Origin of the sequence: Spirabiliibacterium pneumoniae (assembly GCF_014884995.1) — a bacterium.
GTDB classification, from domain to species: domain Bacteria; phylum Pseudomonadota; class Gammaproteobacteria; order Enterobacterales; family Pasteurellaceae; genus Spirabiliibacterium; species Spirabiliibacterium pneumoniae.
Genome location: NZ_JABMII010000004.1, coordinates 281,272 through 338,942 on the forward strand (window position 1 = coordinate 281,272; position 57,671 = coordinate 338,942).

At 47.9% G+C, this 57,671-nt stretch carries 57 protein-coding genes and 2 tRNA genes (2 of these 59 only partly in view); 26 read left to right on the forward strand and 33 right to left on the reverse strand.

What is annotated here, in order from left to right; genetic code table 11:
* The 12 genes from hflD to HPC38_RS03805 form a co-directional block, all read right to left on the reverse strand.
* Positions 1-61 carry the 5' end (the start) of a high frequency lysogenization protein HflD gene (gene hflD, locus HPC38_RS03750; RefSeq protein WP_208119931.1) on the reverse strand. 569 nt of this gene lie to the left of the window's left edge, so the window shows 61 of its 630 coding nt (coding positions 1-61); its start codon is at positions 59-61; its stop codon lies beyond the left edge, outside the window.
* A 72-nt stretch (positions 62-133) separates the two neighbouring features.
* Positions 134-559 (reverse strand): GNAT family N-acetyltransferase, encoded by a 426-nt coding sequence (locus tag HPC38_RS03755; protein WP_208119932.1) that lies wholly within the window; start codon positions 557-559, stop codon positions 134-136.
* Complete coding sequence (mnmA, locus tag HPC38_RS03760) at positions 559-1,710, reverse strand: tRNA 2-thiouridine(34) synthase MnmA (protein ID WP_408021840.1); 1,152 nt, start codon at positions 1,708-1,710, stop codon at positions 559-561. The genes HPC38_RS03755 and mnmA overlap by 1 nt, the downstream gene beginning before the upstream one ends.
* Before the next feature lie 9 nt (positions 1,711-1,719).
* A complete protein-coding gene (gene nqrM / locus HPC38_RS03765; protein ID WP_208119933.1) occupies positions 1,720-1,947 on the reverse strand; it encodes a (Na+)-NQR maturation NqrM in 228 nt (75 codons plus the stop codon).
* A gap of 8 nt (positions 1,948-1,955) precedes the next feature.
* Positions 1,956-2,999, reverse strand: a complete 1,044-nt coding sequence (locus tag HPC38_RS03770; RefSeq protein WP_208119934.1) for an FAD:protein FMN transferase — start codon at positions 2,997-2,999, stop codon at positions 1,956-1,958.
* A gap of 22 nt (positions 3,000-3,021) precedes the next feature.
* The gene (nqrF, locus tag HPC38_RS03775; RefSeq protein WP_208119935.1) at positions 3,022-4,245 is read right to left on the reverse strand and encodes an NADH:ubiquinone reductase (Na(+)-transporting) subunit F; all 1,224 of its coding nucleotides are present in this window, start codon (positions 4,243-4,245) and stop codon (positions 3,022-3,024) included.
* A gap of 12 nt (positions 4,246-4,257) precedes the next feature.
* Positions 4,258-4,854, reverse strand: a complete 597-nt coding sequence (nqrE, locus tag HPC38_RS03780; protein ID WP_208119936.1) for an NADH:ubiquinone reductase (Na(+)-transporting) subunit E — start codon at positions 4,852-4,854, stop codon at positions 4,258-4,260.
* Positions 4,855-4,858: 4 nt separating this feature from the next.
* The gene (locus HPC38_RS03785) at positions 4,859-5,485 is read right to left on the reverse strand and encodes an NADH:ubiquinone reductase (Na(+)-transporting) subunit D (RefSeq protein ID WP_208119937.1); all 627 of its coding nucleotides are present in this window, start codon (positions 5,483-5,485) and stop codon (positions 4,859-4,861) included.
* Positions 5,478-6,248: a Na(+)-translocating NADH-quinone reductase subunit C gene (locus HPC38_RS03790; protein WP_208119938.1), complete on the reverse strand. Its 771-nt coding sequence runs from the start codon at positions 6,246-6,248 to the stop codon at positions 5,478-5,480. The genes HPC38_RS03785 and HPC38_RS03790 overlap by 8 nt, the downstream gene beginning before the upstream one ends.
* Complete coding sequence (locus HPC38_RS03795) at positions 6,241-7,482, reverse strand: NADH:ubiquinone reductase (Na(+)-transporting) subunit B (protein WP_208119939.1); 1,242 nt, start codon at positions 7,480-7,482, stop codon at positions 6,241-6,243. The genes HPC38_RS03790 and HPC38_RS03795 overlap by 8 nt, the downstream gene beginning before the upstream one ends.
* A gap of 2 nt (positions 7,483-7,484) precedes the next feature.
* Entirely contained in the window at positions 7,485-8,828 is a 1,344-nt protein-coding gene (locus tag HPC38_RS03800) for a Na(+)-translocating NADH-quinone reductase subunit A (RefSeq protein ID WP_208119940.1), read from the reverse strand.
* Between the two features lie 375 nt (positions 8,829-9,203).
* On the reverse strand, positions 9,204-9,506 hold the full coding sequence (locus tag HPC38_RS03805) for a BolA family protein (protein WP_208119941.1): 303 nt from the start codon (positions 9,504-9,506) through the stop codon (positions 9,204-9,206).
* 83 nt (positions 9,507-9,589) lie between these two features.
* On the opposite strand from HPC38_RS03805, the gene HPC38_RS03810 reads away from it, so the two are divergent.
* Positions 9,590-10,219 (forward strand): YajG family lipoprotein, encoded by a 630-nt coding sequence (locus HPC38_RS03810; RefSeq protein WP_208119942.1) that lies wholly within the window; start codon positions 9,590-9,592, stop codon positions 10,217-10,219.
* A gap of 90 nt (positions 10,220-10,309) precedes the next feature.
* On the opposite strand, the gene HPC38_RS03815 is transcribed toward HPC38_RS03810, so the two are convergent.
* From HPC38_RS03815 to asd, 3 genes are all read right to left on the reverse strand, one after another.
* A tRNA-Asn gene (locus HPC38_RS03815) sits at positions 10,310-10,385 on the reverse strand.
* 4 nt (positions 10,386-10,389) lie between these two features.
* Positions 10,390-10,465, reverse strand: a tRNA-Phe gene (locus HPC38_RS03820).
* A gap of 177 nt (positions 10,466-10,642) precedes the next feature.
* Positions 10,643-11,755, reverse strand: a complete 1,113-nt coding sequence (gene asd / locus HPC38_RS03825; RefSeq protein WP_208119943.1) for an aspartate-semialdehyde dehydrogenase — start codon at positions 11,753-11,755, stop codon at positions 10,643-10,645.
* Between the two features lie 194 nt (positions 11,756-11,949).
* Here asd and HPC38_RS03830 point away from each other — a divergent pair, with 194 nt between their 5' ends.
* Together HPC38_RS03830 and HPC38_RS03835 are read left to right on the forward strand one after the other, a co-directional pair.
* Complete coding sequence (locus HPC38_RS03830; protein WP_208119944.1) at positions 11,950-12,702, forward strand: SDR family oxidoreductase; 753 nt, start codon at positions 11,950-11,952, stop codon at positions 12,700-12,702.
* A gap of 25 nt (positions 12,703-12,727) precedes the next feature.
* The gene (locus tag HPC38_RS03835) at positions 12,728-14,788 is read left to right on the forward strand and encodes a monovalent cation:proton antiporter-2 (CPA2) family protein (protein ID WP_208119945.1); all 2,061 of its coding nucleotides are present in this window, start codon (positions 12,728-12,730) and stop codon (positions 14,786-14,788) included.
* A 31-nt stretch (positions 14,789-14,819) separates the two neighbouring features.
* On the opposite strand, the gene HPC38_RS03840 is transcribed toward HPC38_RS03835, so the two are convergent.
* Both HPC38_RS03840 and ilvY read right to left on the reverse strand, forming a co-directional pair.
* Positions 14,820-15,644, reverse strand: a complete 825-nt coding sequence (locus tag HPC38_RS03840; protein ID WP_208119946.1) for a DNA ligase — start codon at positions 15,642-15,644, stop codon at positions 14,820-14,822.
* A 93-nt stretch (positions 15,645-15,737) separates the two neighbouring features.
* Positions 15,738-16,622, reverse strand: coding sequence for an HTH-type transcriptional activator IlvY (ilvY, locus tag HPC38_RS03845; RefSeq protein WP_208119947.1), 885 nt, complete (start codon positions 16,620-16,622; stop codon positions 15,738-15,740).
* A gap of 121 nt (positions 16,623-16,743) precedes the next feature.
* Between ilvY and ilvC the strand changes: the two genes are divergently transcribed.
* From ilvC to miaE, 5 genes are all read left to right on the forward strand, one after another.
* Positions 16,744-18,222, forward strand: a complete 1,479-nt coding sequence (gene ilvC / locus HPC38_RS03850) for a ketol-acid reductoisomerase (protein ID WP_208119948.1) — start codon at positions 16,744-16,746, stop codon at positions 18,220-18,222.
* Positions 18,223-18,477: 255 nt separating this feature from the next.
* Positions 18,478-19,935, forward strand: a complete 1,458-nt coding sequence (nagE, locus tag HPC38_RS03855) for an N-acetylglucosamine-specific PTS transporter subunit IIBC (protein WP_208119949.1) — start codon at positions 18,478-18,480, stop codon at positions 19,933-19,935.
* A gap of 125 nt (positions 19,936-20,060) precedes the next feature.
* A complete protein-coding gene (gene pepE, locus HPC38_RS03860; RefSeq protein ID WP_208119950.1) occupies positions 20,061-20,792 on the forward strand; it encodes a dipeptidase PepE in 732 nt (243 codons plus the stop codon).
* A 122-nt stretch (positions 20,793-20,914) separates the two neighbouring features.
* Entirely contained in the window at positions 20,915-21,964 is a 1,050-nt protein-coding gene (locus HPC38_RS03865) for an extracellular solute-binding protein (RefSeq protein ID WP_208119951.1), read from the forward strand.
* Between the two features lie 41 nt (positions 21,965-22,005).
* Positions 22,006-22,764: a tRNA isopentenyl-2-thiomethyl-A-37 hydroxylase MiaE gene (miaE, locus tag HPC38_RS03870; protein WP_208119952.1), complete on the forward strand. Its 759-nt coding sequence runs from the start codon at positions 22,006-22,008 to the stop codon at positions 22,762-22,764.
* Between the two features lie 30 nt (positions 22,765-22,794).
* Here the strand turns inward: miaE and rmuC are convergent, their stop codons facing one another.
* Complete coding sequence (gene rmuC, locus HPC38_RS03875) at positions 22,795-24,402, reverse strand: DNA recombination protein RmuC (protein WP_208119953.1); 1,608 nt, start codon at positions 24,400-24,402, stop codon at positions 22,795-22,797.
* Between the two features lie 74 nt (positions 24,403-24,476).
* On the opposite strand from rmuC, the gene HPC38_RS03880 reads away from it, so the two are divergent.
* From HPC38_RS03880 to HPC38_RS03890, 3 genes are read left to right on the forward strand one after another with little or no spacing between them, the layout of a single operon-like run.
* A complete protein-coding gene (locus HPC38_RS03880; protein WP_208119954.1) occupies positions 24,477-25,073 on the forward strand; it encodes a Maf family protein in 597 nt (198 codons plus the stop codon).
* Positions 25,066-26,055, forward strand: a complete 990-nt coding sequence (locus tag HPC38_RS03885; protein WP_208119955.1) for an aminodeoxychorismate synthase component I — start codon at positions 25,066-25,068, stop codon at positions 26,053-26,055. The genes HPC38_RS03880 and HPC38_RS03885 overlap by 8 nt, the downstream gene beginning before the upstream one ends.
* Positions 26,048-26,608 carry an aminotransferase class IV family protein gene (locus HPC38_RS03890; RefSeq protein ID WP_208119956.1) on the forward strand — a complete coding sequence of 187 codons (561 nt, stop codon included), beginning with the start codon at positions 26,048-26,050 and terminating at the stop codon, positions 26,606-26,608. The genes HPC38_RS03885 and HPC38_RS03890 overlap by 8 nt, the downstream gene beginning before the upstream one ends.
* Here HPC38_RS03890 and HPC38_RS03895 read toward each other — a convergent pair.
* From HPC38_RS03895 to HPC38_RS03915, 5 genes are all read right to left on the reverse strand, one after another.
* Positions 26,595-27,986 (reverse strand): cryptochrome/photolyase family protein, encoded by a 1,392-nt coding sequence (locus HPC38_RS03895; RefSeq protein WP_208119957.1) that lies wholly within the window; start codon positions 27,984-27,986, stop codon positions 26,595-26,597. The two genes, HPC38_RS03890 and HPC38_RS03895, sit on opposite strands and share 14 nt — an antisense overlap.
* 121 nt (positions 27,987-28,107) lie before the next feature.
* Complete coding sequence (gene fruA / locus HPC38_RS03900) at positions 28,108-29,766, reverse strand: PTS fructose transporter subunit IIBC (RefSeq protein WP_208119958.1); 1,659 nt, start codon at positions 29,764-29,766, stop codon at positions 28,108-28,110.
* A gap of 1 nt (position 29,767) precedes the next feature.
* Entirely contained in the window at positions 29,768-30,709 is a 942-nt protein-coding gene (gene pfkB / locus HPC38_RS03905) for a 1-phosphofructokinase (RefSeq protein ID WP_208119959.1), read from the reverse strand.
* A 1-nt stretch (position 30,710) separates the two neighbouring features.
* Positions 30,711-31,859: a fused PTS fructose transporter subunit IIA/HPr protein gene (gene fruB / locus HPC38_RS03910; protein ID WP_208119960.1), complete on the reverse strand. Its 1,149-nt coding sequence runs from the start codon at positions 31,857-31,859 to the stop codon at positions 30,711-30,713.
* 177 nt (positions 31,860-32,036) lie between these two features.
* Positions 32,037-32,579, reverse strand: coding sequence for a hypothetical protein (locus HPC38_RS03915; protein WP_208119961.1), 543 nt, complete (start codon positions 32,577-32,579; stop codon positions 32,037-32,039).
* A gap of 109 nt (positions 32,580-32,688) precedes the next feature.
* Here HPC38_RS03915 and HPC38_RS03920 point away from each other — a divergent pair, with 109 nt between their 5' ends.
* Positions 32,689-33,564 (forward strand): DMT family transporter, encoded by an 876-nt coding sequence (locus HPC38_RS03920; protein ID WP_208119962.1) that lies wholly within the window; start codon positions 32,689-32,691, stop codon positions 33,562-33,564.
* On the forward strand, positions 33,561-33,899 hold the full coding sequence (gene glpE, locus HPC38_RS03925; protein WP_208119963.1) for a thiosulfate sulfurtransferase GlpE: 339 nt from the start codon (positions 33,561-33,563) through the stop codon (positions 33,897-33,899). The genes HPC38_RS03920 and glpE overlap by 4 nt, the downstream gene beginning before the upstream one ends.
* Here glpE and HPC38_RS03930 read toward each other — a convergent pair.
* Entirely contained in the window at positions 33,874-34,152 is a 279-nt protein-coding gene (locus HPC38_RS03930) for a DUF5389 family protein (RefSeq protein ID WP_208119964.1), read from the reverse strand. The two genes, glpE and HPC38_RS03930, sit on opposite strands and share 26 nt — an antisense overlap.
* Before the next feature lie 73 nt (positions 34,153-34,225).
* Between HPC38_RS03930 and HPC38_RS03935 the strand changes: the two genes are divergently transcribed.
* Positions 34,226-35,071 (forward strand): rhomboid family intramembrane serine protease, encoded by an 846-nt coding sequence (locus HPC38_RS03935; RefSeq protein ID WP_208119965.1) that lies wholly within the window; start codon positions 34,226-34,228, stop codon positions 35,069-35,071.
* Positions 35,072-35,127: 56 nt separating this feature from the next.
* Positions 35,128-36,003 carry a 4-hydroxybenzoate octaprenyltransferase gene (gene ubiA / locus HPC38_RS03940; protein ID WP_208120067.1) on the forward strand — a complete coding sequence of 292 codons (876 nt, stop codon included), beginning with the start codon at positions 35,128-35,130 and terminating at the stop codon, positions 36,001-36,003.
* Positions 36,004-36,046: 43 nt separating this feature from the next.
* Here the strand turns inward: ubiA and rpoH are convergent, their stop codons facing one another.
* From rpoH to HPC38_RS03965, 5 genes are all read right to left on the reverse strand, one after another.
* Complete coding sequence (gene rpoH, locus HPC38_RS03945; RefSeq protein ID WP_208119966.1) at positions 36,047-36,892, reverse strand: RNA polymerase sigma factor RpoH; 846 nt, start codon at positions 36,890-36,892, stop codon at positions 36,047-36,049.
* Between the two features lie 161 nt (positions 36,893-37,053).
* Positions 37,054-38,235 (reverse strand): formate-dependent phosphoribosylglycinamide formyltransferase, encoded by a 1,182-nt coding sequence (gene purT, locus HPC38_RS03950; RefSeq protein ID WP_208119967.1) that lies wholly within the window; start codon positions 38,233-38,235, stop codon positions 37,054-37,056.
* A 44-nt stretch (positions 38,236-38,279) separates the two neighbouring features.
* Positions 38,280-38,786: an S-ribosylhomocysteine lyase gene (gene luxS, locus HPC38_RS03955; RefSeq protein ID WP_208119968.1), complete on the reverse strand. Its 507-nt coding sequence runs from the start codon at positions 38,784-38,786 to the stop codon at positions 38,280-38,282.
* 182 nt (positions 38,787-38,968) lie between these two features.
* The gene (locus HPC38_RS03960) at positions 38,969-39,592 is read right to left on the reverse strand and encodes a beta-phosphoglucomutase family hydrolase (protein ID WP_208119969.1); all 624 of its coding nucleotides are present in this window, start codon (positions 39,590-39,592) and stop codon (positions 38,969-38,971) included.
* Positions 39,593-39,600: 8 nt separating this feature from the next.
* Positions 39,601-40,545 carry an NADP-dependent oxidoreductase gene (locus HPC38_RS03965; protein ID WP_208119970.1) on the reverse strand — a complete coding sequence of 315 codons (945 nt, stop codon included), beginning with the start codon at positions 40,543-40,545 and terminating at the stop codon, positions 39,601-39,603.
* A gap of 186 nt (positions 40,546-40,731) precedes the next feature.
* Here HPC38_RS03965 and HPC38_RS03970 point away from each other — a divergent pair, with 186 nt between their 5' ends.
* The 7 genes from HPC38_RS03970 to HPC38_RS04000 are packed head-to-tail and all read left to right on the forward strand — an operon-like array spanning position 40,732 to position 47,205.
* Entirely contained in the window at positions 40,732-41,121 is a 390-nt protein-coding gene (locus tag HPC38_RS03970) for a PRD domain-containing protein (protein ID WP_208119971.1), read from the forward strand.
* Positions 41,111-42,262, forward strand: coding sequence for an alanine racemase (locus HPC38_RS03975; RefSeq protein ID WP_208119972.1), 1,152 nt, complete (start codon positions 41,111-41,113; stop codon positions 42,260-42,262). Before HPC38_RS03970 ends, HPC38_RS03975 begins: the two co-directional genes overlap by 11 nt.
* Complete coding sequence (locus tag HPC38_RS03980; RefSeq protein WP_208119973.1) at positions 42,259-43,479, forward strand: phosphopentomutase; 1,221 nt, start codon at positions 42,259-42,261, stop codon at positions 43,477-43,479. The genes HPC38_RS03975 and HPC38_RS03980 overlap by 4 nt, the downstream gene beginning before the upstream one ends.
* 3 nt (positions 43,480-43,482) lie before the next feature.
* On the forward strand, positions 43,483-43,851 hold the full coding sequence (locus tag HPC38_RS03985; protein ID WP_208119974.1) for a DUF2620 domain-containing protein: 369 nt from the start codon (positions 43,483-43,485) through the stop codon (positions 43,849-43,851).
* Between the two features lie 24 nt (positions 43,852-43,875).
* The gene (locus tag HPC38_RS03990; RefSeq protein ID WP_208119975.1) at positions 43,876-45,219 is read left to right on the forward strand and encodes a YhfT family protein; all 1,344 of its coding nucleotides are present in this window, start codon (positions 43,876-43,878) and stop codon (positions 45,217-45,219) included.
* 1 nt (position 45,220) lies between these two features.
* The gene (locus HPC38_RS03995; RefSeq protein ID WP_208119976.1) at positions 45,221-46,105 is read left to right on the forward strand and encodes a phosphotriesterase family protein; all 885 of its coding nucleotides are present in this window, start codon (positions 45,221-45,223) and stop codon (positions 46,103-46,105) included.
* Positions 46,105-47,205 carry an aminotransferase class V-fold PLP-dependent enzyme gene (locus HPC38_RS04000; RefSeq protein ID WP_208119977.1) on the forward strand — a complete coding sequence of 367 codons (1,101 nt, stop codon included), beginning with the start codon at positions 46,105-46,107 and terminating at the stop codon, positions 47,203-47,205. Before HPC38_RS03995 ends, HPC38_RS04000 begins: the two co-directional genes overlap by 1 nt.
* A gap of 16 nt (positions 47,206-47,221) precedes the next feature.
* On the opposite strand, the gene HPC38_RS04005 is transcribed toward HPC38_RS04000, so the two are convergent.
* On the reverse strand, positions 47,222-47,851 hold the full coding sequence (locus HPC38_RS04005; protein WP_208119978.1) for a response regulator: 630 nt from the start codon (positions 47,849-47,851) through the stop codon (positions 47,222-47,224).
* 44 nt (positions 47,852-47,895) lie between these two features.
* Positions 47,896-50,412: a class I adenylate cyclase gene (locus tag HPC38_RS04010; protein ID WP_208119979.1), complete on the reverse strand. Its 2,517-nt coding sequence runs from the start codon at positions 50,410-50,412 to the stop codon at positions 47,896-47,898.
* A 251-nt stretch (positions 50,413-50,663) separates the two neighbouring features.
* Between HPC38_RS04010 and argF the strand changes: the two genes are divergently transcribed.
* From argF to HPC38_RS04030, 4 genes are all read left to right on the forward strand, one after another.
* On the forward strand, positions 50,664-51,668 hold the full coding sequence (gene argF, locus HPC38_RS04015) for an ornithine carbamoyltransferase (protein WP_268932820.1): 1,005 nt from the start codon (positions 50,664-50,666) through the stop codon (positions 51,666-51,668).
* A 37-nt stretch (positions 51,669-51,705) separates the two neighbouring features.
* Positions 51,706-52,095, forward strand: a complete 390-nt coding sequence (locus tag HPC38_RS04020; protein WP_208119981.1) for a RidA family protein — start codon at positions 51,706-51,708, stop codon at positions 52,093-52,095.
* A 327-nt stretch (positions 52,096-52,422) separates the two neighbouring features.
* Positions 52,423-54,099: a HupA family protein gene (locus HPC38_RS04025; protein ID WP_208119982.1), complete on the forward strand. Its 1,677-nt coding sequence runs from the start codon at positions 52,423-52,425 to the stop codon at positions 54,097-54,099.
* Positions 54,100-54,164: 65 nt separating this feature from the next.
* A complete protein-coding gene (locus HPC38_RS04030) occupies positions 54,165-55,646 on the forward strand; it encodes a surface lipoprotein assembly modifier (RefSeq protein WP_208119983.1) in 1,482 nt (493 codons plus the stop codon).
* Positions 55,647-55,688: 42 nt separating this feature from the next.
* Here HPC38_RS04030 and HPC38_RS04035 read toward each other — a convergent pair whose 3' ends face one another.
* Together HPC38_RS04035 and malQ are read right to left on the reverse strand one after the other, a co-directional pair.
* Complete coding sequence (locus HPC38_RS04035) at positions 55,689-56,645, reverse strand: lactate/malate family dehydrogenase (protein WP_208119984.1); 957 nt, start codon at positions 56,643-56,645, stop codon at positions 55,689-55,691.
* A gap of 74 nt (positions 56,646-56,719) precedes the next feature.
* On the reverse strand, positions 56,720-57,671 hold the end of the coding sequence (gene malQ, locus HPC38_RS04040; RefSeq protein ID WP_328805226.1) for a 4-alpha-glucanotransferase. It continues 1,112 nt past the right edge of the window; only the last 952 of its 2,064 coding nucleotides appear in the window; the start codon falls outside the window, past its right edge; the stop codon is at positions 56,720-56,722.

Genomic DNA, 57,671 nt, shown 5'->3' on the forward strand with positions numbered 1-57,671 from the left:
ACTTGGCGCTTTGACACACGCCCGCCAATGCCATTGTTAAATCAGTGTATGGGTTCGCCATCGCGAAAAGTGATCCTATTGAGTGTTTTGTGCAATATACCACCAAATCGACTTTTGATAAAGCCACAGGGCATCAGCACAGTGTTTTGACGTAATAATTCAGCTCGCGCCAGTGGTACCAACCGCACTTTTGCCAAAAACGATTGCCACTTTCATTGTCAGCGAACACTAACAACCGCGCCATAGTAACGTTTTTCGCCCGCAGTTCGCGCTCCAAGCGCGCCAGCAGTGTCTGCCCCACACCTTGGCGTTGATAGGCCTGCGCCACCGCCATGTGATAGAGCGTGGCACGGCGACCATCAAAGCCACACAGCAGCACGCCGATAATCGCATCACCATCAACAGCAACGAAACTCAAATCAGGATTATGCGCCAAAAAGCGCGCAATGCCCTCAGGGCTGTCGTCTTGCTCGCTCATGCCCATGCCAGGCGTAGCAGCCCAAAGTGCGGTCACTGCGTCATAATCCGACAGCGTCATCAAGCGCAAGCGATATTCCATCAGGCGATCCGCTGCTCGATAATGCCACCACCTAAGCAGACTTCGCCTTGATAAAACACGGCGGATTGCCCTGGCGTGACCGCACTTTGCGGTTTTTCAAAGCGCACTTCAATGCAGTCCTCGCCGCGCGGGATAACACGACACGGAATGTCTTGCTGGCGGTAACGGGTTTTCACCGTACAGGTAATTTCCCCATCGAGTGCTTGGCGGTCAACCCAGTCGAGTTGTTGCGCGATCAGGCCTTTCGAGAACAGTCGCGGGTGATCGTGCCCTTGGGCGACAATCAGCTCGTTGTTGGCGACATCTTTATCCACCACATACCACGCCTCTTCGCTGGCATTTTTCAAGCCGCCAATGCCAAGGCCTTTGCGCTGGCCGAGGGTGTGATACATCAAGCCGTCGTGCTGGCCGATAATCTCATTATCCACCGTGCGGATATTGCCAGGTTGCGCAGGCAAAAAGCGCGCAAGGAAGTCTTTAAATTTACGCTCACCGATAAAACAAATGCCCGTGGAGTCTTTCTTTTTGGCGGTCGCCAGCCCCAACTCTTCGGCAATTTGTCGCACCACGGGCTTTTCCAACTCGCCAACAGGGAAGAGGCTTTGCGCCACTTGGCGATGACTTAAGGTGTAGAGAAAATAGCTCTGATCCTTATTGACATCTAGCCCGCGCAAAAGTGCGGTTTTACCATTGCGCTCACCACGGCGCACATAATGCCCTGTGGCAATGAAATCCGCGCCTAAGTCTTCGGCGGCATAGTCTAAAAAGGCTTTGAATTTGATCTCTTTGTTGCACAAAATGTCGGGGTTGGGTGTGCGCCCAGCTTTATATTCTGCCAAAAAGTGCTCAAACACATTGTCCCAATACTCGGCGGCAAAGTTGATTTTATGTAGTTTGATCCCGAGCTTGTCGCATACTGCCTGCGCATCGGCCAAATCGGCGGCAGCGGAGCAATACTCACTGCCATCGTCCTCTTCCCAATTTTTCATAAACAAGCCTTCCACATGGTAGCCTTGAGCTTGCAAAATATAGGCGGAAACCGACGAATCCACGCCACCCGACATCCCCACAATCACTTTTTTGTCGCCATTGGCGGCACGCTCTGCATCGGTTAAATGGCTAATGGCAGCAAAGGTTGCTGAGTGTATCACATCTTCTCCTTATAAAATGCGCTCTTGCTGCGCGAGTTTGTCAAGGCGTGCTTGCTCTTGCGCCATTTTGGCTTTACGCTTGTCGCACGGCTCAGGGCAATCGCACACTTTTTCAAGCCCAAGGCTTGAAATACCGCCACAGCTGCCCGAAATCGTGCGCCGTTTTATGATATAACCGATCGACATGGCTAAAATCACCAGCAAAAACACCCCAAATGTGATCAAAAAAACCTTCATACCCTGTCCTATTCTTTGATTAATTGTTTGAACGCATCCGACATTCTAATCTCAAAACCTTGCTTTGTCTTAACAATCATGTAAATCGCTAAGCCATCTTTTTGCGCCAGTGCCATGGCTTTGTCTTCGCCAAGCACAAAAAGGCCAGTGGACAAGCCGTCTGCCGTCATACATTGCGGCGTGATCACGGTGATCGATGCCAATTGATGTTGGATCGGCTTGCCTGTGTTGGGATCAATTTCGTGAGAAAAACGCACGCCGTTTTCTTCAAAATAGTTGCGATAATCGCCTGAGGTTGCCATACCCATATCTTTTAGCCCCACAATTTGCTGCACTGCGCGGGTGCCGTCAAATTCAGGTTTTTCAATCGCGATTTGCCACAGCTGCCCTGCGTTGTTTTCCCCTTTTGCACTGATCTCTCCGCCGACTTCGACAAGGTAGTTTTTAATGCCTTGCGAGCGCAAGTAATCCGCCACTTGATCCACCCCAAAACCTTTAGCAATGGATGACAAGTCAAGGTAAAGCTCAGGCACAGTTTTACGCAAGCGATACTGCCCGTTACTTTCTTCTAAAATTAATTTATCAATGCCCACCCACGCACGGCGTGCGTCAATTTCTGCCTGTGTTGGGGCTTTATCAGGGCGATGCTCTGGCCCAAAGCCCCACAAGTTCACCAGTGGGCCGACGGTAACATCCAGCGCGCCGTCAGTCACTTTATTAAGGCGGAGAGCTTCTTTCACCACACGGCCAAACTCAGGCGAAATCGAAAGTGCGGTCTGGGTATCGCGCAGTTGGTTGAACTGCGAGATCTCCGAGTCTTTCATGTAGGTGGACATTTGGCGGTTAACTTCAGCGAGTACCGTATCAATACCTTGGTGAATTTGCTCTTCATCAGCAACTTTGTCATCACTGCCAACAATGTACTTCACATGATAAGTTGTACCCATGGTTTTGCCTGCTATCACCACTTCTTTTTTGGGCTGAGAGCAGGCGCTAATAAAAAAGGCTAGCCCGACGAGGGCCAGCCAGTTAATCATTTTGTTTTTACGCATTTTTAATCCTAATGCAAGTCTATTAACCGCCGAAGTCATCCAACAGGATATTTTCGTCTTCAACGCCTAAGTTTTTCAGCATGCCGATAACAGCCGCATTCATCACTGGCGGCCCACACATATAGTATTCACAATCTTCTGGCGCTTCATGGTTTTTCAGGTAGTTTTCATAAAGCACGTTGTGGATAAAGCCAGTGTAGCCGTCCCAGTTGTCTTCTGGCAATGGGTCAGAAAGTGCCACATGCCACACAAAATTATCATTTTCAGCTTGCAAGGTGTCAAAATCTTCCACATAGAACATTTCACGTTTAGAACGTGCACCATACCAGAACGACATTTTGCGTTTCGAGTGCAAGCGTTTGAGCTGGTCAAAAATGTGTGAACGCATTGGCGCCATGCCTGCGCCACCACCGATAAAGACCATTTCTGCATCAGTATCTTTGGCAAAGAATTCACCAAATGGACCAGAGATGGTGACTTTATCACCTGGTTTGAGCGACCAAATATAAGACGACATTTGTCCTGGTGGCACATCTGGGTTGTTCGGTGGCGGGGTTGCAATCCGCACGTTGAGCATTATGATGCCTTTTTCTTCAGGATATGATGCCATAGAATAAGCGCGCACAATATGCTCATCAACTTTCGACACATAACGGAACAAATTGTATTTATTCCAGTCTTCGCGATACTCTTCTGGTACGTCAAAGTCAGCGTATTTCACTGTGTGTGGGTCAGCCTCAATTTGAATGTAGCCACCCGCCCTAAACGGCACTTCTTCCCCTTCTGGGATGGCCAATTTAAGCTCTTTGATGAATGTAGCCACATTGTCGTTGGAAATAACGGTACATTCCCATTTTTTCACTCCAAAGATCTCTGGCTCCACTTCCACTTCCATGTCGGTTTTTACGTTTACCTGACAAGACAAGCGCCAGCCCTCTTTGGCTTCTTTTTTGCTGATATGTGACATTTCAGTTGGTAAAATATCACCACCACCTTTGAGCACCTTCACTCTACATTGCCCACAGGAGCCACCACCCCCACACGCAGATGAGACAAAGATCCCTTTACTGGCCAAAGCACCAAGCAATTTACCGCCCGCAGGAATGTGAATCGCTTTTTCTGGATCTTCATTAATCTCAATTGTTATATCGCCAGAATTCACCAATTTAGATTTAGCCAATAAAATTAATACGGCTAAAGTCAATACTATCAGGGTGAACATTGCGATACCTAAGATAATCTCCATTTCATTCCCCTCTTATAACTGGATACCAGAAAACGACATAAAACCAAGCGCCATTAGACCTACGGTAATAAAAGTTATACCGAGTCCTTTTAGACCTTTTGGCACATCGGAATATTTCATTTTTTCTGTGATACCAGCCAGTGCAACAATGGCTAACATCCAGCCAGTACCCGCACCAACACCGTAAACCACAGACTCTGCGAAGTTATAATCACGTTGCACCATAAATGATACGCCACCAAAGATCGCACAGTTAACTGTAATCAATGGCAAGAAAATACCTAACGCGTTATAAAGCGCGGGGAAGAATTTATCTAATACCATTTCAAGAATTTGCACTAAGGCTGCGATAACACCGATAAAAGTAATAAAATTTAAAAAGCTTAAATCAATACCTTCTATTAATGCACCATCACGCAAAATCAGATTATAAACAACATTGTTTACTGGAACAGCAATACCTAGCACAAAAATAACTGCTATGCCCAACCCAAATGCTGTTGAAACTTTTTTTGATACCGCAAGGAAAGTACACATTCCTAAGAAGAAGGCCAGCGCCATATTCTCAATGAATACGGATTTTACAAATAAACTAATATAATGTTCCATTGTACTAATCCTTCTCAACTTGTTCAGGTTTCATAGTGCGCAACCCCCAAATGATGAATCCGATGATGAAAAACGCACTCGGTGCCAGCAAAAATAGGCCATTTGGTTGATACCAGCCACCATCTTGCACGGTTGGCAAAATAGTCATGCCGAAGAGCTTCCCTGAACCAATCAACTCACGCAAGAAAGCCACCGTAATTAAGATCGCACCATAGCCTAAGCCATTACCGATCCCATCAAGGAAACTATCAAGCGGTTTTTCTTTCATCGCAAAGGCTTCTGCACGGCCCATTACGATACAGTTGGTGATAATCAAGCCCACAAATACCGACAATTGTTTTGAGATATCATAGGCAAACGCACGCAGCACTTGGTCAACCAAAATAACGAGTGAGGCGATAATCGCCATCTGCACAATAATCCGAATGCTGTTTGGGATATAATTGCGAATAAGCGAAATAAACAAGCTCGAAAACGCTGTAACCAAACTGACTGAGATCCCCATCACAATGGCAGTTTCCATTTTGGTGGTCACCGCCAGTGCAGAACAGATACCGAGAATCTGTAATGCAATTGGGTTATTGTCTAAGATTGGTGAGAGCAATAATGTTTTTGCATTTGTTTTACTCATGACTTAATGCTCCTTCTCTTAGTTTTTGTAAGAAAGGACCAAATCCTTTCGGACCAAACCAGAATTTAAACGTATTTTGCACCCCATTACTAGTCAAAGTTGCACCTGAAAGCGCATCAATGCCATGTGCTTTGTCGGCTGAGCCACCTTTGCTCACATGTAAGACTACCTTGCCTTGATCGTCAAAAATCGTTTTGCCAGGAAATTGCGCCTGCCATTTTGGATTTTCAATCTCACCACCAAGCCCTGGGGTTTCACCTTGATCGTAGTAAGTGATACCATCGAGTGTGTTACCATCAGGTTTGACAGACACAAAGCCATACATGACCGACCAAAGCCCTGTGCCATAAATTGGCAATACAACTTGATCAACTTTACCTTGTGCATTTTTCACTAAGTAAACTTGAGCTAAATTGGCGCGGCGACGAATCTTCGCTACGTCATCATCAGCTGAGATAGCTTGGCTGGTTTGTGGATCTTTTGCCGCTTTTTTGGCATCAAAATCATCTTGATTTGCCACAAAATCACCTGTGTTTAAATCTACCAAACGAGGCTCAATACGCTCAGCATAAATTGACTTAATATTGGCACCTTTCTCAAGCAGGCCTGCCACGCTTAAAATATTTTTTTGTTTATCGAGCAGTTTTTGCTCTTCTTGCAACGGCTTCAAGCTCACCGCAGAGCCCGCTACGATAACAGAACAGGCAAGGCTGACGAGGATAACCACCACCAGCGTGCCGAAAACACTATCTTTCTTAAACATTACGCGCTCTCCTACGTTTGATGTTCGCTTGAACGACAAGGTAGTCAAACAATGGCGCGAACAAGTTAGCAAACAAAATCGCCAACATCATTCCTTCTGGGTAGGCTGGGTTAACCACGCGGATCAACACGCACATCACCCCAATCAACGCGCCATACCACCATTTACCTTTATTAGTAAACGAGGCTGAAACTGGATCGGTTGCCATAAAGAACATCCCAAAAGCAAAGCCACCGAGCACCAAATGCCAATACCACGGCATTGAGAACATTGGGTTGGTGTCTGAGCCAATAAAGTTGAACAGGCTAGAAGTTAAGATCATGCCGATCATCACCCCTGCAACAATCCGCCAAGAAGCGACACGACCAAAAATGATGATCGCACCACCGATAATCAGCATTAAAGTTGACACTTCACCAATAGAGCCTGGAATATTACCAATGAAAGCATCTTGCCAAGTGATTGGCTGTTGAGTAACAGTGTGCATCAAACCCGCTTCGCCACCACTGCTCCATTGTGAAAGTGCGGTCGCGCCTGTAAAGCCGTCAGCCGCTGTCCACACAGCGTCACCTGAAATATTCGCTGGATACGCAAAGAACAAGAATGCACGACCAGCCAACGCAGGGTTTAGGAAGTTTTTACCAGTTCCCCCAAAGACCTCTTTGGCAACTACCACACCAAAGGTGATGCCCAGTACCGCTTGCCATAATGGCAATGTTGGTGGCACGATAAGCGCAAATAGAATTGAAGTAACGAAGAATCCTTCATTCACTTCATGCCCACGCACCATAGCAAAGAGCACCTCCCAAAAACCACCAACGATAAATACGGTGATGTAAATTGGCAGGAAGTAAGTTGCCCCGAGGAGCATTTTGCTACCCCAGCTGGCGTTTGGCGCTAATGTACCGCCTAAGCTTTCAGTTAGCCAGTAGTGCCAGTCGTTGTTAATGACAGCTTGCAGTGCCTCACCTTGGTAAAGGTGATTGAGTGCCACAATCGCTTGCCCACCTACGTTGTAGATGCCATAAAATAGTGCTGGGAAGATGGCCAGCCAAACCAAAATCATCATTCGTTTTAAGTCAACGGCATCGCGCACATGCGCATTGGTGCGAGTCACTGTACCTGGAGTATAAAAAATAGTTGCTGCTGCTTCATACAGTGCAAAGAATTTTTCGTATTTTCCACCAGGTAAGAACGCAGGCTCCATTTTTTCTAACAGATGTTTCAAACCCATTTTTAACCATCCTTCTCAATCTTAGTCAAGACATCGCGTAAGATTGGGCCATATTCGTATTTGCCTGGACACACATAGGTGCACAGTGCCAAATCTTCTTCATCAAGCTCCAAACAACCAAGCGCTTGCGCCTCATCTGTGTCACCTGCGATCAAATCACGCAATAACATTGTTGGTAAAATATCAAGTGGCATCACACGTTCGTAACTACCAATTGGCACCATAGCGCGTTCACTGCCATTTACCGCCGTTGTCATTGGGAATAATTTACTGCGTAAAAAATGCCCCAATGTGGTGCGAGTGATTGAGAATTTATCTGATGCAGGCGTAATCCAACCAAATAATTCTTTTTCGCGTCCTTCAAGTAACACCGATACTTGCAAATGATATGCCCCAAGATAAGCATGTGGTGCATCAGCGATCGTACCATTAAGCACAGAGCCTGAAATCACACGGTTTTCACCGTCTTTTAGTTGCCCTGCCGTCAGCTCATTGAGCGAGGCACCTACGCAAGTGCGCAGTAATCTCGGCTCTTTAACCTGAGGTCCAGCAAGTGAAATCACGCGTTCAGTGCTGATTTCACCGGTGGTGAATAATCTACCAATAGCCATCACGTCTTGATAGTTGATAGTCCATACCGTTTTGGTCGCACTCACGGGCTCTAAAAAGTGAATGTGAGTACCCACTAATCCTGCTGGATGCGGGCCACTGAAGGTTTCAACATGTAATTTGGCGATACTTGGTGCGGTGATAGGTGCACCGTCGGCTTTACACAAATAAAGTTTATCGCAGTTCAAGCGACTTAAGATCACAAGCCCATCGTGAAAGGCATCAATGTCAGCATTAATCACAACAGACGGATCTGCCGCTAACGGGTTGGTATCCATCGCGTTGACAAAAATAGCCGCAGGCTTGCTGTCAACGACAGGCACTTTGCTAAATGGACGAGTGCGAAGCACACGCCAAAGACCCGCATCAAGCAATTGCTTACGCACTTGCTCATCGCTGAGCGAGGCTAGCTGTTGGCGGTCAAATTTTTCAAAAGTAATTTGCTCGTTACCTTCAACCTTAATCACTACAGATTGCAATACGCGCTTAGCGCCGCGGTTGATTGCCGTGACAGTGCCGCTGGCAGGGGCAGTAAAATGTACGCCAGGGTTTTTCTTATCAGAAAACAACACCTGGCCTTTTTTCACTACATCGCCTTCTCGCACACTCATCGACGGACGCATTCCCACAAAATCTTCGCCAAGCACCGCAACTTCAGTAATGGCGGGGCCATTCTGGATTACCTGCGCTGGTTTCCCACATAGAGGAAGGTCCAAGCCTTTTTTAATCGTAATCATATGTTAGCACTACTTATCAGTTAGGTTTACATCACACCACACCACAAAGTGCGGTGCGGCCTCGTTTTGAGCCCTAGAAGCAATAGCAACTCTTGGTACGCCAAAAGTTGCCATGCAAAGCAACGTTAAAAACTCAAATTCTTTCCATAGAAACAAGCACATACCCTCTCAATGCTACATTGAGTGTGCTTGTTCGTTAAATTTTTGCTAATAAAAGTACGCTATTGTAACCAATTAAAGGGCTAAAATTCCACTTTAACCGCACTTTTTTTTGATCTAATTGCGCTATTTTTGCGATTTTTAAGAACAAAACAAGGGTTTGATTTTTTAGCAATAAATAATTCACCTATTACTGATTTTTCACCCGTTTTTAAGCTATTTTCCATGGCCTGCGCAACGCGGTGAGGAAATCACAGCTTCACACTCGGCCCACTCTTGCACAGTGAATGTGTGTAACGACAGCGCATGCACGCCATTATTGCCTTGATTCAACGCTTGATAAACCGATTGATGACGCGCTACAGCACGTTTGCCCACAAACTTATCGCTCACCAGCACAATACGAAAATGCGAATCAGCCCCTTTGCCTGAGCTGTGTAGGTGACTTTCGTTTTCCACCAACAAAAAGTGCGGTGCAAATTGGGCGTGTAAAATGGTTTCGATCTGCTGTTGATTCATATTACCCTCGCTGGAAACACTATACATTATCTCGAGAGTTTGCCACAATAACACTATCGGATGAATTAGCCAAAGGAGTTTATATGAAAAATTGGAAAAAAACTATCGCCACTACCGCACTTTTAAGTACCTGTGTAGTACTGAGTGCCTGCCAAGCACCTGTGAGCAACACTCTTAACTTTGTGCCACCAGCACCGAGTGCGAATTTCAGCACACAAAATCAGCAAGTAAGTGTGAATGTGCTAGCTCAAGATCAGCGCGCAAGTTCTGAGGTGGCCAGCTTTGCGGAAAACGGCAAAATGCGCCATTTGCAAGCAAGCCCTGAGGTAGCTCAACTATTCCAACAAGTGGTGCAGCAAGATCTCAACAGTAAGGGCTTTCGCGTCGCTTCTGGCATGGCAACGAATGCCAATGTGGTGGTGGTAATCAAAGAGTTCTACGCCAAAGTCTCTGAAGGCAACCTGTCGCATAAAATTGATAGCAAAGTCGCAGTAAGCGTGAATGTGCAAGGTGCTGCGGGCAACTTTAGTAAAAGTTTCTCCGCCACTAACACCAAAGAAGGTGCATTTGGCGTGAACAACGAGAAAATTCAAGCGGTGCTCAACAGTGCCTTCCAAGATGTGGTGACCAAAATCTACAACGACAATGAAATTGGTCAATCACTGCTGCGCCTAAGCCGCCGTCCTGCGGTGCAATACGCCCCTGCACAATAACACACCACACTTTTGATAACCGCACTTTTAACAGTGCGGTTTTTTATTTGCAACAAAAAACCCGCTGAGATTACTCAACGGGTTAGAATTTGGCTCCTCCTGCTGGACTTGAACCAGCGACATACGGATTAACAGTCCGCCGTTCTACCGACTGAACTAAGGAGGAAAAGTGGTGCCCGGAGGCGGAATCGAACCACCGACACGGGGATTTTCAATCCCCTGCTCTACCGACTGAGCTATCCGGGCAACGTCTTAGTGGTGCGTATTAAACGTTTTTTTCGTCTTTAAGTCAACACTTAATCCAAAATTTTTTTCGCTTTTGTGCTTAAGTGCGTGCAAATTGTGCAAATTGACGCAAATCAAAACACATTCTGCACTTTTATTACGCGCCACATCAAAGTGCGGTAACCGCACTTTCTGTTTTTATGCCGCCACTAATTGGCGTAAAATGCGACGAATTGGTTCAGCCGCCCCCCAAAGTAATTGGTCGCCGACTGTAAAAGCCGCTAAATATTCGCCGCCCATATTGAGCTTCCGTAACCGCCCAACGGGTACACTTAATGTGCCAGTGACTTTGGTTGGAGTCAGCTCACGCAACGTGGTCTCTTTGTCGTTCGGAATAACTTTCACCCACTCGTTATGAGATGCCAAAATTTGCTCAATTTCCGCCAATGGCAGGTCTTTTTTCATTTTGATGGTGAACGCTTGACTGTGGCAACGCAATGCCCCAATGCGCACACACAAGCCATCAATTGGAATTGGATTTTCGCTCAAGCCTAAAATCTTGTTGGTTTCAGCGTAACCTTTCCACTCTTCTTTGGTTTGTCCGCTGTCTAGTAATTTGTCGATCCATGGAATCAGGCTGCCCGCCAACGGCGCACCAAAGTTTTCACATGGCAAATCGGTACGCATTTTTTCTGTCACTTTGCGCTCAATGTCTAAAATCGATGACGCTGGATTATCTAAATCGGTTTTCACCACAGTATTTAACTCGCCCATTTGCGCGAGCAACTCACGCATATTTTTCGCCCCTGCACCACTGGCTGCCTGATAGGTTGCCACAGAAATCCATTCCACCAAATCACGCTCAAATAAGCCACCCAATGCCATTAACATCAGGCTTACAGTACAATTACCGCCCACATAGGTTTTAATGCCTTTTTTGAGGCCGTCTTCAATCACATGTTGGTTGACAGGATCAAGCACAATGATGGCGTCTTTTTCCATCCGCAAGGCGCTGGCTGCGTCCACCCAGTAGCCATTCCAGCCTGCTGCACGCAATTTTGGATAAACTTCATTGGTGTAATCACCGCCTTGACAAGTCACGATGATGTCGAGCTTGGCCAGTGCGTCAATGTCATACGCATCTTGCAATGTGCCGGCTTGCTTGCCGCCAAATTCCGGCGCGGCTTGCCCTGCTTGCGAGGTTGTGAAATACACAGGATTGAGTTTTGCAAAGTCCTGTTCTTGTTGCATACGATCCATTAAAACGGAACCCACCATTCCGCGCCAGCCGATAAAACCTACGTTTTGCATTTTTTGTCCTTAGTTTGATGTTGTAATAAAACCTGAGTTCAGATACTAATTACTAAATTTAGCTAATAAATGCAATTATTTTTTGTATGACCCTTCGATTTTCTCTATCAGATGTTACAATAATTCAAAAATAATGATGTTTATTTGCACTCTTTTTAATAACTATCCTATCGCTCAGTTTTTAAGGAGGACTTATGTTAGCGTTAATTACTGGTGCCAGTGCAGGTTTTGGCGCCGCCACCGCACGCTTATTTGTTCAGCACGGCCACAAAGTCATCATCACCGCGCGCCGCCAAGAACGCCTTGCCCAATTGCAACAAGAGCTGGGCGAACGCTGTTACACGCTGGCTTTTGATGTGCGTGATGAAAGTGCGGTTCGCCAAGCGTTAGCCAGCCTGCCACCGCAGTGGCGCGAGATTGACGTGCTCATCAATAACGCAGGGCTTGCACTCGGCGTGGACAATGCGCCGAACTGCTCTCTCAAAGATTGGCAGCAGATGATAGACACCAACATCACAGGCCTTGTCACGCTCACCCATGCTCTATTGCCAGAAATGGTCTCACGCAATCGCGGGCACATTATCAATTTAGGCTCCATTGCGGGCAGCTATCCATACCCTGGCGGCAATGTGTACGGTGCGACCAAAGCCTTCGTGAAACAATTTAGTATCAACTTGCGCGCCGATTTAGTCGGCACGGCCATTCGCGTAACCAATGTTGAACCTGGGCTTTGCGGCGGTACCGAATTTTCCAACGTGCGCTTTCACGGCGATGATGCAAAAGCCACCGCACTTTATGCTAATGTTGATTACATCACCCCTGAAGACATTGCCGAAACACTCTTGTGGATAGCGCAACGCCCTGCGCATGTGAACATCAACCGCATTGAAATTATGCCTGTGGCGCAAGCGCCAGCGGGACTGGTTGTGAAGAAAAAAGCCAACTAAAAGTGCGGTCACGGAATATAGCATCATGGAAACCATTTTACTCAACGCATTTATTTATCTTGCAGCCGCCGCCGTCGCAGTGCCTATCCTAAAGCGTCTAGGGCTTGGATCGGTACTCGGCTATTTACTCGCAGGCATTATGATAGGTCCTGTATTAGGCTTGGTTGGCAACGAGATTAAAGATATTCAGCATGTCGCTGAGTTTGGCGTGGTGATGATGCTATTTTTGGTGGGCTTAGAGCTAGAACCGCATAAACTCTGGCAGCTGAAAACCAAATTGCTTGGGCTAGGCGGGCTGCAAGTGGGCTTAACGATCGCAGCTTTTGCAGGCATTGCCATCGCGCTTGGGCAATCGTGGAAAGTGGCTATTGCGCTGGGGTGTATTTTATCCCTGTCATCAACCGCCATTGTGTTACAAACCCTAGGGGAAAAGGGGTTAATTACCAGCCCTGGCGGGCAATCTAGCTTTTCGGTGTTGCTGTTTCAAGATATTGTGGTGATCCCCATGCTCGCCTTGCTGCCGCTATTGACCATGTCAAGCTACGGTGTGCCCGTAGTCGAAGGCCAACACAATATGATGGAAGGCATGAGTGGCTATATCAAATCGTTAGTCACCATTGGTGTGATGACCGTCATTGTTGGTGGTGGGCATTTTTTAGGGCAACCGATATTTCGTTTTATCGCCAAAGCCAACCTGCGCGAAGCCTTTAGCATTTTTGCCCTTGCCCTTGTGATTGGCATTGCGCTTTTGATGTCGTCGGTTGGGCTTTCTCCTGCCCTTGGCGCGTTTCTCGCAGGTGTGGTGCTTGCCAGCAGTGAATATCGCCACGAGCTTGAAAGCAATCTTGCTCCGTTTAAAGGCTTGCTGCTTGGACTCTTTTTTATGACCGTTGGCGCAGGCATCGATTTTCGTCTACTCTTTTCCCAGTTCGGAACCATTCTTGGGCTGACCATTACCGTCATTTTCGTCAAAATATTGATTTTATGGCTGCTTTCAGTCGCATTTAGATTAAAAAAAGCACAACAATGGCTTTTTGCACTTGCTCTTGCGCAAGCTGGGGAATTTGGCTTTGTGTTGATTGCCTTTACCAAACAAATGTGGGTCATTCCTTGGCAGTTAGGTGACATGCTCTTGCTGGTGGTGACACTCTCTATGCTCATTTCCCCGCTCTTATTCGTGTTTTATGACAAAGTGCTACAACCGCGTTTAATTGAAAGCAATGAGCGCGAAATGGATACAATCGATCAACAAAGCCCTGTTTTGGTGGCAGGTTATGGGCGCTACGGGCAAATTGTGTGTAGCTTACTGCGCTGCTGTGGCTTTAAACCCACGGTGATTGATTTCGACGTCACGTTGGTTGAAGGCATGACCAAATTCGGCTATAAAACCTACTTTGGTGACGCCACCCATCCAGAGCTGCTCGAATCGGCTGGTATTGCACAGGCAAAATTGCTCATCATCGCCATCGATAATAAAGACGACACCTTGCGCATCGTGAGCTATGTGCATCAAACCTATCCGAATTTGCCGATCATCACGCGCGCTTACGATCGTCTGCACACCTATGATCTTTACCAAGCTGGCGCTACCGTAATTGTGCGTGAAGTATTTGATTCTTCCGTACGCAGCGGTAAATTCGCCCTTGAATTATTGGGAATTAAAAAAGAAAAAGCGCGCAAATTAAGTGCCTTTTTCTATCACCGCAACCGCTATGAACAGCACCTAATGGCCGATGTTTATGAACCTGGCCATTCTATGTTTACAAATGAGAAAATGATCGACATCGCCAAGCAGGTGGACGATGAAACAGCGAAAATGATGCAAGCGATTTTGCGTGGCGAAAGTGTCGATTGGCGACCACCAGGTGCGGAAAATGATTTCAAAGAAGACGGACATCTTGCTCCTGAAATGACAAGTGACGCGCCCTTGTTTAATCCATCGGACAAAACACAAAGTGCGGTCACAGTAAAAAGCAAACAAAGAAGCGAACCTTCTGGCGGTGAAGCAACATCAAAGAAAGTAGACAACGCAGATAAAAATGAGCTACCTGAGCCTGTTGACAGTCTTGAAAGCAACACCCAATAATACCCGACTGCACTTTGCACAAAAAGTGCGGTTATTTCACTTCATCATTGCGCTCACGCAAAAAAATGGCAAAGCGCGGTTTTCCCTGAGCGGTGAATCCTTGATATTGATAAGTAATTTTACTACCAACAGCGGGCGGATTTTGGCGTTGTTCCACACTAAAGCCTGAGCCAATTTTGAACACACCATAGCGATTAACACAGCTTATCGCCCCAAGCATCCCCGCAAACTGCCCTTTGCCCTCAATGTGACGAACCACCGTACATTCATCATCAAAGCGGCTTTTAACTTTCAAAATCTGGCTGCTACGCCCATGTTGATAAGGCATATTCGGATTGCGCACCACCACGCCTTCGCCGCCCTTTTGCTCAACCTCGTGGAGAAAGCGCTGCATATGCGCTTTGTTTTGAATTGGAATCTGCTCAATAATCTCAATGTGTGGTGCAGGATTGTTTGTCAGATAATCCCGCAACACTTGCAACCGCTGCCATAAATTACCTTTTGCATTCGGCACATCAAAAACATATAACTTCAACCGATGCCAACCAACATCTTGCTGGCTACGCACGATAGACGAAATTTGGCTAAATTCCCCGCGCGCCGAAAACAGCTCACCATCAATCGAAAAAGGCGGAAAATTTTCAAGAAAATCGCTCGGCGGTAAAAACGCATTCCCCTGACGGCTTAACAGTGTCTGCCCCGTCCAAAAACCACGCACACCATCGAGTTTCTCACTCATCACCCAGCCCGCTAGTGATTGCCCCTCATAACGCTTTAACAACATCACATCAGGCACCCTCGCCCAACTCATCAACGCCGTCACAAAAAGCATTAAAAATACAACCCCTTTCCTCATGCTCACCTCCCACAAAAAGTGCGGTTTAGTATAAAAACAGCACATACAAAATACGAGAGAGGTAATCCAAAGTCAGGATCTAGATCGCAAAAATCATCTCTTCTCACCCAAAAACTGCCAAAAGGCGGCCACTAGGGGTTGTTTTAGTTGTTTTTTCTGGACACATACGCCCAGTTCAAAGGGGGCGATTTTGGTTGGTAAGGTTAAAAATGAGACTTGATCGCGCATTGGGCTGTTATTAATCACCACATCAGGCAGTAGCGCGACACCGCACCCTAGGGCAACCATCGGGACGATGCCCTCATGCCCTGCCACGCAGGCATAAATTTGGGGTTGCAAAATCTGCATCTGGCGAAACCAAATATCAATCCGTTCTCGCACAGGTCCTGCCACGGGCAAAATAAAGGGAATATGTTGCCAGTCGATTGGTTGCGATTGCAATAAGCGCGTGGAAAGGCACGCCACTCGTGGGGCGATTAAGGAGAGATGAATGTCGCCGATGTAGTGAAAGTCGATATTCTCTGGCAAGTGTAAAGGTCGTCCGACGATCGCTAGATCTGCTTGATTTGACCGCACTTGTTCGATCGCATTAGCAGGATCACCTGTCGTTAATGTGATGTCGATATTGGGGTGGCGCTTGCGAAAAGCGGTTAAAATCGGTGGCAGGTGGCTGTAAGAGGCTGTCACTGAACAAAACAAACGCAGCTCGCCTGATAGCCCATCGGCTTGACTAAACCGCACTTTTAATGCTTGCCAGCGCTGCCACTGTTCGCGCGCGAATGTGGCGAATTCCTCGCCGTATGGGGTGAGCGAAAAACTGCGATTATCACGCAGCAAGAGCGTTTGCCCCAATTCTTGCTCAAGGCGTTGGATTTGGCGTGACAGCGTGGAAGGGCTCATATAGTGCGCCCGCGCTGTTTGGCTAAATGTTTGATTTTGAACTAAATCTAAAAACAGTTTTAATTGCTGAAATTCCATAACTCGACCGCACTTTGTTGCAAAAAATGCAATAATTATTTTCAATAATATCAATTTTCGCAACACGGATTGTACGTTATACTCGCTTTACTGTCTATGCAAACACAATTAAGGATCATTTATGGCAAACTATTTCAACACATTAAACCTACGCCAACAGCTTGACCAACTTGGGCGCTGCCGTTTTATGGCGCGTGAGGAGTTCGCTGATGAAGCCAATTTCTTAAAAGGCAAAAAAATCGTCATCATTGGCTGTGGCGCACAAGGCTTGAATCAGGGTTTAAATATGCGCGATTCGGGCTTAGATATCAGCTATGCTCTGCGTCAGGCCGCCATTGATGAAAAACGCGCGTCGTTCACGCGTGCGCACGAAAATGGCTTTAAAGTCGGCACCTATGAAGAACTTATTCCGCAAGCGGATTTGGTGATTAATCTCACCCCTGATAAACAGCACTCAGACGTTGTGAAAGCGGTGATGCCCCTGATGAAAGAAGGCGCCGCATTGGGCTATTCCCACGGGTTAAACATTGTCGAAGTGGGTGAACAAATCCGCTCTGACATCACGGTTGTAATGGTGGCGCCAAAATGCCCAGGCACAGAAGTGCGCGAAGAATATAAACGTGGCTTTGGTGTGCCAACCCTGCTCGCCGTTCACCCTGAAAATGACCCTAAAGGCGAAGGCTGGGCAATTGCGAAAGCATGGGCGGCGGCAACCGGCGGGCACCGCGCGGGCTGTTTGGCTTCATCGTTCGTCGCTGAGGTGAAATCCGATTTAATGGGTGAGCAAACTATTTTGTGCGGCATGTTACAAGCGGGCTCACTGTTGTGTTACGACAAACTAGTCGCTGACGGAAAAGATCCTGCCTATGCGGCGAAGTTGGTGCAATATGGCTGGGAAACGATCACCGAATCCCTCAAGCAAGGTGGCATCACATTGATGATGGACAGGCTGTCCAACAGTGCCAAAATTCGCGCTTTTGAATTATCAGAACAGATTAAAAGCCTGCTCAAACCGTTGTTTGAAAAGCACATGGACGACATCATTAGTGGCGAGTTTTCACGCATTATGATGGAAGACTGGGCCAATAATGACAAAAAATTGCTGACTTGGCGCGAACAAACGGGGCAAACTGCCTTTGAAAAAGCGCCACTTTATGAAGGTAAAATCAGTGAGCAAGAATATTACGACAATGGCGTGTTAATGGTTGCCATGGCAAAAGCGGGCGTCGAGTTGGCATTTGAAACCATGGTGAAAAGTGGCATTTTACCTGAGTCTGCATACTATGAATCGTTGCACGAATTGCCGTTGATCGCTAACACCATCGCGCGTAAACGGTTGTATGAAATGAATGTGGTAATTTCAGACACCGCAGAATACGGTAATTACTTATTCGCTTTTGTAGCAGGCCCGCTCATGGCAGAAAAATTTATGCCAACTCTAGAACGTGGCGATTTGGGTGAAAAAGTAGTTAATGATGAAATTGATAATATTCAATTACGCGATGTTAATGACGCTATTCGTGAACACCCAATTGAGCAAGTGGGTAAAGTTTTGCGTGGCTATATGAAAGACATGAAACGTATTGCTGTAGCCGCCTAACCGCACTTTCTCTTTTCAAGCCCGCAAAATGCGGGCTTTTTTACTTACCTAGTGCGTAAACTTCCTCCATTTCACATAAAACAGTGATAATCTTCACAAATTAACAAACTAACAGCCGCTTTATTTATAAATATTGCTATACTGCCCATAGGTGAAGGTTCTTCACCACGAATTGCTGTTTTTAACCCAAAAATGAAAACGTTTACATTCGCCGTAGTATGACTTTTGCGGCGAAGGGCAAGAGGAGCACAAGAGATGCTAGCATATCTACAACGTATTGGGCGCGCGTTAATGGTGCCTGTTGCGACCCTGCCAGCGGCCGCAATTTTGATGGGGATTGGTTACTGGATTGATCCTAACGGCTGGGGTGGCGACAGCGCCTTAGCCGCACTTTTGATCAAATCAGGCGGCGCAATCATTGATAATATGTCATGGCTTTTCGCTGTGGGTGTTGCCTATGGCATGTCAAAAGATAAAGACGGTGCAGCAGCACTGGCAGGTTTGGTTGGGTTCTTTGTTATCACAACCTTGCTCTCACCCGGTGCGGTGGCGCAACTTAAAGGCATTCCAGTTGATCAAGTGCCTGCCGCGTTCGGCAAAATTGCCAACCAATTCGTCGGTATTTTAGTTGGGGTGCTCTCAGCCGAGCTATACAATCGCTTCTATCAAGTGCAGTTGCCACAATGGCTCGCATTTTTTAGTGGCCGCCGCTTAGTGCCTATTGTGGTTTCCTTTGTGATGATTGTAGTATCGCTGATCATGATGTATGTTTGGCCTGTTATTTTCAATGCGTTGGTCGGCTTTGGTAAACAAATCAGTAGTGCAGGCCCAACGGGGGCAGGTATTTATGCCTTCTTTAACCGCTTGCTCATTCCTGTTGGGTTGCACCACGCGCTCAATAGCGTATTCTGGTTTGACGTAGCGGGCATTAATGACATTCCTAATTTCTTAGGCGGCCAAGCCTCCATTGACGCAGGCAAAGCTATTCCAGGCGTCACTGGTATGTATCAAGCGGGTTTCTTCCCAATCATGATGTTTGGTTTGCCAGCCGCGGCTTTGGCGATGTATCACAGCGCTAAACCAAGCAAAAAAGCAGCGGTGGCAGCGATTCTCTTTGCTGCGGCACTGGCCTCATTCTTCACTGGTGTCACCGAACCGCTTGAATTCGCCTTTATGTTTGTTGCGCCTGTATTGTATGTGGTGCACGCATTGCTCACTGGGGTGTCTGTCTTCATTGCAGCCACTTTCCACTGGATGGCTGGTTTTGGTTTCTCCGCAGGTCTTGTGGACATGGTACTTTCAGCCAAAAACCCATTGGCGACCAATTGGTACTTCTTGATCGCACAAGGATTGGTATTTGCGGCAATTTACTACTTTGTCTTCCGTTTCATCATTACCAAATTCAACTTAAAAACCCCTGGTCGTGAAGAAGACGACGCTGCAAGCACAGCGAATGACAAAACACACGCGAACAGCCAAGATCTGAACGCGCGTGCGCAAGCCTTTGTAGATGCACTCGGTGGCAAAGACAATTTAAGCAACATTGACGCGTGTATCACACGTTTGCGCCTAGAGCTTGTCGATCGCAGCAAAATTGATGAAGCCAAGTTGAAAAGTATGTCACGTGGTGTCATTAAAGTTGGTGATAGCGCACTGCAGGTTATCTTAGGCCCTGAAGCTGAACGCGTTTCAGATGCGATGAAGCAACTGTAATCACACAATCACATCATAACAAGCCGCCTTTTATGGGCGGCTTTTATTTAAAATTTGACTTAGATTAACCGCACTTTTGTTAAAAACGCGTACAATAGGAAAAATCACCTTTAAAAGGAGCTGTTATGAATATTTTTATGTTAAGCAATGCAAAAATCCCCAACAATACTCGCATTTTGGAATATGCTCTGCCCGATATCATCGACAGTTTTGTGCGTGAAAAAGTCAAAAACGTGCTGGTTATCACTTATGCGGTTGTGCGCATGAGTGCGCAATCTCGCGTGGACGACGTTAAGAACAGTTTTGCTGATTTGGATCTCAATATCAAAGGCATTGAAGAGTTTGATGACCCTGTTGAAGCGATTTATCAAGCCGATGTGATTATGGTCAGCGGCGGCAACACTTGGCAGCTTAATAAAATGCTGCACGACAATGGCTTGATTGAACCGATTCGCGATGTGGTGCTCAACCATAACGTGACCTATGTGGGCTGGAGCGCAGGGTCGCTGATTTGCTGCCCAACTATTTGCACCACCAATGATATGTGCCCTGTAAGCACAGCCATCACCAGTGCACTGGGTTTTGTGCCGTTTCAAATTAATGCGCATTATATCGACAGCCACCTACACGGACACATGGGCGAAACGCGCGATGAGCGCATTGCTGAATATTGTATTTTAAATCCACATAAAACGGTGCTCGGCATTGCAGAAGGCACTTGGTTACACCTTAACGACAATGGGCTACACTACCACGCACCGCAGCAAAATGCAGTGGCCTGCTTTAAATTCGGCGAGGAAAAACAGTGGGTTGTCTATGACGAAGACATGAACCGCTTTATGCAATTCCGCCAGTGAGAAAAGAGTGCAAAAAAAATCGCTTATTGTTATACTGCAAACGCTGACTTTTCAGCGTTTGTTTTATTTGATCAACCGCACTTTGGTGCTGCCTGAATTTCAGGTTTTGGAGGACTTGAAAATTGAAAAGACTATTTTCCGCCCGTCGTTTAAAATCACTTCTTGTTGCAGCCCTCACTTTATTTAGTTCTACTCTGTTCGCAGCCGAAAAACTTTATGTATATAACTGGACTGAATATATCCCAAATCAACTGCTGACCCAATTCACCAAAGAAACAGGGATTGAGGTGATCTACACCACCTTTGAAAGCAACGAAGAGATGTATTCCAAAATGAAACTGATGAAAAACAGCGACTATGATCTGGTTTTTCCATCAAGTTACTACATTGCGCGCATGGCGAAAGAAGGTATGTTGCAAAAAATCGACAAAAGCAAGCTCAGCAATCTTGGCAACATTAACCAAGATTTACTCGGCAAGCCGTTCGATCCAAACAATGACTATTCATTGCCCTACATTTTTGGACTAACTGGCATCGGGCTTAACGCTGCTTTCGTCGATCCTGCCAGTGTCACAAGTTGGAAAGATCTTTGGAATGCGCAATACAAAGGAAAAGTGTTATTAACCAATGACTCACGGGAAGTGTTTCACATTGCATTGCTGATTGATGGCCACTCGCCCAACACCACCAACGCTAATGAAATCAAACAAGCCTATGAAACACTCAAAGATTTAATTCCAAACGTGGCGACCTTCAACTCCGACACCCCTGAAGTGCCTTATCTGCAAGGGGAAGTTGACATCGGCATGATTTGGAACGGCTCTGCTTTCCGTGCCCATAAAGAAAACCCAGACATTCAATTTGTTTACCCACAAGAAGGGGCGATTTTCTGGATGGATAACTACGCCATTCCAACTGGCGCCAAACACGTTGATGCCGCCTATCAATTCATCGACTTTATGCTGCGTCCAGAAAGTGCTAAAGCCGTGATTGAAACTATGGGCTTTTCAATGCCAAACAACAAAGTAAAACCGTTGCTAAGCGAAGAAGATGCCCAAAGCCCGATTTTGTTCCCAACCAGTGAACAAATTCAAAAAGGCGTATTGCAAGCAGATGTTGGTGATGCCATCGACATCTATGAAAAATATTGGAATTTACTCAAAGCCCATTAACCTAAAAGAGCGGTTCGCCGCTCTTTCTTAACCGCACTTTTATGATGTATCAAGAACTATTAGCCCCCATTTATCAGTTTTTAGGCTGCCCAACGCCTGATGCGTGGATCGACTTTGCCAAACGCCCTGAAAACTTAACCACCATTTTGCAAGATCACATGATGTGTGAGCTGAAAGCGGCGCAATCGGCAATGCTGCTGTTGCGCAAATATGCTGCCAACACGCAAGCCAACGAAAATTTGCTGGCGTGGATGAAACCTTATGAAGATTTTGCCTACCGAAAAATCGGCGACTTAAGCGCGCTGAAAGGCAAAAGCCAAATCACGAAAAAAATCGAACCGCGCGACGATAACCCTTTTGCTGCGGAATTAATCGATAAAATGGTGTTATTGATCAAAGAAGAATTGCACCATTTCTACCAAGTGTTAGAGATTATTGAAGCACGTGGCATTCAACTGGAGAACATCACCGCAGGGCGCTATGCCAAAGGATTAATGCGTGAAGTTCGCCACTTTGAACCCGCCACCTTAATCGACAAGCTGATTGTCGGTGCGTTCATTGAGGCGCGCTCATGCGAGCGTTTTGCCAAACTCGCACCGCACTTAGATGAGGAACTCAAGCAGTTTTATATCTCACTGCTGCGCTCTGAGGCACGCCACTATCAAGACTACCTCACCCTCGCACAAAAAATCTCACCTGACGACATCAGCGCGCGCGTGGCGCACTTTGCCCACGTTGAAGCAGAATTAATCAGCTCCCCCGACAGCGAATTTAAATTTCACTCAGGCATTCCACAGTAAAAAGTGCGGTCAACGCTGACCGCACTTTAGTTATGCTTGCTCGTCGGCTTTCACCACATTGAGCCGCTCGTGCTCTGCCACATTTTGCAGCGGTTCAAGCTCTGGCAGAGTTTTGGTCACTTTCGATGACAACGTTTTAAACTGCTCCACTTTGCTATAAAGCCCGCGCGTACCAACCAGCGCTGTGACCGTGCTGTTGTAATGATTGCTGACCGCCGAAAGTGAATTGCCCAACTTTTGCAACCGCTCAGCCAGCACGCTGACTTGATTATAAAGCTCACCGGCGCGCGCGCTGATCTCTTGCGCTTCACTATTGCCTCGCTCAATGCGCCACAGATTGGCCACCGTACGCAAAATCGGCATCAAGGTGGTGTGCGAAACAATAATCACATTTTTGTTATACGCCTCATTAAACAGTGCGTGATCTGCTTTCAGTGCCTCAATGTAGGCAGGTTCTAACCCAATAAACATCAACACAAAATTCGGGCTGCGCATGCCAATCAGGTTGCTGTAATCTTTTTGTGCTAACTCGTTCACATGCTGGCGCACCGCTTTAACGTGTTCACGCAAAAAGTGCTGCTGCTCTGCCTCGCTGTCGCAGCTGACCGCACTTTCATACGCCACCAGCGACATTTTGCTATCAATGATCAGATGTTTATCATCTGGCAATTTCACCACAAAATCAGGCAATCGGCGGTTGCCTTGTACATCCTTAAAGCTCGCCTGAGTGTCATAGTGCTCACCTGCCACCAACCCTGCCAGCTGCAAGCTGCGCTCTAACTGCATTTCGCCCCAGTTCCCCGTGGTTTTCTTCTCGCCTTTCAGTGCAGTGGTGAGATTATTCGCCTCTTGCGACATCGCAAGCCCAATATCGAGCACTTTTTTAATCTCACTTTCCAGCGCCACCTGTCCTTTAATGGACTCCGAATGCACCTCATTAACACGTTTTTGAAAACTGTCAATCTGTTCACGAAATGGCTTCAGCAAGCCTTCAAGCGCACTTTGATTGTGCTGTTGAAAACGTTGGCTCTTCTCTTCCAAAATGCGGTTAGCAAGATTTTGGAACTCTTGCGTTAACTGCATTTTCGTTTGCTCAAAATTTTGCTGCTGCTTGGTGAAATGCAGCTCACGCTCTTCCAGCGAGGTTTGTAATTTCATCAGCGCGCGCTGGGTTTGACCCAGCTCTTGCTCTAGGTTTTGCAGCTGCTGATCTTTGCCCGCCATCTGCGTGTGGCTGCGCTCAAGCTGGCTTTGTAAGCTCTGCGCCAGCGCATTAGCCGCACCAAAGCGTTCTTTGAGTGCGGTGATCTGCTCGCCGATCGCCTCGTTACGCGCTTGTTCTTCATCGAGTTCTTTTTGCAAATACTGAATTTTTTCATCGCGCTCACCAAGGCTGGTTTGCAAGCCCTCCACACGCGTTTGCGCTTGTACGAAGCTGCTTTGCAGCTGCTGGCTATGGCTTTGCAATTGCTCATATTTTTGCGCCAATTGGTTGAAATCCGCAATCGTTTTGTTCAAATCAGCGCGCAACTCTTGGCTGTCGCGCTTGCGCTTTGCATTCCAAAAAAATAAAATCAGCACCACAAGCACTAATACGGCGCAAGCAAGCTGAGTGAGTTGTAATGAATCCAGTGGCATAATGTGTCCTTTTTGGGCGTTATTATACTGCAAAACCGCACTTTTTGCTTATGCCAATTCAAACAGAGGAGTTTATGCCCACAACACTGTATCTCGCCTCACAAAGCCCACGCCGCTGGGCGCTACTCACCCAGCTGGGTTTTACGCTCAAATCACTGGACAGTGACATTGACGAAACGGCGCAAGCAGGCGAAAACGCACACGATTATGTGCTTCGAATGGCACGAGAAAAAAATCGTGCAGCGCGAGCTAATCTTAACGGTGAACCGCACTTTGCCATTGTCACCGCCGACACCTGCGTGGCGTTGGATGAGCAGATTTTAGGCAAGCCTGAAAACACACAGCACGCCTTTGAAATGTTGCGTGCGCTGTCTAATCGCGCCCATCATGTGCTCACGGCAGTGTGTGTCTATTTCAACGGCGAAGAGCGCACCATCGTGCAGCAAAGTGCGGTGCGCTTCGCCGCGCTGACAGAAACACAAATTCGTGCCTATATTGCCAGTGGTGAGCCGATGGATAAAGCGGGCGCGTGTTGCATTCAAGGATTAGGGGGCAGTTTTGTCAGCCATATCGACGGCAGCTACACGGGCATTATGGGCTTGCCGTTATTTGAAACGCGCATGCTACTCGCCGAGTTTGGCATTCTCCCACCGGCGCTGCAACATGAATAAAAGCGACTTTATTCAGCACGCCAATGCCTTTGGCTGCACTCGCCAGCCGTGCTTTTTTGCCATCGACTTTGAGCAACAACGCCCCTTCGTTTGTGCCTTGCCTGACGCCGAAAAGTGCGGTTTTTATTATGCTTTTGGCGAGCAAACCAACTTCAAGCGCACGTTATCCCCGCAGCCATTACAACTGCGTGCCACACCCGTGCCACTTGAAGATTACGCCCGCGCCTTCAACCAAGTGGCACACGCACTGCAAGCGGGCAACACCTATTTGCTCAATCTCACCATGCCCACGCCGATTGCGTGCAATCTTTCACTCGAGGCTATTTTTGCCTTAAGCCGCGCGCCGTATAAATTACTCAGCCAAGGTAAAAACCGCACTTTTGTCTGTTTTTCGCCCGAACCGTTTGTGCAAAGCCGTGATAATCAAATTTTTTCCTACCCGATGAAAGGTACCATTGACGCCACTCTGCCTGATGCCGAACAACGCTTGCTCAACAATCAAAAAGAGCTGTGGGAGCACAACACCATTGTGGATCTCATTCGCAATGATTTGGCGATGGTGGCAGAGCATATTCAGGTCACACGCTTTCGCTATGTGGAGCGACTGGAAACCGAGCGCGGCGCCATTTTGCAAACCAGCTCAGAAATTCGTGGCAATTTGCCGCCCAACTGGCAATCCTATTTAGGCGAGATGCTTTGGACACTTCTGCCTGCAGGCTCAATCAGTGGCGCACCAAAAGAGAAAACGGTGGAGATTATCCAGCAGGCGGAAGGCGCACCACGCGGCTTTTATACTGGTATTTTTGGCATTTTTGACGGTGAAAATGTGCAAAGTGCGGTAGCGATCCGTTTTATCGAACAAGGGGAAAATGGGCTGATTTTTCGCAGCGGCGGCGGCATCACCGCGCAAAGCCAACTGCGTGATGAATACCTCGAAGTGGCGCAAAAAGTGTATATTCCCATAAGGGGTGACGATGTTTGAACTGTTTGAAACGCTTGCCGTTATTGACGGCGTGGTGCAAAATCCGCACTATCACCAAGCGCGCTGCCAGCAGGCATTGACCGCACTTTATGGCAGCACCTGCACGCCTTGTGATTTCACCCATCTCATCATTCCAAATGCGTTTCAATCAGGGCTAGTACGCGCACGCGTGGACTACAACACGACCGATTTTGCCGTGCAGTTTTTCCCTTATCAACGCCGCAACTTCTTGCGATTCAAGCCCGTGGTGTGCGATGAAATCAACTATGCCTTTAAATTCGTTGACCGCACTTTGCTCAACGCGCTCTATGCCCAACGTGGCGAATGTGATGAGGTTATCATCATCAAACAGGGCTTGGTCACCGACTGCTCAATTGGCAATTTGTGCTTTCTCAAGCAAGGCGTATGGTACACGCCAAAAACGCCTCTGCTCGCCGGCACGCAACGCGCAAAATTACTCGATGAAGGGCGCATTGTCACGACAGATATTCGCGCTGATCAATGGGCAAATTTTGAGCAGATCCGCGTCATTAACGCCCTTAATCCGCTTTAAACATCGCCAGCGCTAACTTGCGTTGCTCTGTGTGATCAACCATCGGCGCAGGGTAATCCACCAACACAGGCGTTTTTGCCACCCATGGCGCATGAATGTCTTTATTATTCAATGCGCTAAGCTCAGGCACATAACGGCGGATAAACTCGCCATCAGGATCAAATTTTTGCGATTGCGTCACTGGGTTAAAAATGCGGAAATACGGCTGCGCATCACAGCCAGTGGACGCTGCCCACTGCCAGCCACCATTGTTGGCAGCAAGATCAAAATCCAGCAATTTTTCGGCAAAATACGCCTCACCCCAGCGCCAATCAATCAACAAATCTTTGGTCAAGAAACTCGCCACAATCATGCGCAAGCGGTTGTGCATAAAGCCCGTTTGATTAAGCTGACGCATCGCCGCATCCACAATCGGAAAGCCCGTTTGACCGCACTTCCACGCGGCAAACCAGTCAGGATTATTACCCCATTTGATGGCGCGATAGTGTTCTTTAAAACTCTCATGCACCACATTGGGGTAGTGATAAAGCAATTGTTGATAAAACTCACGCCAAATCAACTCCGACAGCCAAGTGTCCGCCCCTTCGCTTGGCCGCTCCAAACACAAACGCACCAAATGCCGAATAGACAGCAGCCCAAAGCGCAAATAGGTGGAAAGGTATGACACGCCTTTTTTAGCGGGAAAATCACGCAATTGATGATAACGCGCCAAGCGTGGCAAAAAATCTTGCAAGCGTTCGCGTGCGGCTTCCTCACCGCCTTGTAGCACATTGTCTTGCCGTTCAAAACCCAAATCGCGCAACTCAGGCAGCGGAAAGCGATTTTTATGCGCATTAAAAAAGGCTGCATCATTAACACAACTTCCCCAATCATCCACAAGGGCAAGCTGTTCAAACACGCTGAGGAGCTTCGCAAGCCACGCTTTTTTGTACGGCGTAAAGACACTATACGGCTTGCCTTGCTGGGTTAAAATGGCACCTTTCGGGAAAATCACCTGATCGCACACTTGCTCAAACGCCACATTATCGCAAGCCAACGCAGCACGCACCGCCGAATCTCGCGCAATCGCCGCAGGCTCATAATCTTCCGCACACACCACACGGGTTGCGCCAGCGGCTTTCGCCAACGACGGCACCGCACTTTTAGGGTCATCATGCACCACCCAAAGAGGAATATGATGCGCCGCCAAGGCCTCACGCAACGCCACCAACGACTGATGAATAAAAGTCAACCGCCGATCATCTCGCTTCAAAGTCGCCAAAATAGTGGTGTCAAACACAAAAACGGCCACCACGGGCTTGTTATGCAAAAGTGCGGTTTGCAGCGTGCGGTTATCAAACAAACGCAAATCCCGCCGCAGCCAGACAATCGTTGTCATATCTCCCCCTTGTTTTGGGGTATTGTACCGAAGTGGAGTGGCTTGTTAAAGTCCTGTTTAGGTTGGTAAAAAAACCGCACTTTAAATAATGTCAAAAGTGCGGTTGGGTGATTGGATCACATTAAACCATGTTTTGTTCGCGTGGTTTAATTGCGGCATAAATTGCGCCTGTGAGTAGGCTGCCAGCGGCGATGGCGATGAGGTAGAGCAGCACGGGTTGGATGGCGCCAGGGATGGCGAGCACGAAGATGCCACCGTGTGGTGCCATGAGTTTTGCGCCAAAGAGCATGGATAACGCGCCCGTTAGTGCGCCACCGACCATGCAGCTTGGAATCACGCGCATTGGATCACGCGCAGCAAAGGGGATTGCGCCTTCTGAGATAAAACATAAGCCCAACACAAACGAAGCTTTGCCCCCTTCGCGCTCGTTGTTGGCGAATTTTTTGCGTGCAAGGAATGTGGCGATCCCCATGCCAAGCGCTGGCACCATGCCGCTTGCCATCACTGCTGCCATTGGCAAGTAAGACGATGAGGCCAGTAAGCCGACAGCAAAGGCGTATGCTGCTTTGTTAACTGGCCCGCCCATATCAAAGCACATCATGGCACCTAAAATGATACCTAACACCACTGCGCTGCCTGATTGCATTCCGCTTAAGAAGTCAGTCATGCTTTTCATAATCCACGCAACGGGGTCACCCACCACGTAGATCATAATTAAGCCTACCAATAGCGTGGAGAAAAATGGAATGATTAAAATTGGTTTTAGCGCGCTCATGGTGGCGGGTAGTTTGATGTAATCTGCGATCCATTTTGCGAGATAACCACCCAAAAAGCCTGAAATGATCCCACCTAAGAATCCTGCCCCGAGCGAGCTGGCAAGCATGCCGCCCACCAAGCCTGGGGTAAGCCCTGGTCGGTCGGCGATGGAGTAGGCGATATAACCGGACAGCACGGGAATCATCAAGCCAAAGGCGCTGCCGCCTCCAATTTGCATCAAGGCCGCCGCCAGCGTGCCTTCTTGTTTAAACGCTTCAATCCCGAACACGAACGACAGCGCAATGATCAAGCCGCCGGCTACCACCATCGGCAACATATGAGACACCCCTGTCATCAAGTGGCTATAGATGCCCTTTTTCTCGCTTTTTTCCGTTGATCTGACCGCACTTTTCTCTTGGCTGGCGTGATAAACGCTCGCCTCACGCCAGGCTTTGTCGAACTCTGATGCGGTTTTTTTCAACGCAAGCCCTGTTGAGGTGCGATACATCAACTTGCCGTCGAATTTGCTCAAATCAACTTCAATGTCGGCTGCCACAAACACCAAATCTGCCGCACGAATATCTTGCTCGCTAAGCACGTTGCCTGCGCCCACTTGCCCGCGGGTTTCCACTTTCACCTGCCAGCCTTGCGCTTGACAGTAGGTTTCAATGGCTTCAGCCGACATAAAGGTGTGCGCCACGCCCGTTGGGCAGGCAGTGACAGCCACAATGTTTTTTTGTTGAGCGACCGCACTTTGCTTTTCTGCGTGAAATAATGTTGCCTGTTGTAATGCAGCAGCTAATTGCTGTTCTGGGTTGAGCAGGCTATCGGCGTGCAAAAATGCCACTTGTTTACCCGCCAGTGCCGTGTGTTCAACCGCACTTTTCCCAAGCACCACACAAACGTCACCGTCGTCGGTGACAACACTATGCCCTGCGCGTTGAGCGGCGGCGTGAAACACTTCGTGCAGTAAAAAGCGTCGCGCTTCTCCTTGATTTTGAGCATCAATTAATTGAATTTTCATCTTATTCTCCCTTGCGCTGAATCGTTACTTTTTTCATCATATCGTTAAGCTGTTGGCGATCGGTTAGCCCGACATTTTCTTGCATCACGGCTAATGTCCCTAATGCGCTGGCGCACGCGAACACCTCCTGCGGCGACCATTGCTGGCTTAAGCCATAAATAAAGCCCGCCACCATCGAATCGCCTGCCCCCACTGTGCTCACAATGCGCTCACAGCGTGGTGGCTGGGCATGGAACACGCCATATTCACTCACCCACAGCGCCCCTTTTTCGCCCATGGAAACCACCACATTTTCAATCCCTTGTGTGTGCAACGCCTGCGCAGCATCGATGATCTCATCAAGTGTTTTTAGCGGCACGTTCATGTACTCCGCCAGCTCATGCTCATTGGGTTTCACCAGCCACGGTGTTGTTTGCATGCCTGCGTTCAGCGCCGCTTTGCTACTATCCAACACCACTTTCACCCCCAGCGCGCGCACCGCACTTAGCCACTGCGCGAACATGGCGGCACTAACGCCACGCGGCAAGCTGCCACACACGGCGACTAATTGCACATCGCGCAGATAATTCACGCTGTCGTCACAAAATTGCTGCCATTGGGGCGCGCTGACGGTAAAGCCAGAGAAATTGAGATCCGTCACCTCGCCATCGCTTGCGGTGAGTTTGACATTGGTGCGCGTGCTGCCAGCGATGCGTTGCATGCGGTCAATCACGTTGAGCGTGGCAAAATGCTGTTCAAAGGCGGCGCTATTTTCTTGACCTAACAGCCCGCCGAGCATAATGCCCGTCACGCCAAGATCACTTAATACTTTCGCCACATTAATGCCTTTGCCCGCGGGGTAAACACCCAACGTTTGCACCGCATTCACGCCGCCCAAGGTGATATGTTCCATGCGCCCAACTAGATCAAAAGCAGGGTTGAGGGTTATCGTTGCAATGTTCATATTACTCTCCTAGCCCTTCGGCGATAGCCTGCCCAATGGCATCAATTGCTGCGTTGGCATCATCACCTTGCGCCACAAAGTGCAATTGATGCCCTTTGGTTGCCCCAAGGGAGACCACTTTCATCATGCTTTTTGCGCTCACAGCGGCAGTTTGGCGGCTGAGGTTGTCCACCTGAATTTGGCTGGTGAATTTTTTCGCGACCTGCACCAACAGCGCACTTGGGCGGGCGTGCAGGCCATTTTCATTTTTCACCATAAAGGTGCCTTCCACCGCGCCCTCTGGCAGCCTTGTTGCCACCGCACTTTCATTTTGTGTGCTCGCTTGCGCTTGTCCGTGTAAAATTGCCAGCACCGCACTTTTGCTTTCGGCTTGCAGCAGTTGTGAGCGCACCTCGGTTTGCAACAAGCGCGTGAAAACGCCCTGTAAATCCGCATTCACACACGCTGCACTCACAAGCACTTGTGCCCGCTGCCCGTGATGTTCAAATGCCGTTTTGGTGCGTGCGAGCGCAATCCCATTGGCACGGTTGCCTTGCGGGCTGTCAGCAAGCCATACACCATCACCTAAATGTAGCGGTGTTTGATTAAGCGTTTCGCGAATAAAAGTGCGGTCAACGCAACCCGCTTGCTCAAGATTGGCACTGTTTAACGCGTTGAGTGCCAGCAGGCTGGTGCTGTCAACATCGAGCGTAATCAGGCTTTCGTTGTCAACCGCACTTTGGCTTTCGCCCATCAGCAAAGCTCGGAATGTGTCCACATCGTTGGTGTGAGCAAGCTGTTCGGCGGTTTGTTCATCACTAAGAACGTGGGTTAACTGGCGTAGCAGGCTTAAATGCTCGTCACTGCGCGCCGCGATGGCGATCACCACATAAGCGATATTGCCATCGCCCCAATCCACGCCCTGCGGAATTTGTAAAATCTGCACGCCTGTTTTTAACACCAAATCTCGCGTGTCGAGTGTGCCATGGGGAATCGCAATGCCATTGCCCAAAAAGGTTGACGTCTGCTGCTCTCGCACGAGCATACCTTGTTCATAGCCTGCTTTGACATACCCTGTAGAAATTAGCGCGTTGGCGAGCGTTGCAATCGCGTGCGCTTTATTTTCCACCTGTTGGGCAAGACGAATATTTTCTTGTGGCAATTCAAACATCCTGTGCTCCTTGTTTGTGATTTGCTTGCTGAAAATGTTGAAACGTTTCAGCTTTCAAGGTAAAAATTTTGCTTTCAGTCTCCCAAAAGCAAATTGTTGTTTTATTATTCGCCAAAATAAAACGGGGTTCAAGAGAACCCCGTGAGAAAATGTGCAAAACTTGAGCTTGATCACACTTTATTTTTTGCCTTTGTGTTTGGTTTTACCCTTGACCGCACTTTGTGCTTTTGGTGGGCACAGGCGCACGAAGGCTTCATAACCTTGATTGAGTTGCGCTTCGCTGTAGGTTACGCGTTGTTTTTGCAAGTCACGCATAGCGTCATAAATGCCTTGGGTGATGCTTGGTTTGTTGAGCTTCGCCCAGCAGCCAGGGCTGAATTGGCTCAAGTTGTTTTGCACGTCGCCTGCAAACACCGCACCTTTGCGAAATTCATAGACGTTGCTGTCTTGCAATTTGTTGTAAAGTTTTTGGCGCAGGCTTTCCAGTGGCTCTTTCACATCACCACGATACCATGCCTGTACGCCACGGGTGAACTCGTCCACGTCGTATTGGCGGTCGATGGTACCGTGATAGGTTTGGGTGGCGGTTTGATAGCCAATCATATATGACGGCGTATCGCGTTCACCTGCGGGCAGGTCAATTACCGCTGAGTTGTTGAACAGGCTACAGCCACTTAAGGTCAACACTGCGGCAAGGGCAGCTACATTTTTTTTCATCATTCCTTTCTCCTTTGATGCTTTGTTCACTATACCACAGGCTTGGCGCAACTCAAGTGGCTTGCTATTTTGGCTAAAAATCGGTAACGTGCTTTTATTTTTAAGTGCGATTATGTCAAATTTAAGCAAGGGCATTTTGGCGATGCTTATCTCCGCACTCGCCTTTACCGTGATGGGCGTGTGTTTGAAACTCTCAGGCGATCTGCCCGTGGTGCAAAAATCCATTTTCCGCAACGCTATTGCCGCCGCACTGAGTGGTTTTTTAGTCTGGCGTCATCAAGTGCGGTTTTTCGCCGCCAGTGCCAACCGCAAGACACTGATCTGGCGTAGCATTTTTGGGCTGAGCGGCATTTTAATGAGTTTTTATTCTATTGATCACCTCGTGCTTAGCGACGCAGATATGATCATGAAACTCTCGCCATTCATTTTGATTGTGCTCTCCGCGATTTTTTTGCAAGAGCGCGTCACGCCCAAGCAAATCGCCTTTTGCACCTTGGCGTTTGTGGGGCTGATTCTTATCATCAAACCAAGTTTTGAAACCGCACTTTTCCCGTATTTAGTCGCGCTCGGCGGTGCGATTGCAGCTGCGGGTGCCTATTTAATGCTGCGCGTGCTGGCGTTGAGCAAAGTGACAGAGTCGTCTTACACCATTGTGTTTTTCTTCTCGTTTTTTTCCACCATCGTGCTGCTGCCACCGCTGCTGTTTGTCTACGAGCCGATGAACAGCGCACAATTGCTGTTTTTAATCGGCTCGGGCGTGGCGGCTACCTTTGGGCAATTTGGCATCACGTTGGCATACCGTTTTGCCAGTGCCAAAGAGGTGTCGATTTATTCCTATACTTCGGTGATTTTCGCCGCCCTCTTTAGTGTCTTTTTATTCAACGAAATGCCCGATTGGGTCAGCTGGGTGGGCTATCTTTTGATTTTTATCTCTGGCTACGGTATGTTTTTACTCAACCACCATGCTGCGCGTAAGGAGGCGGCATGAGCGACACCGTCACCCCTATTTCCGCACGCGATGCCTTTGCTTTACTGCAAGCGCGCGATGACGCGGTGTTATTCGACATTCGCGATAACGCCCATTTTCGCCAACAACACGCCGATGGGGCGCGTCATTTAAGCAACGACAACTTACAACAGGAACTCGACGCACTGGATTTTGAGCAGCCGATTTTGGTGATGTGTTATCACGGCATCTCAAGCCTCAATGCAGGGCATTATCTCGCCAATCTGGGCTTTGAGCAGGTGTTTAGCATTGAGGGTGGTTTTGAAGGCTGGCAGGCCGCAGGGTTGCCCGTTAAAACAAGTACGCAATCGCGATAACTTGCCAATAAACCACCGCTATCGCCAGCACAGCCAGCCCCCACGCCATGCGCGCTGCACGGGGGTAAACCCGACGCAGCAGTGCGATCATCAACGCAATGGCGAGCGGGTAGGCCCACATCAGGGTAGCCACCCCATTGGCTTGAGAGAATGTGAGCGCAGGCGAGTCGCCAACATAAGGCGACAGTAACAGCGCGAATGGCCATAAAATAATCGGGGCTGCCAAGACCCAAAGTGCGGTTTTAAACGCCACAGGCACTCCTTTTGCTTTTGATTCAACATTAGACCTTGTAGTATAACGCTATGATCGCATTAGAGGAGAGATTATGCAAACCTTGCTGACAACCGACAGCCACGCATTGGCGCTGCGCTTTCGAGATTATGCCAAAGCACAATTTGGGCTAACCTTAGAGGTGGTGAATATTGAACCGCACTTTGAAGTGCGTTGCCCCGCGCCACTCAATGAAGCATTACACGCGCAACTTGACGTCGCTGTGCAAGCCTTTGTGCAAAACCCAGACGATGCGCAATTTGTGCAAGCCAGCTGGGCACAAGGGCAAGCCGAAGAAGTGGAAAAATTACCGTTATTCTCATTGCAAAGCCTGCTAACCTGGCTCAAACGAGCACCTGTAACCGCACTTGTCACCGCACTTTGTATTGTGGTCTATGCGTTGTCGTTTTTAATCGGTGAGCGGGAGTTGTTCTTGGCGCTGCACTTTCCTGAAACTGGGCAATACGGTGAGGTGTGGCGCTTTTTCAGTCACGCGCTGGTGCATTTGTCGTTTAGCCATATTGCCTTTAATTTGACGTGGTGGCTGATTTTTGCCAGCCGCATTGAGCAAAAGTGCGGTAGTGGCAAGCTGGTGCAGCTTTTTTTAAGCTGCGCGTTGATTTCAGGTATTGTGCAAAATGCCTTCTCAGGTGCAGCGTTTTTTGGGCTGTCGGGCGTGGTGTATGGCGTGTTAGGCTATATTTACGTTTGCCATCGCGCTGACCCACAGCAACGTTTTGCGCTGCCCACAGGCTTTGTGTATATGATCATCATCGGCATTGTTTTGGGGTTTGCAGGCCCCTTGTATGGCGCGCAGGTGGGCAACGCAGCCCATATCGCTGGGCTTGTGGTGGGCGCTTTAAGTGGCGGGATTGATTGCAAACGCACAGAAAAAATGTAACGGATTGTGCTTTTAACCGCACTTTTAGTGTAAAATAACGCCATGATTTATCAGTGCTGAATGTTATGGCCCGTTATTTTGAGAAACTGTCTGCTTATGCACGCTTAATGCGCATTGACCGCCCGATTGGCACGCTGCTGCTGTTGTGGCCAACGCTGTGGGCGCTGGTGCTGGCTAGCAGCGGTCTGCCTGAGGCCAAACTCTTGGTGGTGTTCGCCTTGGGCGTGTTTTTGATGCGTGCGGCGGGGTGCGTGATCAACGACTATGCCGATCGCCACTTTGATGGCAGCGTCAAGCGCACTGCACTTCGCCCTTTAGCCACAGGCGAGGTGAGTGCACGCGAGGCAAAATGGCTGTTTATCGCGCTCTCACTGCTGGCATTTTTGCTGGTGCTCACTCTCAACCGCTACGCCATTGGGCTATCCTTTATCGCCATTGCGCTGGCGTTTATTTATCCCTTTATGAAACGCTACACCCACCTGCCGCAATTTGTGCTCGGTGCAGCTTTTGGTTGGTCGATCCCTATGGCGTATGCAGCAGTAACTAATCAACTGCCCTTGGTGTGTTGGTTGTTGTTTATCGCTAATATGTTATGGACAGTTGCTTATGATACCCAATATGCGATGGTTGATCGCGATGATGACCTGCGCATCGGCGTGAAATCCACCGCTATTTTGTTTGCACAATACGACAACAAAATCATCGCCGCCTTGCAAGCTGGTACCTTGGCGCTCTTTGTCGCCATTGGTGCACTGACTCATTTGCACTGGGTGTTTTATGTGTTATTAATCCTACCAACCGCACTTTTTATCTATCAAGCACAACTCACGCGCAACCGTGAACGCATGGCGTGTTTTAAGGCCTTTTTGAATAACAATTATGTTGGTTTTTCATTCTTCCTTGCCATTTGTGCTGGCGTTCTGGTGGCATAAAAAAAGCTGAACATTATGTTCAGCTTTTCATCGTTAGGTGGCCTTAAAAACTCACTGCGCCTTTGAGTTTTTTCAAGGCGTTGGTTTCCAACTGGCGCACACGTTCGGCGGAGATGTTGTATTTGGCCGCCAAATCTTGCAGTGTGGCTTTGTTTTCGTCTAGCCAACGTGAGCGGATAATGTCTAAACTGCGTTCGTCTAAGCCTTCAAGTGCAATGCTCAGCTGCTCGGAGGCTTGTTCTTCGTAGTTTTCGCTTTCCAGTTCAGCGGCGAAATCAGACGATTTATCTTCTAAATACAAGGCTGGGCTGTAGCTTTCTTCCGCGTCGTCTGTTGGCAAATCAAATGCCATATCTTGCCCGCTCATGCGTGATTCCATTTCTTTCACATCATCGACTGACACACCCAGCTCATCGGCCACCATGGCCACTTCGCTTTCATTAAACCAGCCAAAGCGTTGCTTAGTTTTGCGCAAGTTGAAGAACAATTTGCGTTGCGCTTTGGTGGTGGCGACTTTCACGATACGCCAGTTGCGCAGCACATATTCGTGAATTTCCGCTTTCACCCAATGCACGGCGAATGACACCAAGCGCACGCCCACTTCTGGATTAAAACGACGCACGGCTTTCATCAAGCCAATGTTGCCTTCTTGAATCAAATCCGCTTGTGGCAGACCGTAGCCTGCATAACCACGCGCAATGTGAATCACGAAACGCAGGTGCGATAAAATCAATTGCTTGGCCGCATCTAAATCTTCGTGGTAATACAAACGTTCTGCCAACGCTTTTTCTTCTTCTGCGCTGAGCATCGGATACTCGTTGGCAGCGCGAATATAGCCCTCAAGGCTACCTTGCGGGACAAGCATCATGGTTTGCATTTCTTTATTCATTGCATTCTTCCTTAAGTTATGAACCTGCATTTATATCACAATTGGCGCTGTTGTAAAACAACCCAATGTGATGATGGCTCGAATTCGTATTAATTTAGACGCAAAAAATAATAAAAAGTTCGTCCATTTGGTTAAAGTTTGCGCAGTTAGTAAATGTTCACTTAGAGCGTAATCTCAAGCTTATCAAGTGCCCGTTGTGTTTTCTCGCGCGCGAACTCAATGCTGTCATCACGGGCTAAAATCACGCCCAAACGGCGGTGGCCGTTAACCTCGCCCTTGCCGAACAAGCGAATGTCCACTTTCGGCTCGTCAAGTACATCGTTGAGATTGCCAAAACGCACGTTGTTTGATTTTCCTTCCACCACAATAGCACGCGATGCAGCGGGTGAAAATTGCTCAATTTCAGGAATCGGTAAGCCGAGAATCGCACGTACATGTAGCGCAAACTCGGAAAGCGGTTGTGAGATTAATGTCACCATGCCTGTGTCGTGCGGGCGTGGAGAAACTTCGTTGAAAATCACCTCATCGCCACGCACAAATAACTCAACGCCAAAGATGCCACGCCCACCGAGTGCGCTGGTAATTTTCTCGGCGATGTTTTGCGCTTGTAAAAGTGCGGTTTCACTCATCGCTTGTGGCTGCCACGATTCGCGATAATCGCCCTGTTCTTGCCGATGACCAATCGGCGCAAGGAATGACGTGCCGCCAATGTGGCGCACCGTCAGCAGCGTGATTTCATAATCAAACGCCACAAATCCTTCAACAATAACGCGTCCGCCACCTGCGCGCCCACCTGATTGGGCGTATTCCCATGCCTGCATGATGTCTTGTTCTGATTTCAACACACTTTGCCCATGCCCTGATGAACTCATAATGGGCTTGACCACGCACGGCAGCCCAATCTCACTGACCGCACTTTTGAAATCATCCATATTGTCCACAAAGCGATAAGGCGAGGTTGGCAGCCCCAATTCTTCGGCCGCCAAGCGGCGGATACCTTCACGATTCATGGTCAATTTGGTGGCATTCGCAGTTGGAATCACGTTAAAGCCTGCACGTTCAAGCTCAAGCAGCGTGTCGGTGGCAATGGCTTCGACTTCAGGCACGATATAATCTGGTTGCTCTTGCTCCACCAATGCTTTAAGCGCCTCGCTGTCGAGCATCGAGAGGGTATAAGCGCGGTGTGCCACTTGTTGCGCGGGTGCGTTGTCATAGCGGTCAACAGCAATCACCTCCACGCCGAGACGTTGGAGTTCAATCACCACTTCCTTGCCCAGCTCGCCTGAGCCGAGAAGCATTACTTTGGTGGCGTTTAAAGTTAACGGGGTGCCGAGGGTGGTCATAGCATCTCCTTGCAATAAAAAACCGAGCGCACGCTCGGTTTGGGTTAATTATTCAAAAAACTGGGATCAAGAATAAGTTCGTCGTTTTTATTCACGCCCACGCCGCGCTCAAGAATATGGCGCGCGATGTCCTGCGCTTCTTCTAGAGAATGGTCGGTGTAGGTGCCGCATTGGTATTTGTTTAGCTCTGGAATGTCGTTTTGTGATGCCACCTTGAGCACATCGTCCATCGCCGCCAACCACGCTTGCACGACCGCACTTTCATCTGGGCGACCAATCACACTCATATAAAAGCCTGTGCGGCAGCCCATTGGGGAAATGTCGATGATCTCTACGCTGCTTGAATTAAGGTGATCACGCATAAAGCCTGCGAATAAGTGTTCGAGCGTGTGCACGCCTTTCATCGGCATAATTTCAATGTTTGGGCGGCAAAAGCGCAGGTCAAACACAGTGATGTCGTCCCCTTTGGGCGTTTGCATGGTCTTGGCCACGCGCACGGCAGGGGCATTCATCTTGGTGTGATCAACGGTAAAACTGTCTAATAATGGCATGGTTTTTCCTTGATAAATTTTTTTTACTTTTTTCGGAACTTTCTTCGCAAAGCTGTGTCTGAGTATACAAGCAACTTGCAGTTTTTTTCTATAATAAAGTTGGTTCCTTAGGTTATTTCGCCCCCACAACTTGGGGGCATTTTTTTGTCTATTGCAAGGCAAAAGCAGTATAGCACTAAATCTTAAGCACCTAAAGCGCCACGCTTAAGCTGCCCTGTGCGCACATCAAACACCGCCATGTTGCCTGCTAATGCTGCTTGCACCCCAAAATCACCATCTTCAAACACGACACACTGCTCGGGTGGCAACCCTAATCCTTTGGCACATTGTAAAAAAGTGTCTGGGTGTGGCTTATGGTTGAGCACATCATCGCTGGTGATCACCACATCGAATAAACGGGCAAGATCAAATTGTGCAAATAACATCTCTACAATTTGGCGGTGCGCGCCAGTGCCGAGTGCGAGTGGCTTTTTGCCATGGTAAAACTGAGCCACTTCAAAGGCGGGTAGCAAAACCGCACTTTCCGCCATATAACGTGCACCAAGATCGCGTTTTCTCTGAACCACTTCATCCAATTTATCCAATGGCATGCCCGCTTTTTCCATCATCGCTTGTGCTATGTTATGCGTGGTGGATCCCGTTAATGCCACCATCAACTGCGGATCAAACGCATAGCCATATTCTTGTCCCATTTCCAGCCAAGCACGTTTATGTGCCGCCATGGTATCGATCAACGTTCCATCCATGTCAAAAATGAGCCCTGAAAAGTCTTCAAATTGTACAGGATCAATATGTTTAATACTCATGTTATTCCTTAAAATGAAATAATTAATTTCCCTTGCGTACGACCAGTTTCTAATTGCTGATGAGCGATGGCAAGATCGTGCCAAGTAAAAATAGCTGCAATATCCACATGCAGCGTTTTGTTACTGATCATGGCTAAAAGTGCGGTCAGATCCGCTGCATTGGGTGTGGCTAGAATTTTTTCTACCTGTAAGCCTCTCGCGCTGCCGGCTTGTTGCAATAGTGGTACATGAATGCTCGGTACGCAAATTACTCGCCCACCTGCTTTAACGCCCGTAAGCGCTTGCACGCCACTGTCGCCACCGACAAGATCGATAAACAGATCCGCTTGTACATCAGGGAAGGTGGTGATTGCGGTGTAGTCCACCACCTCACTTATGCCTTGATCTTCAACCCACGCTTTTTTTGCGCTGGAACAAATTACGACAATCTCCACATCGTGTTGCTTGAGCAGCTGCAATAGAATATGCCCCACGCCACCTGCTGGCGCAGATAACATTACTTTTTGCCCTGATGTGAGATTGGCCTGTTTGATAATTTGATAGGCTGTCACACCCACCGTAGGCAAGGCGGCGGCTTGCTGCATACTGACATTTTCAGGAATGCGCGCCACCAAAGCGCTGTTTACTTTGGCATAACGGCTATAACCGCCGCCATCAAAACTCAAGGCGGCCACCCGTTCACCTTCATGAAAGCCGCTATTGCAGCCTGCTTTCGCCACCACGCCAGCCATATCAAAGCCCAGCACCGCAGGGAATTGGGGTTTAAACTTCTCCGCTCCCCAGCCTAAGCCTTGGCGCGTTTTATAATCTACAGGGTTGACGCCAGCAAAGGCGACTTCCAGCAAAATGTCGTTGTCACCAATCTCTGGCACAGGTAGGCTTTGCGCCACATCAAGCACATTTACATCGCCAAACGCAGAAATGGTGATGCCGTAGTTTTCACATTCGCCCATGGGCACTCCTTATGTTGATTAACATTTTATTCGTTGCATTTGCTTAGGATAACAAATTCACCCCCACAAAAAACCATTTTTTGTGATGAGCCTTGCAAATTTGGGCGAAAAAATTGCCACAAACCGCACTTTGCACTATGTTCATAGCAACATTTATAAAAAGTAGTTTTAATTTAGGAGTTTGTTGTGAATTTAGACCAACGCATTCAATTATTAGCACAATCAGGCACCATCAGCGAGGTTACTGTGCATGATATCCATAACGTGATTGCAACCTTACAAAAGTGGCAGGTTGATACTGAGCAAGATCAAGTGGTAATGCTGGTAACACATATCGCAATGGCGCTGGAGCGCGCTCAACAAGGCAATGCTCTTGAAGCACCGCTAGATGAAGAGCTACTTGCCGAGCTACAGCAAGAACCGCACTTTATGCAGGTGGAACGGCTTAGCCAGTCGCTGCTTAATCAGTGCCAAACCCAGCTCAGCCAAGCTGAGCGAAGCTATTTGTGGGCAGGCTTAGGGGCGTTGTGCGACGCGCAGCCACACCTGATTGACGAGGTTAACCGTGTTCATTAATGCGTTGCGTGCACAAAATCCATCGCTCATTGCCACCGCACTTTCACTGTGGCAGCGCGGTGACATTTTGCCCGACACCTATGTGATTGATTTGCCAACAGTGTTGAACAACGCACGCAAAATGCAGCACCTTGCCACACAGTTGGGGCTAAAGCTTTATGTGATGGGCAAGCAATTTGGGCGCAACCCGTTGTTATGCCGCGAAATGCTAAAGTGCGGTTTGGCGGGCATTGTGGCGGTGGATTTCAAAGAGGCGGCGCACTATTTGCAACATAATTTGCCCGTGGCGCATCTCGGGCATTTGGTGCAACCCCCACAAGCGTTGTTGACCGCACTTTTGCGTGCGCGCCCTGAGGTGATCACGGTTTATTCATTTGAGAAAGCGCAGCAAATCAGCTACTGCGCGCAGCAATTAGGCATAGTACAGCCGATTTTGCTGAAAGTATATGCACAGGGCGACAACATTTATTCAGGGCAAGAAGGGGGTTTTGCCTTTGACAGCCTTGAGCAGGTGGTGCCTCAACTGCAAGCGTTGGCGGGGGTTGATATTGTCGGCGCGACCCATTTTCCGTGTTGTTTGTTTGACGGTGAAATCGCGCTGACAGCAAATGCACACACACTGATGAGAACGGTTGCGAAATTGCGCGAGCTGGGGGTGAATGTGCGCCACATTAATGCGCCATCGCTCACCTGCTGCGAGAGTTTGCCGCTGCTCGCACGCCTTGGCGCCACCCACGGTGAGCCAGGGCACGCGCTCACGGGCACCACGCCAGCCAACACCGACGGCCACAGCCCTGAGCGCATTGCAATGCTCTATTTAAGTGAAATTTCCCACAACGTGGGCGAGCATAGTTACTGCTTTGGTGGTGGCTATTACCGCCGTGGACATTTGCATAATGCGCTGATCGGCGAAAATTTACAGCCCGCCAAAGTGCTGCCCGTCGATGACAGCAGCATTGACTACACCTTCACGTTAGACCGCACTTTTGCTGTGGGCGAGCCGGTGGTGATGTGTTTTCGTACCCAAATTTTCACCACGCGCAGCGATGTGGCGATTGTGGATACTTCAAAGCCTGCTGACAACGCCTTAATTGGGCTGTTTGACAGCCTAGGCAATCCGAAACCAAGGATAATCGAATGAAAAAATATATCGTCATTGTGATCGACAGTTTTGGCGTGGGCGAAATGCCCGACGTGGCGAAAGTGCGCCCGCAAGATATTGGTGCGAATACCTGCGTGCATATTTTGCAAGCGCAACCGCACTTAAGGCTGCCCAATTTGGCAGACCTTGGTCTAATGAATATTTTAGGGCAGCCTTTCAATGGCATGGCGCTGTCAAGCAATGCCATTTACGGCACCGCGCTATTGGCTCACGAAGGGGGCGACACCTTTATGGGGCACCAAGAAATTATGGGTACACGCCCGAAATCGCCGCTGGTGATGCCATTTTCTGCCATTTTGCCACAGGTGGAAACCGCACTTTTGCAGGCAGGCTTTTCCGTTGAGCGAAAAAGCACAAAGTGCGGTCTGCACTGGCTGTGGGTGAACGACAACATCGCGATTGGCGATAATCTCGAGGCAGATTTGGGGCAGGTGTACAACATCACGGGTAACCTAAGTGCGGTCAGTTTTAACACCGTTTGCCAAGTGGGGCAAATTGTGCGCGATATTGCCAACGTTGGGCGTGTCATTGCCTTTGGTGGCTTAACCACGCGTGAGAAAATCCTCGCCGCCCTTGAAGTCAAGCAAGAGAAATTTGTCGGCATCAACGCACCAAAATCAGGTGCCTATGACGCAGGCTTTCAAGTAGTGCACATGGGCTATGGCGTAGATGCCAATACTCAAGCGCCAGCGTGTTTGCATGACGCTGGGATTGAAACGGTGCTGGTGGGCAAGGTGGCAGACATTGTTGCCAACCCCCACGGCACCAATTACCAAAAATTGGTGGACAGTGAAACGATCTTAAACTTGACGCTAAAACACGTCAACATGCCGCAATCGGCGTTCATTTGCACCAATATTCAAGAAACTGATTTAGCAGGGCATGCCCAAGATGTGGCACGTTATGCCAATCGGCTTGCCTTAGTTGATGAGTATTTAGGGCGGATTATGGCGGCCATGGGTGAGCAAGATGTGCTGGTGGTGATGGCGGATCACGGCAACGATCCTACCATTGGGCATAGCAAGCACACCCGCGAAAAAGTGCCGCTGCTCATTTATCAGCAAAACCGCACTTTAACCCCGCTTGGTCAACGCGCAACACTGGCCGATGTGGGCGCCAGTGCGTGTGCGTTTTTCAATGCCCGTGCGCCGCAAAGTGGGACATCATTTTTATCATTGATCGGAGAAAAGGAGTGAGTTATGCGAGTGGTTGTTGGCGGACAAATTGAAAAAGAACATCTTGCCAAGCAGTTAGAAGTGGCGTTTGCAAAGCATAGTGTGGTGGCGCAGATCACGCAAAAAAGCGACATTGAAGCTGCCATGGCAATAAAGTCAGGCGAGGCGGATTACTATTTCGGCGCGTGCAACACGGGCGGCGGTGGGGCGTTAGCGATGGCTATTGCACTACTCGGAGCAGACAAATGTGCCACTATTGGTATGCCAGGCAAGGTGCTAAGTGAGGCTGAAATTGCTGAGCAAGTGCGCGCCGATAAAGTCGCCTTTGGTTTTACAGGGCAAGATATTGACACGGTTGTGCCAATATTGGTGAAACACATTATCAACGGCTGATCATTTCAATACGACGGGGGCATTATGGACGGTTCATTTGTACACAATCTGCTGGCAATACCTGTGGATAAACTGATTTTAATGGCACTTATTGGCGCGATTTCAGCCATGATGGCAAACAAAGGCATCGCCGTATTTCACGATGGGCTGCGCCCGCTTGTGCCTGAATATTTAGAAGGGCGAATGAGCCGTAAGGGCTTGGCGGCTAGTAGCTTTGCTTTGAGCTTTGGGCTGGTGATTGGCTTTGGCATCCCATTTTCACTTACCGCACCGATTATTTTGGTTCATAGCCTGCTGCTTGGCACCGATGTGATCGGCACCTGGACGCCAGATAACCGCAAGGGCTTTATCGCCTCAGGCATCATCGGTGCATTGTACGGCATGGCACTATTAGCTGGGCTAAAAGGCATTGTGGAATTGTTTGCGATGATGCCTGTGGATTTTATGAATGAATTAAGCAAAGTCGGCGCACCAATTATTGCCTGTTTTGCCATATTCCCAGCAGTGGTGATTGGTTATCAATACGGTTATAAAAAAGGCATTTGGGTACTGATTGCCACCCTGTTGGGATATTTGTTGACCAAATCGCTGGGCAGCGTGCAATTTGATGTTGACAGCAAGCCTGTGAATATTGACCCTAACGGTATGGCACTGCTGTTTGGGATGATTGCGATGTTCTATTTTGCCATGCGTGAGCGCTCTGCGCCGAAAGCTGAGGGCGAAAAAGGCGCCAATGAAATGCTCGTGGGCTTGTTTTCACAGCGGATTCAACGCATTCAAAAACACAAATGGCTCTTGGCGCTAAGCGGTGGTTTGACAGCCATTGCCGCCTCTATGCCTTATAGCCTGCTGGCAGAAGGCCCTGTGTCACTGCAATTAATGGCACAAGATCAACAAACCTCCGCACTGCTTGTTGCCCTTGCCCGTGCGGTAAGTTTTATCCCACTAGTAGGCACCACCGCGATTGCAACTGGTGTTTACTCCCCTGACGGCATGAAATTTATTTTCGTGGCAGGGCTTGCCATCGACAACCCAATTCTCGCCTTTGTGGCAGGTTGTGTGATTATGCTGCTTGAGGTAAAACTGCTGGCCAGCGTGGCGATTTGGCTCGATAAATACCCAGGCGTGAAAGCCTGTGGCGACCACATCCGCACCGCGATCACTAAAATGCTGGAAGTGGCGCTGCTCGTCGGCGGTATGATTGCCTCCAACGCCATTTTGCCTGGTATGGGATTTATGATTGTGGCGGCAATTTACCTGTTAAACCGCACGTCCAAACGCCCACTGGTCGAAATGGCAATCGGGCCAATTGCCACCATTGTGGTGGGCATTGTCGCCAATATTTTGGCACTTGTGGGGTTAGGCTAATATGGGTTTGACGTTCATGCACGAGCACCTGCACTTAGACCTAAGTGCGGTCAAGCAAAATTCGGATTGCTTTTTAAATGACCTTGACGCGCAGGTCGACGAGCTGCGCGCGCTCAAGCGCCATGGCGTGACACGCATTGTCGATGTCACCAACCTTGGCATGGGGCGCAACATTGCCTATGTGGAAGCGGTGGAGCAGCAAAGTGCGGTCAAGGTTGTCTCCGCCACGGGCTGCTACAAAGCACCGTTCCTGCCTGATTGGTTTCACACCTTAAGTGCCGAGCAGCTCGCCGAGCGCTTTATTGCCGAAATTGAACGCGGGCTGAGTGATGAAACGGGTGCTCGCTATACTCGCAAAGCGCAGATCATCGGCGAGGTCGGCAGTGGCTTTGAGTGCATCAACACCGATGAGCAAAAGCTACTGCACGCCGCGGCGCTCGCCAGCCTTGCCACAGGCAAATTTATCACCACCCATACCTCGCTAGGGCGCTTTGGGCTGGAGCAGCTCGATCTATTCGCCCGCTATGGCGTGCGTGCCGAAAAAATCATTTTAGGACATACCGATTTGGCCGGTGATCGCGATTACCTATTTCGCTTGCTAGAACGTGGCGCATGGGTGGAATTTGATACCATTGGCAAGCTGGCATATCAAAGTGATGAACTGCGTGCCGATCTCTTCAGCGAGGCGATAAAGTGCGGTTTTGCTCGCCAATTATTGCTGTCGATGGACATCACGCGCAAATCACATCTCAAACGCCACGGCGGCATTGGCTATGATTATCTCTTCACCCACTTTTTGCCGCTGCTCTATGAGCGCGGTGTGAGCGAACGCGATATGCTGATTGTGTTACAAGATAACCCTAACCACATTTTGGGAGCCATTTAATGCACGCTTATCCCTTAACTAGCCTCACTCTCGAACAAGCGCAAGCCAAGCAATTTGCGCTGGTGGATTGCATCACACGCCACTTCCCCAACAGCCAATTTCTGCACGCTGATTTAGGGCTTGCCACAGGCTTAAATCAACCAGCCACCACTGCACGGGTTGAACAGGTGTTGGCAGCGTTTTTCAATGCAGAAAGTGCGGTGTTGTTACAAGGTGCAGGCACGGGGGCATTGCGCGCTGGACTCAATGCGTTACTCACACGTGAGGAAACACTGTTAGTCCACCAAGCGCCGATTTACCCCACAAGCAAAGTGAGCATAGAACAACTTGGCTGCAAGGTGGTGCAGGCGGATTTCAACAATCTTAGCGCGCTGGATGAGTCGTTAGCTTTGCATAAGCCAAGCACCGCACTTATTCAACACACGCGCCAACGGCCGCAAGACAGCTACGCACTGGCAGAAGTGATTGCACACTGCGCACAACACGGCGTGAGCACGCTGATTGATGATAATTATGCCACACTCAAAGTGCCTGCCATTGGTTGCGAATTGGGTGCAACACTCTCGACATTTTCCAGTTTTAAACTCTTCGGTCCTGAAGGCGTTGGCGTGGCGATGGGGGTAAAAAGTGCGGTCGACGCTATCAAGCAAACGCTCTATTCTGGTGGCTGCCAAATTCAAGGTTGGCAAGCACTTGCGGTGCTCCGTGGCATGGTGTTTGCCCCCGTGATGCACGCTATCGCCGCCAGCCAAGGTGAGCAAATTGTCGAGCGGCTTAATCAAGGCGAATGCCCACAGGTGAAAAATGCCTATATCGTTAATGCGCAATCCAAAGTGGTGATTGTAGAATTGGCAAAACCGATTGCCCCTGCGGTGATTGAACACGCCTCGCACTTGGGTGCACTAGGCTACCCCGTAGGCGCTGAATCAAAATATGAACTGCCGCCGCTGTTTTACCGCGTCTCTGGCACATTTTTGGCACAAGACCCTAATGCACGAGAAACCTTAATCCGCATCAATCCCAACCGTAGCGGTGCGGACACGGTTATTCGAATTTTAAAAGAGAGTATTCAAGCTGTAGAAAGTAAAAGTGCGGTTTAACCGCACTTTGTGTTTTTTAAACGCCTTTATATTGCAAGTAAAGCACGGTGGCGGCGACGCGGGAGTTGACGTTGAGTTTGCGCAGGAGATTGCGGATATGAACTTTGACAGTTTCTTCCGAGATAAACAAAATATCGGCGATTTGTTTGTTCGACATCCCTTTGGCAACCAGCTCTAGTACGTCGCCTTCACGATCGGTTAACGAAAGCAAGGGCTCTGGGGAGTGTTGGCGTTGATGCAAAAGCGCTTGCACCTCGTCGCTGTAAGTCACCTGGCCTTGTGCTATTTGTTGAATTTGCTTTAATAATAATTCAGGCTCGCTGTCTTTGAGAAGATAGCCATCGGCACCAGCATCAACGAGTGCGTAGATATCAGCCTTAGCATCAGACACGGTTAAAATCACAATCCGTGCATCAATGCCATCTTTGCGCAGCTGTTGTAGCGTTTCAAGCCCAGAAAGCCCTTTCATGTTCAAATCTAGAATAATCAAATCTGGTGCGAGGCTATGGGCCAAGCGGATGCCCTCAAGCCCATTGCTGGCCTCCCCCACCACATCAAACTCGCTTTCTAGTTCGAGCAACTGCGTCATACCGCGACGCATCAATGGGTGGTCATCAATAATTAAAGTGCGGTATTGTTGTGACATATGCTTTCCATTTGTTGTTATATTTATGAGGTATTATAACGCGTTTATACATACAAGGGAGTAATTTTCTCGCTGCCTTGAAAACGCAGGTGTTGCTGGCTGCGAAACGGCACAATTTTTTCGTTGCCGTGGTTATCATAAATTAATTGATAAAATTGTGGATAATTGAAACTGCAACTGTCGGTTTGTGAAGTGCTGTTAAAGCGCTCCATTGTGTAAAGACGATTGATCTCTTTGATTTTTTCTTCTTTTTCATCTTTGCAGCGGTAGTAAATTTCAGGATTGTTGCGCTCATCGAGAATATAGACATTAAAGCTGCCATCACGGTTGTCTTCAAAGAAAAATTGCAAAAAGCCTTCACTGGCAAAATCGCCAATCGCCATAGGAAAGTGATATTTATTCTGACTTTGATTTTGCACCAAAAGCGCACTATCATCGGGTAACGTGCCAACACCGTCTTCTTGAATTTTCAGCCCGCGGGTTTCGTAGGAAAAATTCCACACCTTGCCCGCCACTTGCAAGCGATTAATCGAACGTTTGTTTAGCACCATGCTCACCTGTGCGCGGATACATTTATCCACTAATTTAGCGGTGGTGGCAAGCATTTCATCGCGGTAGCGCTTGCTGTAACAGCACACCTGCACGCTTTCCAGTGGCGAGGCACTGCAATGTACTTTATGCGCCAAGGCTTTCAAGCAATTTAAAATCGCATGTTGCCCCTCAAAATGCAGTGTGCGAATTTCATTCCAGCGGTTGCGATAAATCAACGTCATGCTGCCAAGCAAACATGTCTGCTCTGGCCCAAAATTAAATAAATCATTTGACTGCACACTGCGACGATCGTTACCGACGATCTGTTCGGTAGGGTCGTGAGTGAGATTCACCGCTACAAACAGATGGCGCAACTCGCAAGGGTGGCTGAAGTCATCATTGCTCGGCGGTGGTGCCGATTGCGTGATTGACAAACGCAAGTCGGTGACAAATTGCTGTAATTTTGTCAAGCTTACGCTTTGGCTTCGAATATACAGCCGTGTTTTTGCGCCCAACAGCCCGTTGAAATACGCCCATGCCACCAATTTGCCTAAGTGCGGTGCGTATTCCACATAACGATCACGGGAATCGACGATATGATTGGGTGCGGTGTTGAATAAATACCAGCCATCTTTAACCGCACTTGAGTTGCGCACTTCCACAAACATCAGGTGATCTTCGGTCATATTATCCACAATTTGGCGGTTAAACAGGGTGACTTTGCCTGGTAAAACTTCAAACGCGGTGTAGAGTTTGCGCGTTAAAATGCCGATGTCTTCTGGCATTAGGTCGGCGGAGATTTTTTGCCGACGAGCAAAGGTAATCAAATTGCGATAGCTTTGCATAAACACGGCCACTAGGCTGTGATAAAAGCGGTTAACTTGCTTGATTTTCCAATGCCCATGATGATTGAGCATCTGCACATCACGCGCGGACCAGTGCCACTGGTGGGCAAACTGTTGCAGCTGTTGATAACGCCAGCTTTTTTGCAACGGTGCGTGGGCAAAATCACGGTTGGCCTTGATGTAAAAGCAGCGGCGCACCAGATCTAAGCGGTATTGATCATTAATGGACTGTAAATAGGTGCTTACTTTTTGCAACATCGCCAAATAAGGATCAAAATAGTGATCGGGTTGCAAGCCTGAGAGCAGCTGCTGTTTAAACTGCTTCGAAATCAATGTGGGGTACGGATATTCCGCCATCAGTGTTTCCAGCAACAAAATTTTGATCACCGATTTATAAGGCGAATCCACACCTTTATACAAATGCCACAAGGTAGCACCAAAATATTCATCCGCCGACAGTGCACCAAGCCCACCAAAATCGACCCACTCATCGCGCACAATCTTGCCTTCTTCAATCCATTTTTCCACCGCTTTGTCATAATATTCTTCATTGTTGATTGGCATATGCAACCACAATAGCGGCTTGCCCGCCAAGCGGATTACGGAACGGTAAAACTCTTCCAGCAGCAACACGTATTGACTGCTGCCGCAGTGTTCGGTGCTGAGCACAGTGGAGTAAGTGGTGTTGCGAAAATGGTTTTCAGACAGCAGATAAAAGTTCATCTCCACTTTCATCGCCTGCGCCCATTTTTGCAAAAGTGCGGTTTTTTGTGATAACTGTGCACGTTCGGCATTGCCCAGCTGTGACGCTAAGCAGACCCAAATATCCAGATCCGATTGGCTATTTTGCGTGATCGAGCCTGTGCTACCCATAGCATACACGCCTAAAATTGGCGGATGAGTTGGCTCACGCGCGCAAGCTGCAAGAAAATCATCAGGATAAGTGCTATTCGGTGCGGTGGAGTGCAGATAGTGGCGTTGATATTCGTTAAGGGTGAAATCAGCAATGCCAGCTGGCGCACCGCTGACAAAACCTGGCAGCGCAGGGTGATTGAGGTCGAGCAGCAGTGTGATGAGTTGAAAAACATGGCAAAACTCCGCCGAGTTGCCATCAAGCGCACGCTGAAAACGACGCTGATCCAACTGTGCGACTAAGGCTTTAGCGGATTCCAGATAACTACTCAAATAAGGCTCACTACAAATGACAATCTATCTGCGCGATTCATTAGATAAGTTAAGATTATCACTGAATAGCACAAGGGTAAAGTAATGCTTTTATGTTTTCGCGAACAAAATGGTGTTATCAATACCTGCATGCTTAGTGTGACCGCACTTTGGTTGAAGTGCGGTTAAATTTTTACACAAGCGTAGTTTCTGCGTGAGAATATGGTACAATTTTCAAAATCTTAGTTGCCATCGGGGGAGAAATTGTGAACTTGCATGCCTTTAAAAACCGCCATTTTTTACGTTTAATGGATTTCACGCCTGATGAAATCACCGCACTTTTGACGCTATCCGCCAAACTCAAGGCAGACAAAAAAGCCAAACGCGAGCAGCAAACGCTGCAAGGCAAAAATATCGCACTGATTTTTGAAAAAACTTCCACCCGCACCCGCTGTGCCTTTGAAGTGGCGGCGTTTGATCAAGGGGCACAAGTTTCTTACATCGGCCCGAGCGGCTCGCAAATCGGGCATAAAGAATCAATGAAAGACACCGCGCGCGTGCTTGGGCGGATGTATGACGGCATTCAGTATCGCGGCTTTGGGCAGCACTTGGTCGAAACGCTGGCGCAGCATGCAGGCGTGCCCGTGTGGAATGGCTTAACCGACGAATTTCACCCCACTCAAATTTTGGCGGATTTCCTCACGATGCTCGAGCACGGCGAGGGTAAAAAACTCAATCAAATGAAACTCGCCTACCTCGGTGATGCGCGCAATAATATGGGCAACTCGTTTGTGGAGGGCGCAGCATTGATGGGGCTGGATTTGCGCTTGGTGGCACCGAAAGCCTTTTTCCCTGAAACCGCACTTTTAGACGAAGTCGCCGATATCGTGGCGCAAACGGGGGCGAAAATCACCTGCACGGAAGATATTGAAGCGGGCGTGAAAGACGTCGATTTTATCTACACCGACGTATGGGTATCAATGGGTGAGCCGATGGAGGCTTGGGCGCAGCGTATTGCATTAATGCGCCCTTATCAAGTGAATCAGGCATTGCTGGACTTAACTGGCAATCCAAATGTGAAATTTATGCACTGCTTGCCCGCATTTCACGACAGCGAAACCAAAATCGGCAAAGCCATGGCGGCACAATATGGACTAAACGGCTTAGAAGTCACCGATGACGTTTTTGAATCCCGCGCGTCTATCGTATTTGACGAAGCAGAAAATCGTATGCACACCATTAAAGCGGTAATGGTCGCCACCCTCGGCGAGCTGTGACCGCACTTTTGATTTTTATCACGACATGGAGAACAACATGAGCAACGTTATTCATACAGAAAAAGCCCCAGCGGCCATCGGCCCTTATGTACAAGCTTATGATTTGGGCAATCTGGTTATCACCTCTGGGCAAATTCCCGTCAACCCACAAACAGGCGACGTGCCCGCGTGCATTAAAGCGCAAACACGCCAATCTCTCGAAAACGTGAAAGCCATCGTCGAACAAGCGGGCTTGCAGGTGAAAGACATCATCAAAACCACCGTATTTGTAAAAAATATGGATGATTTCGCCACCGTCAATGCGGAATATCAAGCCTTCTTCCAAGAAAACAACCACCCAAGCTACCCAGCGCGCTCCTGCGTTGAAGTGGCCCGCCTGCCAAAAGACGTTGGCGTTGAAATTGAAGTGATTGCCGTACGTGGCTAAATCTCAACCTACTTTGACATCAAACCGCACTTTTCTCAAAGTGCGGTTTTTTTATTTTTACTTCCTGTCTATTTAATACGTCATCATCAAGTAAGTTGTAAGAATGAATAAAACACTATTTTAACGCAATTCTTTTCGCTTAAAAACTTGACGTATATCACGAGATTTCTGCAAATCAGCTCTTGACAAAGTCGGGGGGGGGGGGGGGGGATATAATGCCAGAGACCATTTAATGGTGCAAGAGCAAAGTGCTTATGCTGTAAGCATTCAGCGCTTATCTGACTTAATATTTTTTAATAGTTCATTAATGTTAAGGAACTTATTGTTATGAAAAAAGACAACGCATTAAAATTTACACTTACAGTTGCTGCTTCTGTTCTATTAGCAGCCTGTGGGTCATCTGGCGATGACAATAGTAATCCAGAACCTGCTAAAACAACAGCAGAACAAGTTGCAAAACAAAAAGCAGAAGCTGCGGCTGCTGCAGCTAAGGCTAAAGCGGAAGCTGAAAAAGCCGCTGCTGAAGCGAAAGCTAAAAAAGAAGCTGCAGAAAAAGCTGCTGCCGATGCAAAAGCAAAAGCAGAGAAAGAAGCTCGTGAAGCGGCCAAAGCTGCTGAAGAAGCTGCCGCAAAAGCTAAAGCATTATCTGAAGCAAATGAAGCTAAACAAAATTCTGATGTAGGTTATAAAGTTGTCAGCAAAACAAACTCTGACTTTATCGTTGACGGCCGCGCACCTGCTCGCAATTCAGAAGCGGGTACCCTTTCAGGAATGCAAGTACAAAATCCTGAAAAAAGTTTAGATACTTTGGTTATCGCTGCACCAACACAAGGTGGAAAAGTGGTTGCTTATGTGGAAGATTTTGATTTCACAGCACAAAAAGACGGTAAAGCAAATCTCGAGCATGTCTATGTTAATGAAAGTACATTAAATGGCGAGAAACGTGACAAAGTAGAAAATGAACTTGGCAATATTACTAAGACTGCAACAAAAGGCGGAAAAACCGCAGTTGCTTATGTCTTTGAAGATGGCCGTAAAGATTACACTGGTGTAGCGGGTCGAATTAAAGCTGACGAAGCGAAAAATGACCAATCAGTTGCGGAAGTTTACGGTAACCGCACTATGGCAAAAGATGCTGCAAACTTGCCATTAGTTGATGCTAAAGATGGACGTTACGAAGACGGTAAACTGACAAACGTTCAATATGGTCGTGTAACTACGCAATTAGATGCGAAACAACGTGGATTACACGGTGATAAAGGTCTAGATGGTCAATTTAAACGAGGCGTTAATTTAGGTAAGGATATTAAATCCTATGTTGTTGACTACTCTGAATTCAATAAAGACAGTAAAGAAGATAACTACTTCTATCGTGGTGTCGATAATACCACAGGTGCAAAATTAAAAGAATTTGGCTATGGCAAAGAAGGCGTATTAAGCTATCAAGGTCATGCTGTGACTTACGGTTTGGATAACAATTTCCACGAACCAAAAGTAGAAAAGAATGTGAATGCGCCAACCGCACTTCAAGGTGTTAAACCTGAAGATGCACCAAAACTTATTAGTGGTACTCACGTTAGTGCAACTGTAGATTTGGCGAAACGCTCTGTAACAGGTGAGCTTTACAACAACTTTGAAGTGAAAAAAGAACAAGTTAAAGATACGCTTGTTACCTTTAAAGGTGATTTAAAAGCTAATGGTAATGTGAAAAATGGTACTTCAGAACTGGTTTATGCTGATGCTAAAGCTGCAAATAAAGCAGGTACATTTGAAGCTACACTATTTGGTAACGATAAGGTAACTAACACCGAATTGGGTGGTGCAGTTGCAAGTAAAAATGGTGATGCGGATAAAAAATGGGGTGCTGTATTTGGTGCAGAATACGTTGGTGATATTCCAAAAGCCCAGCCTGCGCCACAGCCTAAACCTCAACCAAAACCTCAGCCAAAACCTGAGCCATTGAATCCTTTAAAACAAATTGAAAATGCTACTGTGAATCCATAATTAAGGATTTACTCAAATTAAACAGCTCCCGTTGGGGGCTGTTTATTTATTAATTGGGACGTTGTATGACTAAAATCTCTTTGCTTTATCTGGCGATATTAAGCGCGCTAACATCAACCGCACTTGCACAAAACACAGCTGTTCGGCAACCTGAAAACAATGCTGTCGAAAACTACAGTCTTCAACAAGAACACCAAGCGTTAAAAAAGACGGTAGAACAGAAACAACAAAATGCTGCTCTTCAGCAAAAAAATGATGATGTGATCCGTTATACGGGCAAACAACTAAAAGAAAATCCTGCTATTTTAGAACGTTTATTTGTTGAATCACTGATTAAATTAAATAAACCTATTCTACCTGTTTTGGTAAAATTATATGAGCAGGTTCCTACACGCGATCGATCATTGATCGAGTGGGCTAATGCCATTTTATTAGCAGATAAGCACTTAAGCGAAGGTATTTCAGCTTATAAAGCCCTTATTCAACGTTTTCCTAATAATAATTTTATCCGTTTTCAATATGCCAATGCGCTCTTTTATAATAAAAACTACTATGAAGCCAATCAGCAATTCCATACTTTGCTCAATAATAGTGATATTAAGCAAGATAATGAGGTCTATCAACACTATTTAGATCAAATTGATGAACTGCACGCTTGGAATTTCTATGTGCAAGGAAATTTCCTTAATGACCGCAATCTTGGGCAAACGGCTAAGCCAGGCACCGTTTGGACTCTCCCAGATGATAGACAACTTATCTATAAATCAGAACGTCAGCATGGTCAAGGGCTATCGCTTAGCCTAAATACGGATAAAAAATGGTTTTTACCACAAGGACAATATCTTTTATTTAATTCAGGATTATCTAGCAAATATTACTGGAATAATAAAAAATATAATGAAATGACGTTTGATGCAGGCATGGGATACGGCTATGCTAATGAAAAACTGGATATCTCATTACAACCTTATTTTTCTAAAAGATTTTATGGTGGTGGATTAAATGGTGGTGATGCGTTAAAACAATACAGTGACACTTATGGTGGATTAATTTCGTTTAGTTATTGGCTGACAAATGCGCTAAAATACGGTGCCTATTACAACTATGGTTATACTCATTATAATGACAGCTATAACCGAGCCAATGAAGGGCGTTCTCATTATATCACAAACAGTTTAACCTATTTCCCTGATAATACGCAGTATTGGAATGTTGCACTCGATTATGGCATTAAGGATGCAAAAGAAGATACAGAATCTTATCACCGCAAAGCAATTCGATTCGGCTGGGGCAAACAATGGCAAAATGGACTTATCACTAATGCATCTGTTGGCTATGCCGATAAACAACACAAAGAAGCATTATTTTTTGATATTCGTCAACGTGATAAAGAGCTGACAAGCATGCTCTCTTTTGGGCATAGTGCTCTCAGTTATAAAGGATTCACGCCAAAACTGACATGGACGCACACCCGTGTTAAGAGTAACTATACGATTTATCAATACAACAAAAATGATGTATTCATTAACATCAGTAAATCATTCTAATGTTCTTAAACCGCACTTTTCTCAAAGTGCGGTTTTTTTAGATTAGAGATCGACATTTAGGCTTGTTTGCAATGCCACATTTTCAGCCACGCTGCGCAGGTTTGTTGCGCATTGTTGCAGTTCTTGCATTTCTTGTGAGGTGAAGGTGTAGGTTGGGATTTTTTCAATGCCGACGCGGGAGACAATCATCGGCACGCTGATTGCAACATTGTGAATGCCGTATTCTCCGTTGAGCGTGGTGGCGACAGGCAGCACGGAATGCTCGTTGATGGTGATCGCCCGAATAATGCGAAACACGCTCGCCGCAATGCCGTGGTTGGTGTTGAGTTTCATGGCAAACACGCGCAGGCCCTCTTGTTTCACTTCATTAAGCTGCTCGACAGGGTCAATGATAGGGTAGCCATTATTGCGGCAAAAATCTTCCACTTTTTGCCCAGCAATGTTCATCAAGCTCCACGGTAAAATACTGTTGGCGCCGTGTTCACCCAAGATAAAGCCGAAAATATTTTTCGGGTCGATTTGCACTTTATCGGCCACCAATTTCATCAGCCGTGCGCTGTCCACCACGCAACCTGCACTGATGACGCGCTCGCGCGGGTAGTGGGTATTGCAAGTGATAAAGTGGGTGACAATATCACACGGATTAGTCACCACAATTAAAATAGCATTCGGGGAATATTTTTCTAGCTCACGGGCAATGTCTACGCCAATTTTGGCGTTGATTTGCGCAATATCAAGCCTATCTTGCCCCACTTTGATTTGCGCCCCTGCGGTAATGACAATAATATCGCTGCCGGCTGTATCAGGATAATCGCCACTCACGACTTGCGTGTTTTTGGCGAATGTCAGCGCGCTCATGTGGCTAAAATCAATTTGCTCGCCTTGGCAGCGCTCACGGTTGAGATCGACGAGCACCAGCTCGCTACATTCACCTAAATTTAAGACAAAATTACAGATTTCAACGCCGACTGCGCCTGCGCCGATGACAGAGATTTTCATATTGAGTTCCTACTTTATGTTGTGTTTTATTATGTGGCTTATTTTATAAAGTTGCCTTTGGGCAGGCAAGCGCTTTAACCGCACTTTGCTTGCCGTGTGCGGCCGATGTCAGCCAGCAACGTTTGCACGTCATGGTCATTAAATATCTCCACAATGGTGGCACTGAGTTTGCGCCGCCAATTGCGGTATTCTTTATCTGTGCCAGGAATATTAACGGGGTTTTCCATCAACAACCAATCTTCCACTTGCAGCGTTAATAATGCGCTATTCACGCTCGCCATATAGCGTTGCAGCGCATAGGCAAACGCTTTCGGGCAAGAGGAATCCAGCTCAGCATTCACGCCGTTTGGCAGCGCTACGCCCGCCTCTTGCAGGCGTTCGAGAATTTTCGCTTTGGCATAACGGCGCTCAAATTGCACGCGCTTGCGCACCTGCTCGGACGGAAACACGCCAAACGCTTGCCCCATTGTGATGTCGCTGCCCGTCCAGTAGCCATAAATGGTTGGCAAATCGTGGGTGCTCAAGGTTGCCATCGCTTGATACGGATAATCGCCCAGCGCACGGCTTTGCCCTTGTACGTCAAATTCAAAATATTGCACCTTATAGGAAAAAATCCCCGCGCGTTGCAGTTTGCTTTGAATTTCTTTCGGCACGGTGCCTAAATCTTCACCGATAATCATGCACTGGTGGCGCTGACTTTCAAGCGCCAAAATCGCCAGCAGTGCGTCCACAGGGTAGCGCACATAAACGCCATTGACCGCACTTTCACCTTGTTTAATCCACCACAAGCGCAGCAGTGACATAATGTGATCAATGCGCAGCGCCGCACAATCGCGCATATTGGCTCGCAACATTTCAATAAAAGGCTGAAAGCCTTGTGCTTTGAGTGCGTTAGGGTTAAAGGGCGCTAAACACCAATTTTGCCCTTGTGGGGCAAGGGCATCAGGTGGCGCCCCAATGGTGGCTTTAAGGCTATAAGCGTTTGGATTATGCCACGTTTCTGCCCCCACTGGGCTAACACCCACC

Excerpts from the sequence above, each read along its gene's own strand:
- HPC38_RS03935 (WP_208119965.1), top strand. The coding sequence starts at position 34,226 with ATGCAAACCTTGCTGACAACCGACAGCCACGCATTGGCGCTGCGCTTT.
- fruB (WP_208119960.1), bottom strand. The coding sequence starts at position 31,859 with ATGTTTGAATTGCCACAAGAAAATATTCGTCTTGCCCAACAGGTGGAA.
- HPC38_RS04020 (WP_208119981.1), top strand. The coding sequence starts at position 51,706 with ATGAGCAACGTTATTCATACAGAAAAAGCCCCAGCGGCCATCGGCCCT.
- HPC38_RS03895 (WP_208119957.1), bottom strand. The coding sequence starts at position 27,986 with ATGACAACGATTGTCTGGCTGCGGCGGGATTTGCGTTTGTTTGATAAC.
- HPC38_RS03835 (WP_208119945.1), top strand. The coding sequence starts at position 12,728 with ATGGAAACCATTTTACTCAACGCATTTATTTATCTTGCAGCCGCCGCC.
- HPC38_RS03890 (WP_208119956.1), top strand. The coding sequence starts at position 26,048 with ATGTTTGAACTGTTTGAAACGCTTGCCGTTATTGACGGCGTGGTGCAA.
- HPC38_RS03995 (WP_208119976.1), top strand. The coding sequence starts at position 45,221 with ATGGGTTTGACGTTCATGCACGAGCACCTGCACTTAGACCTAAGTGCG.
- pepE (WP_208119950.1), top strand. The coding sequence starts at position 20,061 with ATGAATATTTTTATGTTAAGCAATGCAAAAATCCCCAACAATACTCGC.
- HPC38_RS04025 (WP_208119982.1), top strand. The coding sequence starts at position 52,423 with ATGAAAAAAGACAACGCATTAAAATTTACACTTACAGTTGCTGCTTCT.
- HPC38_RS03960 (WP_208119969.1), bottom strand. The coding sequence starts at position 39,592 with ATGAGTATTAAACATATTGATCCTGTACAATTTGAAGACTTTTCAGGG.
- rpoH (WP_208119966.1), bottom strand. The coding sequence starts at position 36,892 with ATGAATAAAGAAATGCAAACCATGATGCTTGTCCCGCAAGGTAGCCTT.
- rmuC (WP_208119953.1), bottom strand. The coding sequence starts at position 24,402 with ATGCCACTGGATTCATTACAACTCACTCAGCTTGCTTGCGCCGTATTA.
- HPC38_RS03755 (WP_208119932.1), bottom strand. The coding sequence starts at position 559 with ATGGAATATCGCTTGCGCTTGATGACGCTGTCGGATTATGACGCAGTG.
- HPC38_RS03800 (WP_208119940.1), bottom strand. The coding sequence starts at position 8,828 with ATGATTACGATTAAAAAAGGCTTGGACCTTCCTCTATGTGGGAAACCA.
- HPC38_RS03795 (WP_208119939.1), bottom strand. The coding sequence starts at position 7,482 with ATGGGTTTGAAACATCTGTTAGAAAAAATGGAGCCTGCGTTCTTACCT.
- fruA (WP_208119958.1), bottom strand. The coding sequence starts at position 29,766 with ATGAAAATTCAATTAATTGATGCTCAAAATCAAGGAGAAGCGCGACGC.
- ilvY (WP_208119947.1), bottom strand. The coding sequence starts at position 16,622 with ATGGAATTTCAGCAATTAAAACTGTTTTTAGATTTAGTTCAAAATCAA.
- HPC38_RS03880 (WP_208119954.1), top strand. The coding sequence starts at position 24,477 with ATGCCCACAACACTGTATCTCGCCTCACAAAGCCCACGCCGCTGGGCG.
- nqrF (WP_208119935.1), bottom strand. The coding sequence starts at position 4,245 with ATGGAGATTATCTTAGGTATCGCAATGTTCACCCTGATAGTATTGACT.
- HPC38_RS03770 (WP_208119934.1), bottom strand. The coding sequence starts at position 2,999 with ATGCGTAAAAACAAAATGATTAACTGGCTGGCCCTCGTCGGGCTAGCC.
- HPC38_RS03990 (WP_208119975.1), top strand. The coding sequence starts at position 43,876 with ATGGACGGTTCATTTGTACACAATCTGCTGGCAATACCTGTGGATAAA.
- HPC38_RS03980 (WP_208119973.1), top strand. The coding sequence starts at position 42,259 with ATGAAAAAATATATCGTCATTGTGATCGACAGTTTTGGCGTGGGCGAA.
- HPC38_RS03920 (WP_208119962.1), top strand. The coding sequence starts at position 32,689 with ATGTCAAATTTAAGCAAGGGCATTTTGGCGATGCTTATCTCCGCACTC.
- HPC38_RS03965 (WP_208119970.1), bottom strand. The coding sequence starts at position 40,545 with ATGGGCGAATGTGAAAACTACGGCATCACCATTTCTGCGTTTGGCGAT.
- HPC38_RS03985 (WP_208119974.1), top strand. The coding sequence starts at position 43,483 with ATGCGAGTGGTTGTTGGCGGACAAATTGAAAAAGAACATCTTGCCAAG.
- ilvC (WP_208119948.1), top strand. The coding sequence starts at position 16,744 with ATGGCAAACTATTTCAACACATTAAACCTACGCCAACAGCTTGACCAA.
- HPC38_RS03810 (WP_208119942.1), top strand. The coding sequence starts at position 9,590 with ATGAAAAATTGGAAAAAAACTATCGCCACTACCGCACTTTTAAGTACC.
- nqrM (WP_208119933.1), bottom strand. The coding sequence starts at position 1,947 with ATGAAGGTTTTTTTGATCACATTTGGGGTGTTTTTGCTGGTGATTTTA.
- nqrE (WP_208119936.1), bottom strand. The coding sequence starts at position 4,854 with ATGGAACATTATATTAGTTTATTTGTAAAATCCGTATTCATTGAGAAT.
- purT (WP_208119967.1), bottom strand. The coding sequence starts at position 38,235 with ATGACCACCCTCGGCACCCCGTTAACTTTAAACGCCACCAAAGTAATG.
- HPC38_RS04030 (WP_208119983.1), top strand. The coding sequence starts at position 54,165 with ATGACTAAAATCTCTTTGCTTTATCTGGCGATATTAAGCGCGCTAACA.
- luxS (WP_208119968.1), bottom strand. The coding sequence starts at position 38,786 with ATGCCATTATTAGACAGTTTTACCGTTGATCACACCAAGATGAATGCC.
- glpE (WP_208119963.1), top strand. The coding sequence starts at position 33,561 with ATGAGCGACACCGTCACCCCTATTTCCGCACGCGATGCCTTTGCTTTA.
- HPC38_RS04035 (WP_208119984.1), bottom strand. The coding sequence starts at position 56,645 with ATGAAAATCTCTGTCATCGGCGCAGGCGCAGTCGGCGTTGAAATCTGT.
- asd (WP_208119943.1), bottom strand. The coding sequence starts at position 11,755 with ATGCAAAACGTAGGTTTTATCGGCTGGCGCGGAATGGTGGGTTCCGTT.
- HPC38_RS03830 (WP_208119944.1), top strand. The coding sequence starts at position 11,950 with ATGTTAGCGTTAATTACTGGTGCCAGTGCAGGTTTTGGCGCCGCCACC.
- HPC38_RS03915 (WP_208119961.1), bottom strand. The coding sequence starts at position 32,579 with ATGATGAAAAAAAATGTAGCTGCCCTTGCCGCAGTGTTGACCTTAAGT.
- HPC38_RS03805 (WP_208119941.1), bottom strand. The coding sequence starts at position 9,506 with ATGAATCAACAGCAGATCGAAACCATTTTACACGCCCAATTTGCACCG.
- miaE (WP_208119952.1), top strand. The coding sequence starts at position 22,006 with ATGATGTATCAAGAACTATTAGCCCCCATTTATCAGTTTTTAGGCTGC.
- HPC38_RS03840 (WP_208119946.1), bottom strand. The coding sequence starts at position 15,644 with ATGAGGAAAGGGGTTGTATTTTTAATGCTTTTTGTGACGGCGTTGATG.
- HPC38_RS04000 (WP_208119977.1), top strand. The coding sequence starts at position 46,105 with ATGCACGCTTATCCCTTAACTAGCCTCACTCTCGAACAAGCGCAAGCC.
- nagE (WP_208119949.1), top strand. The coding sequence starts at position 18,478 with ATGCTAGCATATCTACAACGTATTGGGCGCGCGTTAATGGTGCCTGTT.
- HPC38_RS03790 (WP_208119938.1), bottom strand. The coding sequence starts at position 6,248 with ATGTTTAAGAAAGATAGTGTTTTCGGCACGCTGGTGGTGGTTATCCTC.
- HPC38_RS04005 (WP_208119978.1), bottom strand. The coding sequence starts at position 47,851 with ATGTCACAACAATACCGCACTTTAATTATTGATGACCACCCATTGATG.
- pfkB (WP_208119959.1), bottom strand. The coding sequence starts at position 30,709 with ATGAACATTGCAACGATAACCCTCAACCCTGCTTTTGATCTAGTTGGG.
- HPC38_RS03885 (WP_208119955.1), top strand. The coding sequence starts at position 25,066 with ATGAATAAAAGCGACTTTATTCAGCACGCCAATGCCTTTGGCTGCACT.
- HPC38_RS03785 (WP_208119937.1), bottom strand. The coding sequence starts at position 5,485 with ATGAGTAAAACAAATGCAAAAACATTATTGCTCTCACCAATCTTAGAC.